General features: G+C 64.4%; 46 protein-coding genes (1 of these 46 running past the window's edge). 30 read left to right on the top strand and 16 right to left on the bottom strand.

Annotated features, from left to right (window positions below):
* Positions 1-996, top strand: the 3' portion of a protein-coding gene (locus tag EII26_RS04615; protein WP_124887980.1) for a M24 family metallopeptidase. Its footprint begins 162 nt before the window's first position; 996 of the gene's 1,158 nt are visible here — the last part of the coding sequence; its start codon lies beyond the left edge, outside the window; it ends in the stop codon at positions 994-996.
* A gap of 154 nt (positions 997-1,150) precedes the next feature.
* Here the strand turns inward: EII26_RS04615 and EII26_RS04610 are convergent, their stop codons facing one another.
* Positions 1,151-2,002 (bottom strand): nucleoside phosphorylase, encoded by an 852-nt coding sequence (locus EII26_RS04610; RefSeq protein WP_124887979.1) that lies wholly within the window; start codon positions 2,000-2,002, stop codon positions 1,151-1,153.
* A 153-nt stretch (positions 2,003-2,155) separates the two neighbouring features.
* Complete coding sequence (nifJ, locus tag EII26_RS04605) at positions 2,156-5,683, bottom strand: pyruvate:ferredoxin (flavodoxin) oxidoreductase (protein ID WP_124888008.1); 3,528 nt, start codon at positions 5,681-5,683, stop codon at positions 2,156-2,158.
* Between the two features lie 616 nt (positions 5,684-6,299).
* On the opposite strand from nifJ, the gene EII26_RS04600 reads away from it, so the two are divergent.
* Positions 6,300-8,135 carry an ABC transporter ATP-binding protein gene (locus EII26_RS04600; protein WP_124887978.1) on the top strand — a complete coding sequence of 612 codons (1,836 nt, stop codon included), beginning with the start codon at positions 6,300-6,302 and terminating at the stop codon, positions 8,133-8,135.
* Positions 8,132-9,874: an ABC transporter ATP-binding protein gene (locus EII26_RS04595; RefSeq protein WP_124887977.1), complete on the top strand. Its 1,743-nt coding sequence runs from the start codon at positions 8,132-8,134 to the stop codon at positions 9,872-9,874. Before EII26_RS04600 ends, EII26_RS04595 begins: the two co-directional genes overlap by 4 nt.
* Positions 9,875-9,966: 92 nt before the next feature.
* Here the strand turns inward: EII26_RS04595 and EII26_RS04590 are convergent, their stop codons facing one another.
* Positions 9,967-10,539, bottom strand: a complete 573-nt coding sequence (locus EII26_RS04590) for a nitroreductase family protein (RefSeq protein ID WP_124887976.1) — start codon at positions 10,537-10,539, stop codon at positions 9,967-9,969.
* Positions 10,540-11,343: 804 nt separating this feature from the next.
* Between EII26_RS04590 and EII26_RS04585 the strand changes: the two genes are divergently transcribed.
* On the top strand, positions 11,344-12,429 hold the full coding sequence (locus EII26_RS04585) for a pyridoxal phosphate-dependent aminotransferase (RefSeq protein ID WP_158612157.1): 1,086 nt from the start codon (positions 11,344-11,346) through the stop codon (positions 12,427-12,429).
* A gap of 74 nt (positions 12,430-12,503) precedes the next feature.
* On the opposite strand, the gene EII26_RS04580 is transcribed toward EII26_RS04585, so the two are convergent.
* Positions 12,504-13,640 carry a YkvI family membrane protein gene (locus EII26_RS04580; protein WP_124887974.1) on the bottom strand — a complete coding sequence of 379 codons (1,137 nt, stop codon included), beginning with the start codon at positions 13,638-13,640 and terminating at the stop codon, positions 12,504-12,506.
* 372 nt (positions 13,641-14,012) lie between these two features.
* On the opposite strand from EII26_RS04580, the gene EII26_RS04575 reads away from it, so the two are divergent.
* Positions 14,013-15,683, top strand: coding sequence for a M28 family peptidase (locus EII26_RS04575; RefSeq protein WP_158612156.1), 1,671 nt, complete (start codon positions 14,013-14,015; stop codon positions 15,681-15,683).
* Between the two features lie 9 nt (positions 15,684-15,692).
* On the opposite strand, the gene EII26_RS04570 is transcribed toward EII26_RS04575, so the two are convergent.
* The 7 genes from EII26_RS04570 to EII26_RS04540 form a co-directional block, all read right to left on the bottom strand.
* A complete protein-coding gene (locus tag EII26_RS04570; protein WP_124887972.1) occupies positions 15,693-16,688 on the bottom strand; it encodes an ABC transporter ATP-binding protein in 996 nt (331 codons plus the stop codon).
* Positions 16,689-16,694: 6 nt separating this feature from the next.
* Complete coding sequence (locus EII26_RS04565) at positions 16,695-17,699, bottom strand: ABC transporter ATP-binding protein (protein WP_124887971.1); 1,005 nt, start codon at positions 17,697-17,699, stop codon at positions 16,695-16,697.
* Between the two features lie 12 nt (positions 17,700-17,711).
* Positions 17,712-18,566, bottom strand: a complete 855-nt coding sequence (locus EII26_RS04560; protein ID WP_124887970.1) for an ABC transporter permease — start codon at positions 18,564-18,566, stop codon at positions 17,712-17,714.
* Between the two features lie 4 nt (positions 18,567-18,570).
* Entirely contained in the window at positions 18,571-19,512 is a 942-nt protein-coding gene (locus EII26_RS04555; protein ID WP_124887969.1) for an ABC transporter permease, read from the bottom strand.
* A gap of 148 nt (positions 19,513-19,660) precedes the next feature.
* The gene (locus tag EII26_RS04550) at positions 19,661-21,199 is read right to left on the bottom strand and encodes an ABC transporter substrate-binding protein (protein WP_124887968.1); all 1,539 of its coding nucleotides are present in this window, start codon (positions 21,197-21,199) and stop codon (positions 19,661-19,663) included.
* Positions 21,200-21,313: 114 nt separating this feature from the next.
* Positions 21,314-21,592: an acylphosphatase gene (locus EII26_RS04545; protein ID WP_124887967.1), complete on the bottom strand. Its 279-nt coding sequence runs from the start codon at positions 21,590-21,592 to the stop codon at positions 21,314-21,316.
* A gap of 7 nt (positions 21,593-21,599) precedes the next feature.
* A complete protein-coding gene (locus EII26_RS04540; protein WP_124887966.1) occupies positions 21,600-22,361 on the bottom strand; it encodes a uracil-DNA glycosylase family protein in 762 nt (253 codons plus the stop codon).
* 287 nt (positions 22,362-22,648) lie between these two features.
* Between EII26_RS04540 and EII26_RS04535 the strand changes: the two genes are divergently transcribed.
* Positions 22,649-23,980: a uracil-xanthine permease family protein gene (locus EII26_RS04535; RefSeq protein ID WP_124888007.1), complete on the top strand. Its 1,332-nt coding sequence runs from the start codon at positions 22,649-22,651 to the stop codon at positions 23,978-23,980.
* An 84-nt stretch (positions 23,981-24,064) separates the two neighbouring features.
* Here the strand turns inward: EII26_RS04535 and tpx are convergent, their stop codons facing one another.
* From tpx to EII26_RS04515, 4 genes are all read right to left on the bottom strand, one after another.
* On the bottom strand, positions 24,065-24,577 hold the full coding sequence (tpx, locus tag EII26_RS04530) for a thiol peroxidase (protein WP_124887965.1): 513 nt from the start codon (positions 24,575-24,577) through the stop codon (positions 24,065-24,067).
* A gap of 53 nt (positions 24,578-24,630) precedes the next feature.
* On the bottom strand, positions 24,631-24,891 hold the full coding sequence (locus tag EII26_RS04525; RefSeq protein ID WP_124887964.1) for a hypothetical protein: 261 nt from the start codon (positions 24,889-24,891) through the stop codon (positions 24,631-24,633).
* Between the two features lie 336 nt (positions 24,892-25,227).
* Positions 25,228-26,589: an FAD binding domain-containing protein gene (locus tag EII26_RS04520; RefSeq protein WP_124887963.1), complete on the bottom strand. Its 1,362-nt coding sequence runs from the start codon at positions 26,587-26,589 to the stop codon at positions 25,228-25,230.
* 58 nt (positions 26,590-26,647) lie between these two features.
* Positions 26,648-28,957 carry a xanthine dehydrogenase family protein molybdopterin-binding subunit gene (locus EII26_RS04515; RefSeq protein ID WP_233572609.1) on the bottom strand — a complete coding sequence of 770 codons (2,310 nt, stop codon included), beginning with the start codon at positions 28,955-28,957 and terminating at the stop codon, positions 26,648-26,650.
* A gap of 292 nt (positions 28,958-29,249) precedes the next feature.
* Here EII26_RS04515 and yqeB point away from each other — a divergent pair, with 292 nt between their 5' ends.
* A complete protein-coding gene (yqeB, locus tag EII26_RS04510; protein WP_124887962.1) occupies positions 29,250-30,029 on the top strand; it encodes a selenium-dependent molybdenum cofactor biosynthesis protein YqeB in 780 nt (259 codons plus the stop codon).
* Between the two features lie 177 nt (positions 30,030-30,206).
* On the opposite strand, the gene EII26_RS04505 is transcribed toward yqeB, so the two are convergent.
* The gene (locus EII26_RS04505) at positions 30,207-31,130 is read right to left on the bottom strand and encodes a WG repeat-containing protein (protein WP_124887961.1); all 924 of its coding nucleotides are present in this window, start codon (positions 31,128-31,130) and stop codon (positions 30,207-30,209) included.
* Between the two features lie 286 nt (positions 31,131-31,416).
* Here EII26_RS04505 and EII26_RS04500 point away from each other — a divergent pair, with 286 nt between their 5' ends.
* The 23 genes from EII26_RS04500 (at position 31,417) to EII26_RS04390 (ending at position 57,462) form a co-directional block, all read left to right on the top strand.
* Positions 31,417-32,604, top strand: a complete 1,188-nt coding sequence (locus EII26_RS04500; RefSeq protein ID WP_124887960.1) for a trans-sulfuration enzyme family protein — start codon at positions 31,417-31,419, stop codon at positions 32,602-32,604.
* A gap of 139 nt (positions 32,605-32,743) precedes the next feature.
* Entirely contained in the window at positions 32,744-33,739 is a 996-nt protein-coding gene (locus tag EII26_RS04495; protein ID WP_124887959.1) for an extracellular solute-binding protein, read from the top strand.
* A 300-nt stretch (positions 33,740-34,039) separates the two neighbouring features.
* A complete protein-coding gene (locus EII26_RS04490; protein ID WP_233572608.1) occupies positions 34,040-35,134 on the top strand; it encodes an ABC transporter ATP-binding protein in 1,095 nt (364 codons plus the stop codon).
* Positions 35,127-36,824, top strand: a complete 1,698-nt coding sequence (locus tag EII26_RS04485; RefSeq protein WP_124887957.1) for an ABC transporter permease — start codon at positions 35,127-35,129, stop codon at positions 36,822-36,824. Before EII26_RS04490 ends, EII26_RS04485 begins: the two co-directional genes overlap by 8 nt.
* Before the next feature lie 4 nt (positions 36,825-36,828).
* Positions 36,829-37,887, top strand: coding sequence for an ABC transporter ATP-binding protein (locus tag EII26_RS04480; RefSeq protein WP_124887956.1), 1,059 nt, complete (start codon positions 36,829-36,831; stop codon positions 37,885-37,887).
* Positions 37,888-38,260: 373 nt separating this feature from the next.
* On the top strand, positions 38,261-39,601 hold the full coding sequence (gene rsxC, locus EII26_RS04475; protein WP_124887955.1) for an electron transport complex subunit RsxC: 1,341 nt from the start codon (positions 38,261-38,263) through the stop codon (positions 39,599-39,601).
* Positions 39,598-40,587, top strand: a complete 990-nt coding sequence (locus EII26_RS04470; protein WP_124887954.1) for an RnfABCDGE type electron transport complex subunit D — start codon at positions 39,598-39,600, stop codon at positions 40,585-40,587. The genes rsxC and EII26_RS04470 overlap by 4 nt, the downstream gene beginning before the upstream one ends.
* 35 nt (positions 40,588-40,622) lie before the next feature.
* Complete coding sequence (locus EII26_RS04465) at positions 40,623-41,180, top strand: RnfABCDGE type electron transport complex subunit G (protein WP_233572607.1); 558 nt, start codon at positions 40,623-40,625, stop codon at positions 41,178-41,180.
* Positions 41,177-41,884 (top strand): electron transport complex subunit RsxE, encoded by a 708-nt coding sequence (gene rsxE / locus EII26_RS04460; RefSeq protein ID WP_124887952.1) that lies wholly within the window; start codon positions 41,177-41,179, stop codon positions 41,882-41,884. Before EII26_RS04465 ends, rsxE begins: the two co-directional genes overlap by 4 nt.
* On the top strand, positions 41,884-42,462 hold the full coding sequence (gene rsxA / locus EII26_RS04455) for an electron transport complex subunit RsxA (RefSeq protein WP_124887951.1): 579 nt from the start codon (positions 41,884-41,886) through the stop codon (positions 42,460-42,462). Before rsxE ends, rsxA begins: the two co-directional genes overlap by 1 nt.
* 18 nt (positions 42,463-42,480) lie before the next feature.
* On the top strand, positions 42,481-43,290 hold the full coding sequence (locus EII26_RS04450; RefSeq protein WP_124887950.1) for an RnfABCDGE type electron transport complex subunit B: 810 nt from the start codon (positions 42,481-42,483) through the stop codon (positions 43,288-43,290).
* Positions 43,291-43,482: 192 nt separating this feature from the next.
* Complete coding sequence (locus EII26_RS04445) at positions 43,483-44,733, top strand: 6-phosphofructokinase (RefSeq protein WP_233572606.1); 1,251 nt, start codon at positions 43,483-43,485, stop codon at positions 44,731-44,733.
* Between the two features lie 298 nt (positions 44,734-45,031).
* A complete protein-coding gene (locus EII26_RS04440; protein WP_124887949.1) occupies positions 45,032-46,771 on the top strand; it encodes a M28 family metallopeptidase in 1,740 nt (579 codons plus the stop codon).
* Positions 46,772-46,828: 57 nt separating this feature from the next.
* Positions 46,829-47,071, top strand: coding sequence for a hypothetical protein (locus EII26_RS04435; protein ID WP_124887948.1), 243 nt, complete (start codon positions 46,829-46,831; stop codon positions 47,069-47,071).
* A gap of 120 nt (positions 47,072-47,191) precedes the next feature.
* Positions 47,192-48,721 (top strand): sodium:solute symporter family protein, encoded by a 1,530-nt coding sequence (locus tag EII26_RS04430; protein ID WP_124887947.1) that lies wholly within the window; start codon positions 47,192-47,194, stop codon positions 48,719-48,721.
* A 51-nt stretch (positions 48,722-48,772) separates the two neighbouring features.
* Positions 48,773-49,555: a creatininase family protein gene (locus EII26_RS04425; protein WP_233572605.1), complete on the top strand. Its 783-nt coding sequence runs from the start codon at positions 48,773-48,775 to the stop codon at positions 49,553-49,555.
* 233 nt (positions 49,556-49,788) lie between these two features.
* Positions 49,789-50,718 carry a nickel ABC transporter permease gene (nikB, locus tag EII26_RS04420; protein WP_124887945.1) on the top strand — a complete coding sequence of 310 codons (930 nt, stop codon included), beginning with the start codon at positions 49,789-49,791 and terminating at the stop codon, positions 50,716-50,718.
* Between the two features lie 11 nt (positions 50,719-50,729).
* A complete protein-coding gene (locus tag EII26_RS04415) occupies positions 50,730-51,584 on the top strand; it encodes an ABC transporter permease (RefSeq protein ID WP_199735066.1) in 855 nt (284 codons plus the stop codon).
* Positions 51,585-51,589: 5 nt separating this feature from the next.
* Positions 51,590-52,642, top strand: a complete 1,053-nt coding sequence (locus EII26_RS04410; protein WP_233572604.1) for an ABC transporter ATP-binding protein — start codon at positions 51,590-51,592, stop codon at positions 52,640-52,642.
* Entirely contained in the window at positions 52,639-53,646 is a 1,008-nt protein-coding gene (locus tag EII26_RS04405; RefSeq protein WP_124887944.1) for an ABC transporter ATP-binding protein, read from the top strand. The genes EII26_RS04410 and EII26_RS04405 overlap by 4 nt, the downstream gene beginning before the upstream one ends.
* Before the next feature lie 34 nt (positions 53,647-53,680).
* Complete coding sequence (locus EII26_RS04400; RefSeq protein ID WP_124887943.1) at positions 53,681-54,244, top strand: hypothetical protein; 564 nt, start codon at positions 53,681-53,683, stop codon at positions 54,242-54,244.
* A 10-nt stretch (positions 54,245-54,254) separates the two neighbouring features.
* Complete coding sequence (locus EII26_RS04395; protein ID WP_124887942.1) at positions 54,255-55,829, top strand: N-acyl-D-amino-acid deacylase family protein; 1,575 nt, start codon at positions 54,255-54,257, stop codon at positions 55,827-55,829.
* A 112-nt stretch (positions 55,830-55,941) separates the two neighbouring features.
* On the top strand, positions 55,942-57,462 hold the full coding sequence (locus EII26_RS04390; protein ID WP_233572603.1) for an ABC transporter substrate-binding protein: 1,521 nt from the start codon (positions 55,942-55,944) through the stop codon (positions 57,460-57,462).
* Positions 57,463-57,671: the final 209 nt, after the last annotated feature.

The following is a 57,671-nucleotide window of genomic DNA, read 5'->3' as shown; positions in this document are numbered from 1 at the left end:
TACCTGGTCCTGCCCCTGACGGGTGCCGTCGCGCTTTTCACGCATGACGCCGCCGGGGCCGACTACGCCGCGCGGTACGGCGCGACGGACGAGGTCCGCATCGTCCCGGGGCACGAGTACAACTCGGACCCCGGTCGGTGCGTGGCCGAGTACGTCCGGTCCTTCGGCCCCGGCAGGGTGGGGCTTGCCGGCCAGGCCGGCCTGAGCGCCAACTTTTATCTCTCCCTGCTGCGTCATCTGGGCGGTGTGGCTCCGGTCGACTTCACCCCGCGGATGAACCGCGTCCGCAGGGTGCAGAGCCCTTTGGAGATCCGGCTCTCCGAGGCGGCCGTCCGGCTCAACGAGGAGACCTTCCGGCACTACCTCCAGTTCGTCGGGCCGGGCAGGCGGGAGCTGGACGCGATCGCCGCCGCCTCGCGTTTCGCGGCCGAGGCCGGAGCGGAGGAGCTGTACTGGATGGCGGCTTCCGGCCCCCTGCCTCGGCTGGCCTATCTGGCCGACGCTCGGCAGAGAGGGCACGTGTGGTGCGGGGGCGATTACCACACCATCGTCCTGGAGCACTCGGCGGAGGGCGGCTATTTCGGCGAGACCACGCACCTGATCTCCCTGGGGGACCCCGACCCGAGGTATGTCCGGGCCTTCGCCGCGGTGGGGGAGGCGCAGAGGGCCGCCGCCGCGCGGATCCGCCCCGGAGCGACGGTCGGGGAGCTGGCGGATGCGGCGGAGGCGGTCCTGATCGAGAGGGGCTATGCGCGGCCGCGCGGTGCGGGAGAGCCGCCCGCCGCCATCGGACACGGGCAGGGGGCGGACGTCTGGGAGTTCCCCCGAATCGTGAGCGGGGATGCGACTCCGATCGAGCCGGGGATGCGTTTCAACATCCATCCCTTGGCGGTCCTGGAGGACGGAGCGCGCATCACCTCCTGCGACTGCCATATCGCCACGCAGGACGGCTCGCGCCGTCTGTCGACCCTGCCCTACGAGATCGCGGTCGTCTGAGGTCCGTCGGCCCATCCGCACAATAAAAAACCGCCTCCCGATGGGGGCGGTTTTTTTGTCGTGCTTTTGGAGCCTGAGGACGGCAGGCTGCGTCATGACCTCCCAAGCGGGACCAAACCGGGCTGCGGGAGGGACGGACCCGAGCCCCGCAGCCTCACTTTTTCCCCAGATGGAGCAAACCCGGGAACCAATAACGCTTGTTCGCGGTCCTCTTGAGCTCGTCCCAGGAGGCGAGGATGCTCACGGCCTCGTTGGCGACGCGGACGCTCCGGTCGATGCCCTCGTACCGGAACGTGTCCTTCAGGCGATGCGCCACGACAGCGAAGACCGCTCCGGCCCGGAACCCGTAGAGCCCCGCGAGCGTGAAGAGCGTCGCGGCCTCCATTTCGAAGTTCAGCACCCGGGCGCGCCGCAGGTCGTCGACCCTGTCCCGGAACGAGGACTGCGTGTAGCCGCCGAAACCCGGCCGGGCCTGCCCGCAGTAGAAGGAGGCTGTCGAACAGCCCACGCCGACGTGATAGGCGGCCCCCAGGCGCTCGCAGGCCTCCACCAGCGCGGCGGTGACCTCGTAATGGGCCTGGGCGGGGTAGGAGAGGTCGACGTACTCCGGACTCGTCCCGTCCTGGCGCATCGCGCCCGAGCAGACGATCAGGTCGCCGCACTCGACCTCCTCGGCGATGGCCCCGCAGGAGCCCACGCGGATGAAGGTGTCCGCCCCCAGAGCGGCCAGCTCCTCCACCGCGATGGAGGTCGAGCCGCCCCCCATGCCCGTGGAACAGGCGGTCACAGGGACGGAGCCGATGGCCCCGCTCCAGGTCCGATGTTCGCGATGGTTCGCCACAAAACGGGATTCGGTCCACTCCTTGGCGATGACGTCCGTGCGTTCCGGGTCCCCGGGAAGGAGGACGTAGCGGTTCACGTCCCCCCTTCCACAGCGGATGTGATACTGAAGATCGCCCTCCATTACGGGACGCTCCGCGCTCTCCGAGCGCCAGCCTCCGGACATGGCATTACCTCCTTCCGAAGTCGAAGGCCGAGGTTCTCCCGGCCTGCTTTTGGCCTTCCCCGATCTCCATCTTCGCATTATAGCTCATGCGGTTCGGAGTGCCGCGGCCGGATAACGGAAGGGGACGGCTCCTTCGCCGTCCCCTCGATCACCTCAGCTCGCGATGCAGCCGATCGCCCCGGCCTCCGCCATCTGCCTGTAGCGCTCGTACTTCTCCTTTGCGTCCTCCTCGGCCATCGCGATGAGGACCTTCGCCTCCTCGGGGAAGGTCCGCTCGAGGGCGGCGTAGCGAACCTCGCCCATCAGGAACTCCCGCAGCGGGCGGGTCGGGGCCTTGGAATCGAGGACGAAGGGATTGAGCCCCTCCTTGACCCGGCGGGGATCGTAGCGGTAGAGGTGCCAGTACCCGGCCTCGACGGCCAGCTTGGACTCCTTCTGGGCGAAGCCCATGCCCTTGACGATCCCGTGGTTGATGCAGGGCGCGTAGGCGATGATCAGGGACGGCCCCTTGTAGGACTCCGCCTCCTTCAGGACCTTGACCAGATGGTTCGGGTCGGCGCCCATCGCCACCTGGGCGATGTAGATGTTCCCGTAGCTCATGAGCATCGCGCCCAGGTCCTTTTTCCTCACCTTCTTGCCCGAGGCCGCGAACTGCGCCACCGCACCGACGGGAGTGGCCTTGGAGGACTGCCCGCCCGTGTTGGAGTAGACCTCCGTGTCCACCACCAGGATGTTGACGTCGGGCCCGAGGGCGAGCACGTGGTCCAGCCCGCCGTAGCCGATGTCGTAGGCCCAGCCGTCGCCGCCGTACATCCACATGGATTTTTTGACGAAGTGCTCCCGGTTCTGCCAGAGGTAGCGGCAGTCCTCGTCGTCCGAGTTCGGCGCGACGCGTTCGAGAAGCGTAATGACGTCGTCGGCGCGCTCGCGCGTTCCTGCGGTCTCATTGAAGCCGTCCAGCCAGGCCGTCAGGGCCTTGGCGAGGGCCTCGTCGGTGCATCGGGGCAACAGGGCGCGCGCCTTCATGGCCAGCAGTTCCCGCTGCTGCTGAACGGCAAAGCACATCCCCAGGCTGAACTCGGCGTTGTTCTCGAAGAGCGAGTTGGAGAACGCCGGCCCGTGTCCCCGGCTGTTGACGGTGTAGGGGACGCAGGGGGAGGCCGCGCCCCAGGCCTGAGTGCAGCCCGTGGCGTTGGCCAGGTACATCCGGTCGCCGAAGAGCTGCGTCATCAGTTTCATGTAGGGCGTCTCGCCACAGCCGGCGCAGGCGCCGGAGAACTCCAGCAGCGGCTGCTCGAACTGGCTCCCCTTCACCGAGAACTTGTCCATGGGGTTCGGCTTTTCGGAGAGCGTCAGGGAGTAGTTCCAGTTCTCCATCTCCGGGAGCTGGCTCTCCAGGGGCTTCATGATCAGGGCCTTGTTTTTGGCGGGGCAGGTCTCGGCACAGCTTCCGCAGCCGACGCAGTCCAGGGGGTCCACCTGGATCCGGAATCCGTAGCCCTCCATCCCCTTGCCCCTGCCCGGCAGGGTGGCGTAGTCCCGAGGCGCCGCGGCCTTCTCGTCCTCGTCCAGAAGGAAGGGGCGGATGGCCGCATGGGGGCAGACGAAGGAACACTGATTGCACTGGATGCAGTTCTCGGGGACCCACTGGGGCACGTTGATCGCCGTCCCGCGCTTCTCGTACTTGGAGGTCCCCAGGGGGACGGTGCCGTTGGCGTCGTCCGCAAAGACGCTCACGGGAAGGTCGTCGCCCTTGAGGGCGTTGACGGGGATGAGGATCTCGCGGATGTATCGCGGCAGGTCCGCGCTGGGGGCGGACCTGGCCTCGTCCTCAAGGGACGCCCAGGTCGCGGGCGGCTCGACGCGCACCAGTCCCTCGATGCCGCGGTCCACGGCGTCGTAGTTCATGTTCAGGACCTTGTCGCCCTTGCTGCCGTAGGTCTTTTTGATGGCGTCCTTCATGTAGCGCACGGCGTCCTCTATGGGGAGGATCCCGGAGATCTTGAAGAAGGCCGCCTGAAGCAGGGTGTTGATGCGCCCGCCCATCCCCATCTCCTGCGCGATGCCCGTCGCGTCGAGCGTGTAGAACCGGATCTTTTTCTCGGCGATCTGCCGCTTCACCGAGGCCGGCAGGTTATCCTCGAGTCCCTGCGGGTCCCAGGCGCAGTTCAGCAGAAAGGCCCCGCCGGGCTTGACGTCGGACACGATGTCGTACCGGCCGATGTAGGAGGGGTTGTGGCAGGCCACGAAGTCCGCCGCGCTGACGAGGTAGGTCGAGTGGATGGGGTTTTTCCCGAACCGCAGGTGGGACTTCGTCACGCCGCCGGACTTCTTCGTGTCGTACTCGAAGTAGGCCTGCACATAAAAATCCGTGTTGTCCCCGATGATCTTGATGGAGTTCTTGTTCGCCCCGACCGTGCCGTCGGAGCCCAGTCCCCAGAACTTGCAGCTGACCGTCCCGGGGTCGCCGGTGTCCACCGACGGGCCGAGCGGCAGGGACAGGTGCGTGACGTCGTCCGTGATCCCCACCGTGAAGTGGCTCCTGGGCTCGGCCTGGCTCATGTTGTCGAACACCGCCAGCATCTGGGCGGGGGTGACGTCCTTGGAGGAGAGCCCGTAGCGCCCGGCGTAGACGGCCGGGTGCTCGGCCCGTCCGATCATGGCGGTGGCCACGTCCTTGAAGAGCGGCTCCCCGGCCGACCCCGGCTCCTTCGTCCGGTCCAGCACGGTGAGCCGTCTCGTCGTCCTCGGCAGGGCCGCCAGCAGATGGCGCTCGGAGAAGGGGCGGTAGAGGTGCACCTGCAAAAAGCCCACCTTCTCCCCTTTGGCGTTGAGGTGCTCCACGACCTCCCGAAGGACCCCGCTGACCGACCCCATGGCGACGACGACGCGCTCCGCGTCCTCCGCGCCCCAATAGTTGAAGAGCCCGTAGCGTCGCCCCGTCAGGCGGCTTATCCGCTCCATGTAGCTCTCGACGACCTCGGGCAGTCTGTCGTACCAGGGGTTGCAGGCCTCGCGCGCCTGGAAGAAGATGTCCGGGTTCTGCACCGTGCTGCGCTGGACGGGGTACTCCGAGTTCAGGGCCGTCTTGCGGAACGCGGCCACGGCCCCCCAGTCCAGCAATTTGCCGAACTCCTCGTAGTCGAGCACCTCGATCTTCTGGATCTCGTGGGAGGTCCGGAACCCGTCGAAATAGTGGAGGAAGGGCACGCGGCCCTTGATGGCCGCCAGGTGCGCCACCCCCGCCAGGTCCGCCACCTCCTGGACGCTGCCCGAGGACAAGAGCGCGAAGCCCGTCTGGCGGCAGGCCATGACGTCGGACTGGTCCCCGAAGATGGAGAAGGCGTGCGTCCCCACCGTACGTGAGCTGACGTGGAGCACCCCGGGGTGGAGCTGGCCGGCGATCCGGTACATCGGGGGGATCATCAGCATCAGCCCCTGTGCCGCCGTGTAGGAGGTCGCCAGAGCCCCCGCCTCCAGCGCTCCGTGCATGGCGCCTGCGGCCCCGTGCTCCGCCTGCATCTCGACCAGCCTCACCCTCTGTCCGAACAGGTTCAGGTGCCCCTCCGCCGACCAGCGGTCGACATGCTCGGCCATGGGCGAGGAGGGGGTGATGGGGTAGATCGTCGCCACCTCCGTAAAGGCGTAGGAAACCCACGCCGCCGCCTCGTTGCCGTCCATCGTTCTGTTGGTCTTCTTGACTTCCAAAAAAATCCCCCTCCTCAAAGCGTTTCTTTTTAGTATCGTTTTCCGAAAACTTATGTTAAATAAGCCACTTCTTGATCTTCTATTATAGCTTATAGCGCAAGAGGCAGTAAATTTTTCGACCTTCGGCCGGTTTTGGGGAGCCGGGGAGGGACCGCTCCGGTCCGCGTTCTGCGATTTTGGCATGTTGCCGCACTTGAGCGCGCCCTTCAAGGGCCCTGTCGGAAAAATGATGCGGCCGGGCCCGTTCCGTGCTCCCATTGCGGCCCCCTCTCCGGGGCAATCGTTTCTGAATCCTGAATGGTACTAAAGAGAGATCGATCCAGCTCGTTTCAATTTCAAGTCATCCGTGCTTCATGGCGTCGGACGCTGCTGGAGAGCGCTGTGCGAGGCCGGGGGGAACGGCGGCGCCGATATCGACGCGCGGCTGCGCCGCCTGTCTGCAGGGCGGGAGGGACGCTGACGGTTTTTCCCGATCGGTCATGTTTTTCTCCCGATCGGTCATGTCCGGTGGAGGGCGGATGCGGTAAAATGATCGCGTAAAAGTTTGCTATATAAAACTTTTGTTTTTCTCTGAGAGGAGCGATTGTGCATGGAGAAAAAGAAGAGGAGCGGCATTGCCCGGCTGCTGGCGATCGCCGGGGAAAGGCGGGGGCTGGTGTCGCTCTCCTGTGTGTTGGCGTCGCTCAGCGCGGCGCTGATGCTGGTGCCCTTCCTGAACGTGTACTTCATCCTGAGTGAGCTGCTGGAGAGCGGGGTGACGCCGGAGAACTCGGGGTTCTTCATCCATCAGGGGGCCGTCGCCTTCGGAAGCATGGTGTTCGGGTTCGTCGTGAAGTACGCTTCCCTCATGGCCTCGCACGTGGCGGCGTTCAGGATCCTTTACGGCATCCGGATGCGCCTCGCCCGTCACATCGGCGGATTGTCCCTGGGGTTCCTGTCGGGCACCACCATCGGCGCGGTCAAGAAGACGATGGAGCAGAACGTCGAGGACATCGAGCTTTTTGTCGCGCACAGGATTCCGGAGGTCGTCGAAGCGCTGGTCACGGTGCTGATCCTGGCCGGGGCCCTGCTCTGGCTCAGCACCCCGCTGGCCCTGGCCTGCCTGGGCGCGTTCGTGGCGGCGCTTTTGATGCAGGGGTCCCTGTGGTTCGGCGAGAAGGGCAAAATGTTCCTCAAGAAGTACTACGATTCTCTGGAGCGGGTCAACGCCTCGGCGGTGCAGTACGTGCGGGGGATGCAGGTCGTCAAGGTTTTCGGGCGGACCGTGCAGTCCTTCCGGGGGTTCTACAACGACATCCAGGCCTATGGGGATTTCTGTCTCCAGTACACCAACCGCTATGAGCGCGGCTATATCCTGTTCAAGGTGGTGGCGGGCTCGTTCCTCACCTTTCTGCTGCCCGTGGGGCTCCTGATGATTCAGAGCGATCCGGGGGACCAGGCTCTGGCTCTGACGTTCCTGTTCTTCGTCGTGATGGCCCCCGGAGCGGCGTCCCCCATGATGAGCCTGACGATGCTGGCCATGCAGAGCCGGCAGATCGACGAGGGGGTGGAGCGCATCGAGGCCGTGATGGAGCGCCCCCCCGTGCCCGAGCCCGTGAACCCCAGGAGGCCGGAGCGGTTCGACGTGGAGTTTCGGGATGTGAGCTTCTCCTACGAGGCGGGGGCGGACGGCACAAACGGCGTTTCCACGCGCGCTCAGGCCCTGTCGGGAGTCTCGTTCAGGGCGGAGGAGGGGCGCGTGACCGCGCTGGTCGGCCCCTCGGGCGGCGGAAAATCCACCGTCGCCAGCCTGATCCCGCGCTTCTGGGACGTGCGCGAGGGGCAGATCCTCGTCGGGGGCGTGGACGTGCGGGACATCCCGGTCGAGACGCTGATGGACACGGTGTCGTTCGTCTTCCAGGACAACTTCCTGTTCTTCGACACGGTGAAGAACAACATCCGGGTCGGACGCCCGGACGCGACGGACGAGGAGGTCTTGGCCGCGGCGCGGGCCGCTCAGTGTCATTCTTTCGTCGAGCGACTGCCGCAGGGCTACGACACCCTCATCGGAGCGGGGGGCGTCTACCTGTCCGGCGGGGAGGAGCAGCGCGTCTGCATCGCCCGGGCCGTCCTGAAGAACGCGCCCATCCTGGTGCTGGACGAGGCGACGGCCTTCGCCGACCCGGAGAACGAGTTCGAGATTCAGAAGGCCCTGTCGGAGCTCATCAAGGGCAAGACGGTGCTGGTGATCGCGCACCGGCTCTCCTCGGTCCGCAAGGCCGACCAGATTCTGGTGCTGAACGAGGGGCGCATCGAGGAGCGCGGCCGCCACGACGAGCTGCTGGCGGCGGACGGCCTCTACGCCCGCATGTGGCGGGCCTATGCCGGTGCGGAGAGCTGGAGGCTCGGAGGAAATGCAAGCGACGACAAGGGGGCGGTGGCATGAAGGGCATGTTTCGGGCCGTAACGGCAGGACACCCCGAAAAACTGCGCAAATCGGTCTTTTTTACGATCGTCTCGTATCTGGTGAATCTCGTCCCGTTCGCTGTCGCCATCGAGGTGGTACGCACCGTGATCGAGGCCTGGTCGCGCGGCGGCGAACCGGATATGGCGAAGCTCTGGGGACTTTGTGCGTTTCTCTTCGTCTACCTGTTCGTGATGTACGCGGCGGAGGTGCCGGCCTACCGGGCCTGCTACCGGGACGCCTACGGCGCCTCGGCCCGGGGGCGGGCCGAGCTTGCCGAGAAGCTGCGCAAGCTTTCTCTGGGCTATTTCTCGCGGCGCGACCCCGGAGACCTGGTGAACATGATCATGGGCGATTTCCTGCTGCTGGAGGCCGCCGTCTCGCACCAGGTGCCGCAGATGATCGGCGGGCTCGTCCTGCCCGTCATCGCCTTCGTGGGCCTGTGCTTCTGGAGCCCGCTCATGGCCGGCGCCATGTTCGTCTCGCTCCCGGTGGCGGCGCTGGTGCTCCTGCTCTCGACGCGGCTCCAGGACCGGCTGAGCCGGAAACACATGAGGGCGAAGATCGATGCGGGGAACCGCATTCAGGAGTACATGAACGGCATCCGCGTCATCAAGGCCTACAATCTGACGGGGGACCGCTTTGCCCGGATGGAGCGCGCCTTCCGCGGCTTCATGAGGGAGAGCATACGCCTCGAGGCGATCATGGGACCCTTCGCGATGGTGGCCATCTCCCTGATTCGCCTGGGGCTGACCCTGATGATCGTCCTGGGCGTCCATCTGATGATCGGCGGGACGCTCGACCCTCTGACCTTCGTCGGCTTCCTCATCGTCGGGACGCGCGTGTACGACCCCCTGACGGCCGCACTGCTCAATTTCTTCGTGTTCCGCTATTCCACACTGGCCGGCAAACGCATCCTGAGCCTGATGGAGGAGCCCGAGATGGCCGGGGAGGGCGACGCGCCCGAGCGGCACGACATCGAGCTCAGGGACGTCACGTTCGGCTACGGCGACGGCGGGCACGTGCTGAAGAACGTCGATCTGAAGTTCCCCGAGGGAAAGCTGACCGCCCTGGTGGGGCCGTCGGGGTGCGGCAAGACGACCCTGATGAAGGTCATGGCACGTTTTTACGACCCGCAGTCCGGGACGGTGCTCTTCGGGGGGACGGACGAGCGCGATCTGGACCCGGAGAAGCTGATGAAGCGGATATCCTTCGTCTTTCAGGACGTGTACCTCTTCCGGGATACGGTGCGGAACAACATCGCCTTCGGGCGCGAGGGGGCGACGGACGCCGAGGTGGAGGAGGCGGCCAAACGGGCCCGTGCGCACGAATTCATCATGCGGCTGCCCCAGGGGTACGACACGGTGGTGGGGGAGGGCGGCTCGACCCTTTCGGGGGGCGAGAAGCAGCGGATCTCCATCGCCCGCGCCCTGCTGAAGGACGCGCCGGTCGTGCTGCTGGACGAGGCGACGGCCAGCCTGGACCCGGAGAACGAGGTGGAGGTGCAAAGGGCCGTGAACGCGCTCGTGGAGGGGCGCACGGTGGTGGTGATCGCCCACAAGCTGCGCACGACCCAGAACGCGGACAACATCGTGGTGATGGAGGCCGGACGGGTGGTGGACCAGGGGCGCCACGAGGAGCTGCTGGAGCGCGGTGGGCTGTATGCGCGGCTCTGGGCGCTGCAGAACGAGTCCGTGGGGTGGAGCCTGGCCGGGGATTGAGTTGCGGAGAAAAACACCAAAAGTCGAGGGCGGGGATGCCCTTCCCCGCCCTCGACTCGTTTCAGAGAAAATGCCTCAAACGAAAAAATCGTTTAGCGGCAGGTTTTCACACGCAGTTCGATATTCTCTTTTTCCTTGGGGTCGGGTTGGGCTACAATGCCCCCAAAGGGCATCTGTGCCAGCAGGACCCAGGATTCCGGAAGGCCGAGCAGCTCTTTGACCTTCTTGTCGATAACGGGATTGTAGTGCTGAAGGTTCGCTCCGATGTTCCGTTCCCGGAGGGCCGCCCATACGGAGAGCTGCAGCATGCCGTTAGCCTGGTTCGCCCATACCGGGAAGTTGTCGGCGTAAGAAGAAAATTGTTTCTGCATGGCCTTGACGATCTCTTGATCGTAGAAGTATAAAACGGTCCCTGCGGCGGCTTTGAAGCCATTGATCTTCTCCCTTGCGACCTTGCCGTCGAAGGCATCGTAGATCGTATCCCACAATTTGTCCTGCATACCACCCAGGACAACAGCGACGCGGGCACTCTTCATGTTGAAGGCATCCGGGACAAGTTCGGTCACCTGCTTGACCAACGCTTCGACTTCCGCTTCAGGGATTGGAAGCTCCTTATTGAGTGCATAAATGGTTCTTCGGTTCTCCAATGCTTTTATAATGCTCATAAATTTATCCCTCCTGAGATAATACTTTTACGGGCTGTCCCAATAGAGATAGCCACCTCTACATTAAGCACCTTGAATTTTTTCAGCCGTTTATAAAATCATGCCATTAAAAAGTGTACATGAAGATGAGTCGGTATTCAAGTGGTGCTATACTAAAAAGTAGATAAAATAGTTGCGCAACGATCCCGTCGTCTCCATGTCGATTGTGGGCGGTCTGTACGGCGTAGTTCCCTTCATGCTCCGCAGATGGTGGTTTTGGGCCTGGCGACTTGAGCTTAGCGCTGTTTTCCAAACAGTCCCTGTCAGGTGCTCTTTTTGCCTGTGGTCTGGAGCCGGTTTCACTTCCTTCGGGTACATTGAGAGCCTTGTTTGTTCTGGCTTCCGATCGCTCGGGATCATGGAGATCGAGGTTCGGCCTCGCGCTGAAATGATGGAAAATTTCAGCCTTTAAGCCCATCCGGGATTGAAGAGGGCAAAGCCCGTGGAAGAGGCTGGCGGTGGGTTTCGGAGAAGTGCGGACGGTCGCGGGACGAGGCGGGCATCCCGACCGTCGGTTTCGGCCCCTCCCTGGAGAACCTCGCTCATGTCGTCGACGAGTATGTCGGGATGGAGCCTTTGCCGACGGTGCGCAGAGGCTTTTACGGCATCGCGCGGGAGCTGACGCGCCAGGGAGAGCGACTGGAACGCTGAGGAAAATTTTTGCAAACCGGGGAGGGGATCGGCCGATGCGGCCCGTCGACGGACGTTGCCCAAGACCCCTCCCTGTTGCCATCGAGGTGAAGGTGCATGTGGAAGGGAAGGCTTTTGAATCGTTTTTTATCGGCGCAGCAACAGGGATACGCTTCCGTGGGGCCGGCGCCCTACCCCGACGGAGTCGAAATCATCGATTGCGCGCTGGGTACGAATCCGCTGGGAATGGCGGGCTCTCTGCGTTCGCTGCTCGAGGGCTTCGGCGGACTGGCCCTGGACGCCTATCCCGAGCCGGAGCCCGGATCGCTGAAGGAAGGCATCGTAGCATCCCATCCCGGCTGGCGTGTCGAGGCCGGGAATATCCTTTTGGGGGGCGGATCCATGGGGGTGCTCACCGTTCTGGCCCAGCTGCTGACCGGCCCCGGAGATCGCTTCCTGGGGTTTTCGCCCCAATTTACGGAAGGAGCGCTTCAATTTGTCTTCAGGGGGGCGGAATACCTGCGTCTTCCCATGAAGACGCCGCACTGCGCGATATCGCCCGATGCGCTCTTGTCGGAGATGGAACGGCAGCGTCCCGCCCTGCTCTATCTCGATCGTCCCAACAATCCCACGGGGCAGCTCCTGCCTCTCGAAGCCCTGCGCTCCGTCGCCGGGAGGGCTTTGGAGCTCGGCTGCTGGGTGATCTCGGACGAGGCGTACGGCGATTTCATCCCGGACGAGGAATCCGCGGCCTGTCTCGACCTTCCGAACCTCGTCACCTGCAGGTCCTTCTCGAAGGGGATGGGGTTGGCGGGGCTTCGCGTGGGGTTCGCAGTGGCCCGGGACGCCGGGCTCGTCAAGGCGTTCGGAACGCTCCAGCCGCCTTTCGTGATCACCACGCCGGCGGCTTTGATGGCCCGGGAGGTTCTGCGCGACGCCGCCTTCATCGAGAAATCCAGGCAGTACGTCCGGGAGGCGAAGGAGAGGATCGTCGGGTGCATCGGGAAGAAGAGGGGCTGGGCCCTCGCTGAAACGGACTTGCGGGTGCCGATCATGCTCCTGTCCCTGGAGGAGGGGGACCTCTTCCGTCTGCTGGGAGGAGCGGGCATCGCCTGCGAACCCGGCGTCGGCTTCTTCGACCTGGACGAACGGGCCGCCCGACTTCGAGTGCCCGCTCCCGGCCAGTTGGAGGCGTTCCTGCAACGGTTGGCTTCCCTTTGAGGCTTTTGAGGAGAAAACGGCCCCTCCGAATCCGGAAGGGCCGTTCTCAGACGAAGGCTGTTTGCGAATAGGGGTCAGTTCGCGCCCTTTTTGGCGAGCTTGTAGAGACCCAGCGTGAACAGCCCCACGCCCTGCAGGATGAAGAAGGCCCAGCTGATCGTGCCGTATCCTTTTGCGATCAGGCCGATCAGACCGTAGTTCGAGATGGCCATCCCGACGAGTGCGAGCAGCACGCCTACGGCGGCCCGGGACGTCCGGTTCATGCCGATGCCCCTCCTGGCGATCAGGGTCGCGTTGATGCGCTCGTTGATCGTGTGGAAGAAGCCCACTCCCGTCTCGATCATGGTCCCGAAGAGCACGACGATCCAGAGGGGCAGGAGGAACCGGGTCCCCAATCGGGCGATGATCTCGTTCGAGGGGATCTCCACGGAGAGCACGTCGGGATAGATCCCGATCATGGCGATGTACAGGAACAGCGCGGGGATCATGCTGATGAAGGCCGCCATGATGCCCGCCAAGATTGCCTCCCGCCGGCTCTCGAGGTAATTGAGCGCGAACAGGACGGTCGAGGTCACGGCCATGTTGTAGAAGGCGTACTGAAAGCCTCCCAGAGCCCACCCCGGCTTTACGAGGCCCTCCGTGAAGTTGGCGGCGATCGTTTTCTCGAAGCGGGACAAAGCCAGGACCAGGACTACGACGTAGACGATGTAGAGGATGTAGGACCACCAGGAGAGGGCGACCTCGATGGCCTTGCTGCCGTTGAAGGTCAGGTAGGCCACGGACAAGAGGAAAATGCCCGACCCGATGAGGGAGGGGACCCCCAGGGAGTCCTTCAGAATGCTTCCCGAGGCCGCGCCCACAACGCCCATGATGAGGAAGAGCAGGACGACGAAGGCGATCTCGTAGGCGATCCACCCCGGCCCCAGCAAGGCCTTGAAGAAGGTCTTGTAGTCGTAGGCCCTGAAGGCGCGGGCGAATTCGTAGGTCAGGGCGAAGAATGCGGCCCAGATGAGGAAGGTCAGGCCCATGCCCATGAGTCCTCCCTTGGGACCGTACTGGACGAAGTATTCCACCAGCTCGCGTCCCGTGCCGTATCCGCCGGCTATGAGTACGGATTGGGATATGAAGCCGGGCAAGAGGTATTTCTTGTACCAGTCGTAGTTCATGAAGAATGTCAGGAAGCTGCCCTTTTGGTTCTGTTGCGTACTCATCACCGATTCCTCCCGGGTATCGAAGTATGAAGGGCCTCTGGCGCAGGGATGAGGCCCTTCGAGTTGCGCACAATATTATGACCGGAGCGTCGCCTTGTCAATGCTCGCTCAGGGTTTTTCCTTGTCCGATTCATGGGCCGGAGATCGTGTTGGATACTGGTTTTATGTCGTTCATGTGACGCGGGCCGGTTTTGCGCTACAATTTGGACGGAAAAACAATCTTGCTCCCGAGTCCGAAGGGGCCGGAAGCACTTGGAAAATTCGGGCCCGTTGGGGAAGGGGCGGGGCCTTTTGCTGGTGCAGGGGGGGATTCCCTTCCGGCGGGGCGTGGGAAGAAATATTGTTGCCGAGGACAATCCTGGAGGGACGACGATGTTGAACGGCGCGGAGCGGGAGTTTTTGGCCGGATTGGATGCCGGGGCGGTCGAGAGGGACCTCGAGGAGATCTCGCGGTACGAGCGGCCCTCGGGGAGCCCGGGGGAGGCGGAGGCGCACGCGTATGTTGCCGGGCGCCTGGAGGCGCATGGTGTGGATACGGTGCGCACGGCCTTCCCGGCGTGGACGTTCGCCTTCGGAGAGGCACGGATGCGCTTCTGGGCCGGGGGGCGGGAGGATTCCCTTCCGGCGAAGATCTGGGGGTATTCGCCCGATGCCTGGGAGGAGCCCGTTCGCGGACGTGCGGTCTTCGTCTCCCCGGACCGTTTTCCCCCGGACTCCATCGCCTGGTTTGCCGACCGCACGAGTCCGAGCGGACGGGACCTCGAGGGGCGGATCGTCCTCAGCACCACCCGCTCCGCCGTCGCGATCCGCGACGCCTGTGCGCGCGGGGCCCTGGCCTATGTCTTCTGCTGGCCCTACGGCGACGAGACGGTCATCCACGAGAGCGCCGTCTGCGCCGGGTGGGGGGCGGCCCTGCCCGAGGACGTCGAGCTGTATCCGAGGATCCCCGTGTTTGCGGTCGATCGGCCGACCGGGGAACGGCTGATCGCACTCGCCGAGGGGGGCAGTCTGGACATCGAGCTCCGCGGCCGCTCCCGATCCGAGGTCAAGGCCCTTCCCCTGCTGGAGGCGTTCCTCCCCGGGGATTCCCCCTACTTCATCCTCCTGGGGGCCCACATGGACGCCAAACACCACGGGGCGACGGACAACGGCACCGGCTGTGCGCTGATGCTGGCCCTCGCCCTGCGTTTCGCGCGCCTGAAGAAGCGGCCGTTCGGCCTGCGCTTCTGTTGGTGGTCGGGGCACGAGTTCTCCAAGTATGCGGGCTCCTCCAACTACGCGCTCGAGCGGTTCGACGAGCTGAACGAGCACTGCCTGTGCTACGTCAATGCGGACGTTCCCGGGTCGAAGGGGGCCGACGATTTTTCGCAGGTCGCCGCGACGCCGGACTTCATGGCGCTGGCACGGCGCGCGGTCCGCGACGTCACCGGCCAGGACGGGGAGCATGTCGGGCCGGTGAACTCCTACGACCAATCCTTCTACAACATCGGCGTGTCGTCGTGCTTCATCTGGTCCTCCCAGCTCGTCCCCGGCTCCCCCCACGGCAGCGGTGCGGGGGCCATGCCGTGGTGGTGGCATACGGAGGAGGACACCTTCGGCAAGCACGACATGGAGGTCCTGATGCAGGATTGCCGGCTTTACGCCTTGGGCACCCTGCGCATTCTGGAGCCGGGCTGGCTTCCCGACGACGGGGCCTTGTGGGATCGTCTGATCGGCGAACTCGAGAAGCTGGACGGCCGGGGAATCACGCTGCGCCCCGTACTGGACGTCTTCAGACGCAATCGCGGCCGGCTGGCCGGCAAGGGCGGCCTGAAGGAGCGTCTGCGCGCTATCCGCAGGCTGAACCAGGCCCTTTATTGCCAGCGTGCGCCCTATTTTCAGGACTTTCGGATGGGGGACGGGTACGTGCCCGGCCTCTCCCTGCCCCTGGCGGCTCTGGCCGGGGGCGGGCTCACCGACAAGGCACGATTCGTCCTCGACCGCTATGCCGTGGCGCAGCGGAATCGGCTGATGGTCCTGGCAAAAGAGCTGGAGAGCCTTTAAGCGGGGTGTCTAGCTGAGAAGCGGGTAATGGCAGGCGACGAAGCGCCCCCTTTCGATCTCGTTCAGGCTGGGGGATCGTTCGGCGCAGTCCTTTCGGGCATGCGTGCATCGGGGATGGAAGCGGCAGCCGGGCGGCAGGTGGATGGGGCTGGGCAGCTCCCCCGAGATCGCCGTCTCCACGCTTCGGACCCTGGGGTCGAGCGGCGGTTCGGCCCTCAGGAGAATATCGGTGTAGGGATGCGCCGGGCGCTCGAACAGCGCCTCGGTCTCCGCCAACTCGACGATCCTGCCGAGGTACATCACCGCGACGCGATGCGAGATGTGCCTCACGACGCGGAGGTCGTGCGATATGAACAGGAGGGTGAGGTTCAGCCGCTCCTGGAGCTCCTCCAGAAGATTGATGATCTGCGCCTGGATCGAGACGTCGAGGGCCGACACGGGCTCGTCCGCGATGATGAAGCGGGGGGACGGGGCCAGGGCCCGCGCGATGCCGATGCGCTGACGTTGGCCGCCGGAAAATTCCCCGGGCAGCCGGTCCGCGGCCTCCATGCCCATGCCGACCAGCGCGAGAAGCTGCCGAAGACGCTCGGGCATCTCCGCACGGGGGCAGACCTTGTGGAACGTCAGTGCCTCCATGAGCGTATCGCGTACGGACATGCGCGGGTTGAGCGAGGAATAGGGGTCCTGAAAGATCATCTGGAGGTCCCTGCGCACCCCGCGCAGCTCGCGGGCGCCCATCCTGGAGATCTCCCTGCCCTCGAACAGCACCGAGCCCTCGTCCGGATCGTGGAGCCGGACGAGGGTCCGGGCCAGGGTGCTCTTGCCGCATCCCGATTCCCCCACCAGGCCAAGGTTCTCGCCTTCATGGATGTCGAGGTCGACGCCGTCCACGGCCTTCAGGACCTCCCGTGGCCTTCCCGACAGAAGGTCCGTCAGGGGCTGTTTCAGGGGAAAGTGCTTCTTCAGGCCCCGTATCCGGACCAGCACCTTTTCCGCTTCGCTCATGTCCGGTCACGCTCCTCTCGGCGACGGGGCGAGCCCGTTCCCGTCGGACAGTTTCTCGTGAAGGCGGCAGCGCGTGTGGTGCCCTGCTGCGATCTCGGTCAGGGGAGGCAGCCCGGCCCTGCAGGGCTCCTCGGCCATCTCGCAGCGCGGCGCGAAGGGACAGCCGGGCGGCAGGTCGGCCAGGTTGGGAGGCGTTCCCGCTATGGGTTGGAGCTTTTGGCGGGTGCCCTTTCCCCGAGGCAGGGAGCGGAGCAGCCCCCGGGTATAGGGATGGCGGGAGCGGAAGAAAAGGGTTAGGGTGTCGCAGAGCTCCATGACGTGTCCCGCGTACATGACGGCGACGCGGTCGCACATCTGCGAGACCACGCCCAGATCGTGCGTGACCAGGATGACGCTCATGCTCATGCGTTCCTTCAGCCCTCCGATGAGCTTCATGATCTGGTCCTGTATGGTGACGTCGAGCGCCGTCGTGGGCTCGTCGGCGAGCAGGAGACGGGGGCTCGAGGCCAGGGCGATGGCGATCATGGCCCTCTGCCTCATGCCGCCCGAGAATTGGTGGATGTACTCGTCGAGCCGCCTTTCCGGCGAGGGGATGCCGACCAGGCGCAGGAGCTCCAGGGCGCGGTCCCGCTTCTGCGCCCTGCTCATCCGCGGGTCCAGGGACTCGAAGATCTGGGTGCGGATCGGCAGCACGGGGTTCAGTGCCGTCATGGGCTCCTGAAAGATCATTCCGATCTCCCGTCCCCGGATGCGCCTCATCTCCTCCGCGGGGAGCTTCAGCAGGTCCCTGCCCTCGTAGAGGACCTCGCCCCCGACGATGCGCCCCGGAGGGTTGATCAGGCGCGTGATGCTGCGGCATGCGGCACTCTTGCCGCAGCCGGATTCCCCGAGCAGCCCGAAGGTCTCCCCGCGACGGACGGAGAAGCTGACGCCGTCCACGGCCTTGACGGTGCTCTCCCGGGTGACGAAGTGCGTTTTCAAATCCCTGAGCTCCAGCAGAACGTCGGACATCGGTCTCGCCTCCTAGCGCCCCTTGGTGCGCAGCAGGTCGGAAAGACCGTCGCCGATAAGGCTGAAGCCGGTCCCCGCGACCGCCAGGCACAGGCCGGGCAGGGCGGTCAGCCACCACGCTTTTGCGATGAAGGGCCTGCCGCCGGAGATCAGGGCCCCCCACTCCGGGGTGGGGGGCTGGATTCCCAGCCCCAGAAAGCTCATGGCGGCCCCTGCGAGCATGCACATCACGACGTCCGAGGCGCCGTAGACGATGCAGGAGCCGATGACGTTCGGCAGGACGTGCCGCAGAAGGATGCGGGCATCGGAATAGCCGAGGACGCGTGCGGCCTGAACGAACTCGGCGTTTCGGATCACCATCACCTCGCTGCGGATAAGGCGCGCGTAGGTCCTCCACCCCACGAGCCACATGGCGATGTAAAGATTGGCCGTACCCGGGCCGATCACGGCGACGATGACGATGACGACCAGGGTGAAGGGGAAGGCCAGAAAGATGTCCAGGATCCGCATCAGCAGGGCGTCGACCCAGCCTCCGTAGTAGCCTGCAAGAAGCCCGATGAGGGAGCCCGCAACGAACGGGACGATCATGGCGACGAGCCCCAGCTGGAGGTCGATCCGTGCTCCCCAGACGACCCGTGAGAACAGGTCGCGCCCGAAGTTGTCCGTGCCGAACCAATGCTCGGCCGATGGGGGCAGCAGTATGGCGTCCGCGCTCTGGGCGTTGGGGTCGTGAGTGGCGATGCTTGCGGGGAAGAGCGCCATCACGACCATCAGAGCGACGATCGCCATCCCCACGATCAACGAGGGACTCCCTGAAAGGGCCCTGAGCCTCCTGTATCCTCCCGAAAGCGGATGAGTGTGTTCCATGGCCCTACTCCAGGGTGACCCGCGGATCGAGGATCGAGTAGAGGATGTCGGTCAGCAGGTTGACCAGCAGGACCATGACGGCTATGACGAAGACGCCCCCCTGGACCACGGCGTAGTCCCGGCCGAATATGGCCTGGATCATCAGGGACCCGAGCCCCGGCAGGTTGAACACCGTCTCCGTGATGGCGCTGCCGCCGAGCATATGGGCGAGCTGCATCGAGAGCAGGGTGGCCGTCGATATCATGGAGTTGCGCAGAATGTGGCGCGCGCGGACGACGTTTTCGCGAAGCCCCTTGCTGCGGGCGAAGTCCACGTAGTCGCTGCGCGAGATGTCCACGACGTTGTTGCGCAGGTTCCGGACCAGGAGTGCGGTCGTCGAAAGGGACAGGGTGAACGAGGGCAGGATCAGCCCCCTGAGATGCTGCATGGGGGTGCGCCCCCAGCCTCCTACGGGCAGCCAGCCCAGCTTGAGGGCGAAGAGCATCATGAGCAGCAGGGCGACCCAGAAGACGGGGACGGACAGGGCGACGAGCGCTCCGGTGCGGATCAGGTGGTCTGCGAGGCCGTCCTTTCTGGACCCCGCAAGGTAGCCCAGCGGAAGGCTCAGGAAAAGGGCGATGACGCCCGAGAGCAACGTGAGGCTCAGGGTCAGGGCCAGCCTCTTTCGCAGGAGCTCGGCGACGGGAACGCCGAAGAGCACGGAATTGCCGAGGTCCATCCGGAGCAATTGCCCCAGGAAAATTCCGTATTGAACGTGGAGGGGACGATCCAGGCCCAGTTTGGCCCGGAGCGCCTCCACCTGGGCATAGGTCGCCCGTTCGCCCAGAAGCGTTCGGGCGGGGTCGCCGGGAAGCATGTGGATCAGCAGAAAGACCACGACCGTCACCACGAGGAGGACGGGGATCATCTGCAGAACGCGCTTCAGAATGTAGTTGAATTGCTTCAAGACGGCACACTTCCCTTACGCATATTCTGCGGATCCGATACGGTGGCGGCGGAAATTCAGCCTCGAAACGAGCGGGCCCCGGCGCCTGGAGAAGGGAGCGGGGACGCAGGGGCCCGTATGGCGTTGGTCAGTCCTTCACGACGGGAGGCTACTCGTCCTTATAGGCGTCCATGAAGACGTAGCGGGACAGGCCCGAGAACCTGAAGTTGTGGACGCTGTCCTTTCGGGCGACCGGGTAGACGTTCTGGTAGAGGGGGTAGAGGGGGCACTCGTCGAAGAGGATCTGCTGGATCTCCTCGTACATGGCCCGGCGCTTGTCCTCGTTCAGCTCCTTCTCCGCCGCATGGGCCAGCTCCGTGACCCGTGCGTTCCTCCAGCCCGTATGAAAGCCGTGGCTCGCGTCGTAATCGGCGATAAAACTGGTGAGCCCCACGGGGTCCGCGGTGTCCGTGGACCAGCGCAGCATCGTGACCTGGTGCTTCAGGTTCTGGAACGCGGCGCTGACCGTCGGGCCCTCCAGCGGGACGAGCTGAAGATCGACGCCGATCTTGGCCCACTGCTCCTTGAGCACCGTCGCGATGTTCTCCAGGACGGTGTTTCCGGAGCTGTAGATCATCTCCAGCTTGAAGCCCTTCTCCTGTCCGGCCTCCTTCAGCAGGGCCCTGGCCTTTTCGACGTCGTAGCCGGGGTCCTTCAGTTTCTTGTCGTAGAAGGCGTCGACGCGCGGAAAGACTCCGAACACCGGAGAGCCGTGGCCGAAGAGCACCATTTTGATGATGGCCTGCTTGTCGGTGGCGAGACGCAGGGCGTTGCGGACCCTGACGTCGTCCAGCGGGGGAAACGTCACGTTGAAGTTGACGAATCGCTGCTCCGTGGAGGGGGCCGCATCCACCGCCAGCCCGGGGTAGGAGGCGAGCTCGTCGATGCGGTTGTGGGGGAGGTCCCTGACCACATCCACCTCTCCGGCCTGAAGCTGCATGATGCGCGTATTGTCGTCCGGGACGACGATGAAGCGGAACTCGCTGGCTATGGGCTTGCCCTCGATGTGGTAATGGGGGTTCTTCTTCAGAACGTAGCGCTGGTTCAGCTCCCACTCGGCGAAGTAGTAGGGGCCGGTGCCCATGGGGCTGTCCCGGAAAGCCTCCGCACCGACCTTGTCGAAGTGCTTTTTGGACTGCACGGCGAGGGCGGGATTCGTCAGGTTGGAGAGGAAGGGCGCGTAGGGCTCGGACAGGGAGATGACCAGCGTCTCCTCGTCGGGAGCGGAGACCTCTTTGACGGCTCGCGCCAGGTGGGTCCAGGGGCTTTCGGGCCCCGCATCGCGAAGGCGCAGGATCGACCAGATCCAGTCCTCGGTCGTGACGGGGGTGCCGTCGTGGAACTTGACGCCCTTTTTCAGCTTGAAGGTGTAGGTCATGCCGTCGTCGCTGATCTTCCAGCTCTCGGCGAGGCTCGGGACGATCCGGATGCCTCCCTGGCCGTCCTCCTCGGTGGTCACGAGGGATTCGAGGGCGAAGAAAAGAAGGGTGACGATCTGGCCGTCCTCGGTGATGACGTCGAGGTGGGGGGCCGTCGTGATGCAGGCGACGGTGATCGGAGCGTCGGAGGCGGCCTTCGCGGGGGCGGAGAGCCCCAGCACGAGAACGGCGAAGAGGGACATCAGCGCGCAGAACGACAGTTTCTTCACGGTACGATCTCCTCCTTGATCCAATAGCGATGCGAGAGTTCATGGTATTCACTGACCATTCATGATACTCTGCAATCGTCTTAGAGTAAAGATGTCATCGTTCCCCAATCGGGTCTACCGTACCCTGAAGCCGTCCTCGTCCTCCTCCACCCGTTCGTCGTGGAACACGGCCTGGCGGACCCGTGCCGTCACGGGACCCCGGCGGAGCCAGTCCTCCATCTCGGCGACGAGGCCCGGAGGGCCCTGGAAGACCATCTCCACCCGTCCGTCCGGAAGGTTTCCGACCCAGCCCGTGAGGCCCAGGTGCTCCGCCCGGTCGGCGGCGAACCACCGAAAGCCCACCCCCTGAACGCGGCCGCTCACCAGAGCGCGCCTCCGAACCAGCTCCATCATGCCGGACTCACCAAACGCCCGCGTCGACCAGCTGACGCGTCGCCGTTCCGGGCCAGTCCCTGTTGCTCAGAGGCGAGGCGGGGCTGGGGTGCAGGATCCTGACAAGCTCGACCTTCTCGTCTGCCAGGGCCTCCCGGGCACGGGCGGATGCGAAGGTGCCGATCCCCACCAGGAAGCGGGGGGCGAGCGCCTTGGTCACCGCCCGCAGATGGGCGTCGCACGCCGCGTAGAGCGCCCTCCGTTCGGCCGCCGGAAGCTTGTCGGGAGTCAGGTTGCGGGCCCCCTCGCCTCCCTTCCTGCGCGGCGAGGCCGCGATGAAGAGCAGAGGGCAGTAGTTGACGACGAGATGTTCGGCGAAGAAGGCCTCCGCGGTTCCGAACCGCTCCCTGAAAAGCCCCCAGAGCCGTTGACCGCTGACCTCGGAGCGTCTGCAGGACAGCCCCTCCACCGGATACCGCGGGTGCTCGTCCGCGGGACGCCCCGTGGTGGCGTCGATGCGCATCCAGTCGCGCACCGCCGCCACCTCCCCGAAGGGGACGCCCGTCTGGGCCATGCCCCAGGGGCCGGGGTTCATCCCCAGGAAGAGGACGCGCTTGGGGTTTGCCCCGTAGCGCTCCACGTAGGCGGCAAAGGCGTTCCACGCATAGTCCAGAGGGTCGTAGACGCGTACGACCGGCGCCGCGAAGCGCAGGGAGTCCACCGCATCCCTCAATTTTTCCGCAGCGTCCAGCTGGGCGCGGACGCGGGCGTTCGCATTCCGATCGAGCAAGAGATCACCCCACAGATAACTTCAGGAGGCCCCTCAAGGCCCCGCGCCGCTCAAGTTGACAAAGGCGGCCGGCATCGTTTAGGATTACAAGGGCAGGAGGAAGGGGGCCTTCCTCCTGTTTTGGTGTCCATTGTACAACGCGGCGCGCTTTTCGGGAGCGCGTGTCCCCGTGACGGGGCGTTGCGAGGTTCCTTCTTCAATTCAGTAATTCAGTTTGGCAGGGGAGGTTCAGGTTTGTGGCTAGACAATTGATTTATGGGGTGAACGACAAGCCTCCGTTCTTCATCATGCTGCTCTCCGGGGCGCAGCACGTGCTGACGCTGTTCGGCGCGACGACGCTGGTGCCGCTGATCTTCGGGCCGGCCATGGGGATGGACGCGCTTCAGATTGCGGCGTTCATCTCCTGCGTCTACTTCGGCATGGGGGTGGCGACCCTCATTCAGACGCACCCCAGGCTTGGGTCGGGACTGCCCATCGTGCAGGGATCGAGCTTCAGCTTCATTCCCTCCGTGATGACCGTCATCGGCGCCTACAAGGCGATGGGGCCGGACGTCGTGATGCAGTACATCGGCGGAGGACTGATCCTGGGCGGCATCATTCTGGCGGTCATCGGCTACAGCGGCATCGTCGGGGTCATCCGCAAGATCATCACCCCGGTGGTGATCGGGCCCGTGATCATGGCCATCGGCTTCTCCCTCGCGCCCGTCGCCATCCAGGGCAACGCCGCGAACTACTGGCCCGCCTCCCTCATGGTCGTGGTCCTGATCTTCCTGTTCAGCCTGGTCAGCAAAAACAGGTACGTCAACATCTTCGCGATCCTCTCGGCCATCGTCATCACCTATCTGACCTGTCTGGGGCTCTCCCGGTCGGGTTTCTTCCCCGCGGGACACCCCGCCCACATCGACCTGAGCAAGGTCGCCGAGGCGCCGTGGCTGCGCTACAGGGTGATTCTGCCCTGGGGTGCGCCGAAGTTCAGCCTGCTCGCCTTCGGCGCCATGGTCGCGGGGTTCTTTGCCGTGATGATCGAGTCCATCGGGGACTACCATTCGGTCTCCTACGCGTCCGGGGTTGACGATCCCGACGAGGCGACCATCAGCCGGGGCGTCGGGGCCGAGGGGATCGGCTGTGCGCTCTCCGGCCTCTTCGGGTCCGTCGGTACGACCTCCTACACCGAGAATGTCGGGCTGATCGGGCTGACCGGCGTGGCGTCGCGCTGGGTGGTGCGGACCGGTGCGGTCCTCCTGATCCTCATGAGCTTCGTCGGAAAGCTCGGTGCTCTCATCGCCACCATGCCCTCGCCGATCATCGGCGGGGCCTACATCGCCCTGTTCGGGACCATCGGCGCCCTCGGCATCCAGGTGCTGATGCGGGCGGATATGGGCAGTCAGAGGAACGTCCTGATCGTGGGGTTTGCCTTTCTTATGGCCTTGGGCCTTCCCGGGTGGGTCGAGAAGAACCAGGAGCTCTTCATGAGCGCGAGCTACCCCGCGCTGGCCCAGACCCTCGGCGGGATGCTGTGGGCCATTCTGAAGACCCCCATGGCGGTGGCGGGCATCTGCGCGGCGTTCTGGGATTCCCTCGTTCCGGGCACGGACGAGGAACGGGGCATCCGCCGCTGAGGCGAAAGGCGCTTTGTGAAGACGCGACGAGCCGCCCCCGGGGCTTCCGGGGCGGCTCGTCGCATGTCGTATGTCCGGTATGCCCTAAATCAGCTCTTTCAGCGCCTTGAGAGCCGCTTCGTAGTCCGGCTCGTTCGTCTGCTCGGGGACGATCTGGACGTAGCGGACGACATCGTCCTTGTCGATGATGAAGATAGAACGGGCCAGAAGGCGAAGCTCCTTGATGAGCACGCCGTAGGCCGATCCGAACGAGGCGTCCCGATGGTCGGAGAGGGCCAGAGCCCTCTCGATTCCCGCCGTTGCGCAGAAGCGTTTGATCGCGAAGGGCAGGTCCATGCTGATGTTCATGACCACGACGTCGGCCGGCTGACTGGCGGCGTCCTCGTTGAACCAATGGAGCTGAAGGTCGCAGACCGGGGTGTCCAGGGAGGGCGTTACCGAGAGGACCTTGACCTTTCCTCCGAAATCCTTGAGCGACTTGGGCGCAAGCGAGGCATCCAGCACCGTGAAGTCGGGCGCACGGTCGCCGGCTTTCAGAGCCGGTCCCAGCAAGGTCAGGGCGTTGCCCTTCATTTTTATGATATCCGTTCGTTCCATGTCGTTACCCCCTCCTCGTGGTGGAAGCGTCCGGAGACGATTCCGTCTCTATCCTATTCGCCACAGCAACTGCCGCTGCAGCCGGAGCATCCGCCGCCGCAGCCCCCGCTTTTCCAGGCATTGACCACGGGGACGAAGACGTCCAGGATCTCCGGGATCTGGTCCGCCCCCTTATCGGTGCCCTTCAGATCCAGCATCTCCATGATCTCCTCCGGCGTCTCCGCACCGTCCATGATCCCCTGAACCACGTCCCGCAGGGTCGTGCCCTTTTCCTCGCAGACGAGCGTCGACGCAGAAGCCTTTACCCAATCCATCCAATGAAACCTCCTTTAAGCATAAGCAGGCGACCGACTCTCTGCGGCCTGTGGCCGCAGATGCCGTGTCGATCGCTTACATCCGTAGCGCAGCGAGCTGAGTTGGTCGCTTAGTTGCTTCACCAAAGTTGCCGCGAGGTCGATGTAAGCAGGCAAACCATCAAACAGTATCCCTCGTCCGGTCTGACCTTAAAATTTAATTATGAGTGTGATTGTACACTATAAGGCAACCGCTGCAAAGGGGATTTTACCGTGGGTTTTGCGGAAGCGACAACCGGACGGTTCCGAGAGCGTCTGCAAAGCAGGGATGTGAAACGCGCCGACCGCGTCGCAGGGTCAGAGGCGGACGATCTCCTCGAAGAAGCGGCGCACCAGGTTCCCCGTGATCTTCTTTCGGTAGGCGGTCTGCTTTCGAGGACTGATCTCCTCGGCCGCCAGGGCGCTTGCCCTCTCCACGAAATCGGCGTCGAGCGTCCTGCCGATCAGGGCCTCCTCGGTTTTCTTGAGGCGCCTCGGGGTCGGGGACATGCTCCCTGCGGCAAAGCGCAGGAGCCTGACGCGATCCCGATCCAGCTCCAGATAGGCGGCCAGCGAGGCGCGGGAGAGCGTGAGCGCCTTGCGCGAGCCCCTCTTGAAGAAGACCTGGCGGGAATCCGGGGCGGGAATGGGAACCAGAATTTCCTGGACCATCTGATTGGGCTTGAGGGCCGTCTGGCGGTACTTGACGACGAAGTCCTCCGTCCTCATGCGCTCCGTGCCGTTTCTTTCGGCCAGAAGCACGGAGGCGTCGAAGGCCAGCAGCACGACCGGCAGGTCGCCCGCTCCGCTGGCGGTGCAGAGATTGCCGGCTATGGTGGCCCGGTTCTGGATCGCCGGCCCGCCGCAGCGTCGGGCGCAGTGAGCCAGGGCGGGAAGCAGCTCGGCGATCAGCGGATCGTTTTCCAGTTCGTCGTTGGTCACACTGGCTCCGATGTGGATGAATCCGTCGTCCCCTTTGTAGATCCTGTGAAGTTCCGGAATGTTGAAGACGTCGATCACGCAATCGACCGCCGTTCGGCCGCTCCTCATGTCGACCAGAATGTCGGTCCCCCCGGCGAGGATCAGCGTTCCGGGGCGCTCATCCAGGGCCCGCAGGGCCTCCTCGAGCGTCCGGGGGGCGAAACAGCGCCTGGCCTCCTCCTCCGTGAAGACGGGGCGGCTGCTCCGACAGCGGCTGACTGCGGGCCGGATCTTGCGTCCGTAGCCCTCCCGTGCCGCGCGGGCGACCGCGTTGCAGATGGTCCCGTACCCGGTGCAGCGGCAGATGTTGCCCGAAAGCTCGTGACGAATCTCGTCCTCGGTGGGCTCTGGGTTCTTCTCGAGCAGATCGTGAGCCGCCACGATCATGCCGGGCGTACAGAACCCGCAGTGAATGGCCCCCTCTTCGTTGAAGATGATCTGAAGGTCGCTGGGGTTTTCCATGGTGCCGATCCCCTCGATGGTGGTGACGGCGCTCCCTGCGGCCTGGATGGCCGGGACGAGGCATGACGTCACCAAGTGACCGTCCATGATGACGGAACAGGCGCCGCACTCCCCCTCGCCGCAACCCTCCTTGGTCCCCGTGAGCCTCAGGTCGTCGCGGATGATGTCGATCAGGCGTGTCATGGGGTCCACGTCCACCGAGCGCAGCTCCCCGTTTACGGTCAATTCTATGTGCATGGTCTATCCCCCCGAAAAATCTCGATCTGGTTCGTTTGGGTTGCGTCAGGGCCGAGAATCAGGATGCGACGGCCTTGACCTCCTGTTTCCGCTTGGCCTCCAGAAGCCCGAACAGGTATTCGCCCGTGGCCGGAGCCCGTTCGGCGAAGACATCCAGCGCGTTGTCGAGCGCGGACAGAAACGCCGGGGCGCTCCCGTTGCAGGGAAGTTCGCCCATCCCCTTGGCGCCGAACCCGCCGGCGGGGGAGGGGGCCTCGATCATGTCGATCGTCCACTTGGGCGTGTCGAGCGTCGTGGGGACGAGGTAGGAGCTCATGTGCGACGCGCTGTAGGCCCCGTCGGGGTTGACCGTCAGATCCTCGATGTGGGCCCATCCGAGGCTCTGAAGCACCCCGCCCGCGAGCTGCCCTGCGGCGAGGACGGGGTGGATGACGCGCCCCATCTCCGCTACGGCGGTCGTGTTGATGGGATTGGCCTCATAGGTGTCCATGTCCACCTCGAGCTCCACCACGGTGGCAAGCCAGGAGTATCCCTTGTAGGCGTCTCCGGAGAAACGCTGCTCGTTCCAGGGGTTGTTGGTCGCGGGGCCCTTGTAGGTCCCATCGGCGCAGAGCTCCCCCTCCCGTGAGACGAAATCCGCCGCCGCTTCGAGGATGGAAACCGATCGGCCCTTTACCGAGAAACTTCCCTCGTCAAAGACGACCTCGGAGGGGGCGCAACCGTTCTGCTGCGCCAGAAAATCGCCGATCCTGGCGACTAGGTTCCGGCAGGCGTCGTGGGTTGCGGCGCCGACGAACATGGTGGTCCGCGATGCGACGGTGGGCCCGCTGTTCGGGACCAGGTTCGTGTCCGCCGGGGGGGCGACGACGTGTTCCAGCCCCACGCCCAGGGCCTCGGCCGCCACCATGGGAAGGATCGTCGCCGACCCCTGCCCCATCTCGACGCTGCTGGCCAGAACGCGGAACCCGCCGTCGCGGAAGTCCACGCGCACGGTCGTCCCCATGTTGTCCTCGCCGCTGCCGGTGAAGCCGCCGCCGTGCATCACGATGGACAGGCCGATGCCGTGGCGGATGCGCTTGTTCAGAGCCCGTTCCGCCTCGTAGCGGGACCGCTTCTCCCGGTAGCCGGAGAGCTCGGCCGCGCGCAGCAGCACGGCCTCCGCACTGGCCCCCTCCTCGATGCGTTGGTTGAAGGGGAAGAGGTCGCCCTTGCGGATGAGGTTCTTGAGGCGCAGGTCCAGCGGGTCCATCCCGAGTTTCTGGGCGGCCCGGTCCAGGTGCCGCTCCACGGCGAAGAAGGCCTCTGGGGCCCCGAAGCCCCGGAAGGCGCCGGTGGGCGGCGTATTGGTGGCGACGGCCCGGCCGCGGATCTTTGCGTGAGGAACGGTGTAGACCCCGGCGGCATGCAGGGTGGCCCGCTGGAGCACCACGCGGGTCAGGGTCGTGTAGGCGCCGCCGTCCAGCAACAGATCGATCTCCATCGCCACGATGGTCCCGTCCTTCTTGAATCCCATCCTGTGATGGACCTTCGAGGGGTGGCGCTTGGGGGTGCTCTCGATGTCTTCCTTTCTGTCGTAGATGAGCTTGACGGGGTGTCCGGATTTGAGGGCCAGAAAACCGCACCATACGGCCATCATGGAGGGGTAGTCCTCCTTGCCCCCAAAACCGCCGCCCGTGGCGGGCTGACGGATGAGCACCCTCTCCGGGGGAATGGCCAGGGCATGGACCACGGCGTTCTGAACGTAATACGGGCACTGGAGCGACGGGATGATCTCCAGCGTGCCGTCCGGATGGGGGATGGCCGCCACCCCCTGAGTCTCCAGGTACATCTGTTCCTGAAGGCCGGTCTCGTAGGAGCCCTCGAGGATGAGGTCCGCCTCGGCGAATCCCTTTTTGATGTCGCCGCATTCGACGTGATACTCGTCCAGAATGTTGTCCTCGCCCCAGACCTTGACCTTGGCCGTGAGCCCCTCGTCCATGGTCAGGGCTGCGGGGAGCGGATCGATCCGAGGCGTCGTCGCGGCCATCGCCGCTCGCAGGGTCCGCTCGTCCGGCGCGGCGATCAGGGCCAGAGCCTCCGTGACGTAGGTCACGTGGCCGTTCGTCAGGACCGGATAATCGTCGCGCACGATATGGACGAAATTCTCGCCCGGAATATCGGCTGCGGTCAGAAACGTGACCTGAGACCAATCGAAGGAGGGGTCCCTGTCGAAGCCCCTGAGAATCCCGTGGGGCACCCGGGACCGCACGATTCCGCCGACCCAGTGTTCGGGAAGATCGTAGTCGTTTACGAAACGGATTTGTCCCGTGGCCTTCTGCATGCCGTCCAGCCTCGGCACGGAGGTACCGATGATCTTGAACTTGGACAATTGAGAACCCCCTTCTTTGCGGACGTTCCGGCGGTCCGGCTGCGCGACGGAGAACGGTCCGCTTTTATGATCTGGATATCGCGGTACTGACCGGAACTTTCCAATTCCCATCGCTCCTTCTATAATAAACTGAACTTCGAAGGAGGAAAGCGCTTTCTCCATCTATTCTACCGGAGATCGTTACGTTTGCATCAACTTTTTGCGGCGCTTTTTCGCCGATCGAAAAAAAACGCCGCATCTTTTGGGAAATACGTGCCGGAACAAAACGACGCGGAGGGGAAGGGGATGCCTCATGGGTTTGGCGGTGGTGCGCGGCGGGGGCGATCTTGCCACGGGGATAATCTACAGGTTGTGGCGGACGGGCTTCAGGCTGCTGGTGCTCGAGACGGCGCGTCCCATGGTCATTCGCCGTCCGGTTTCCGTGGCTCAGGCGGTGTTCGACGGGGAGCATGTCGTCGAGGGGATGCCGGCGCGCCGGCTCGGCTCGGCGCGGGAGCTCCCCGGCGACGGGACGGTCGGGGTTCTGGTGGACCCGCAGGGGGAATGTCTGGCGGATCTGCACCCCGACGTATTGATCGACGCCATCATGGCCAAGCGCAACGTCGGAACGAGCCGTGATATGGCGCCGCGCGTCATTGGGGTCGGTCCGGGATTTCGTGCTCCACGGGACGTTCATGCGGTGGTGGAGACGCTGCGCGGTCACGATCTGGGGCGCGTCATCGTCAGGGGGGAGGCGGCTCCCGACACGGGGGTGCCGGGGGAGATCGGCGGCGCCACGACGGATCGCCTGGTTCGTGCGCCGGACGACGGCCTGATGGTGCCTCGAGCCGAGATCGGCGATCTCGTCGAGGCCGGGCAGGTCTTGGGGTTCGTGAACGATAAGCCGGTGCTCGCCAGGATCGGCGGGGTGCTGCGCGGCCTGATCCACCCGACGGTTCCCGTGCGGACGGGCATGAAGATCGGCGACATCGATCCACGCGCGGTGCGGTCCCACTGCTTCTCCATCTCGGACAAGGCCCTCTCGGTGGGGGGCGGTGTCCTGGAGGCGGTATTTGCCGTCGCCCTCGGCTGATGTATCCCCACCTGTCCTCGAGCCTCACGGCGGCGGGCCCTTCGTGGAATGGACGAGCTTCATCGTATAAGCAGGCTGCCCGGGAGCCGAGGCGCAGCCGCAGGCGAGCGGAGCAGATCGCTTAAGCGGCTTGACCGGGGCTTGTCTGGAGGCCGATGAAAGGGCCGCGTGAGGCCGCTATCGTACGCTGATGTATCCCCACCTGTCCTCGAGCCTCACGGCGGCGAGCCCTTCATGGAATGGACGAGCTTCATCGAACTGCGCGTCCAGGACGAGCCGTCCCAGAGTATCGATGTACCCCCATCGCGCGTCGGTGGCGACGGGGGCCAGCCCCTCCCGGAACGGGCCGGCGGCGTTGTAGCGATGGGGGATGGAGAGCCGCCCCCTGGAATCGACGTACCCCCAGCCCCGATAGTCCGAGGCGTTCCTGACCGGAGCCAGCCCGTTGCCGAACGGGCCCGCCTCGTCGAACGATGCTTTGACGAGGTCTCTGCCGGAGAGGTCGATGTAGCCGGACAGGCCCCGCATCTCCACCGCGGCCCGGCCCTCGTGGAAGGGAGCCGCCCTGAGGTATTGTGGGGGGATCTTCATGCGCCCGCCGATGTCGATGTAGCCCCAGAGTCCGTCCTTGCGCACCGGGGCCAGCCCCTGAGAGAAGGGGCCCGCCGCCTCGTAGCTGGGGGGAATGACGAACTTTCCGGCCGTATCGATATATCCCCACCGCCCATGGCTCTTAACCGCCGCGAGCCCTTGAGAGAAGGATTTTGCGTCCTGGAAGGTCCTTTCATCGAACGCCTCCCTGCCGGAGGCGTCGATGAAACGGTCTCCGACGAAGGCGAGCCCCTCCGAAAAGGACCCTGCCTCGGGAACCCGATGGACGAAGGGAATGACCATGCGCCCGAGGTGGTCGATGTACCCCCATGCATCGTTGGATTTTACGGCGGCGAGCCCTTCATGGAAGTCCCGGGCGTCGTTGTAGTCGTAATCGATGACGACCTTGACCTCACGCGCCTGGGCCGGATCGGGCAGGCACGAAGGGGCGCACAGAAGCAGGATTGCAAGAAGGGCGCGGATGGAGAGGCCGGGGACGTTTTGGGACATGGGCTTCCTTCCTTTCGTCGCAAGGCCGGCATCGACGGGCGGTGCCGGCGTTTTTTTTATTCTACCAAAGTGCGGGGCGGAAGGCCGGGACAATCACGCTTGGTTCGAGGCCGACGGCCAAAGGAACGGAAGAACGGTTTTCGAAGGTGCTGCGGGAATGTCGGCGAGGCCGCCCGCTACTCTGGCGCCGCTCCTCAAAAAACGATACAATAACGAACCGGTGTACCATCCGTCATGCCTTTGCATGTTTCCGGTCCACCCGACGCACCCACAAGGAGGCTTTATGATGTCCCACGCAGCACAAGGTTTTGGCACGAAGTGCGTTCATTTCGGTACCTGTCCCGACCCTGTGACCGGTGCCCTGAACACCCCGATCTATCAAACGTCGACCTTCGCCTTTGAGGATGCCGATCAGGGCGCACGCCGCTTTGCGGGCGAGGAGGAGGGCTACATCTACACCCGACTGGGCAATCCCAACCACACGGCGGTCGAGCGGAAGCTGGCCGCACTCGAGGGCGGCGAGGCCGCGGCGGTCGCCTCCTCCGGGATGGGCGCCATCGCCTCCGTGCTCTGGACCGCCCTATCCGGCGGGGACCACGTCATTGCGGCAAACTCCATTTACGGATGCACCCATTCCCTGATGAACCATCACTTCCCGCGCTTCGGCATCGAGGTCACCTTCATGAGCCTGGCGGACCTGGCGGCGGTGAAGGCCGCAGTCAAGCCCAACACCAGGGTGATCTACTGCGAGTCCCCGGCGAATCCGACCATGGAGATCGCGGACCTGGAGGGGCTCGCGAAAATCGCCCACGAGGCGGGAGCCCTGCTGATCGTCGACAACACGTACTGTTCCCCGGTGATCCAGCGTCCGATCGAGTTCGGGGCCGATGTCGTCCTCCACTCCGTGACGAAGTACCTCAACGGGCACGGAGACGTCATTGCGGGGGCCGCCGTGGGAAGCGCGGAGTTCATCGCTCGGGTGAAGGGCGAGGGGCTCAAGGACCTCACCGGCGCCACGATGTCCCCCTTCGACGCCTATCTGATGCTGCGGGGCATGAAAACCCTGCACGTTCGGGTTCCCCGTCACTGCGAGACGGCGCTCGAGATCGCCCGTTTCCTGGAGAAGCGTCCCGAGGTCGCGCACGTCTGGTATCCCGGTCTGGACAGCTTCCCGCAGAAGGAGCTGGCGAGGAAGCAGATGAAATACTTCGGCGCGATGATCGCCATGGACCTCAAGGGCGGCTTCGAGGCCGGCAAGAAGTTCATCAACAGCACCAAGCTCTGGACTCTGGCCGTCAGCCTCGGCGACACGGAATCCCTGATCCAGCATCCCGCGTCCATGACGCACTCCGCCCTCTCCGACGAGGAGCAGGCCGCCGCGGGAATATCCAAGGGCCTGATACGTCTGTCCGTGGGGCTGGAGGATGCGGAGGATTTGAAGGCGGATCTGGACCGGGCCTTCTCGGCCCTCTGAGTTCTGGCTCTTTTGAGGGGAGGGGGCGGCACCCGTCCGCACGGCGGGTTGTCGTTCCCCGCGGCCCCAACGGTATCCCGAACCTGCGGGGCGTCTCGGGCGCCCCGAAAAAACAAGAAAAACAAGGAGGTCATGCACGTTGAAAAAGTATGCGAAGCTCGCACTCCTCGTCGTCATCCTGCTTCTGTCCGTATCCGCGGCATGGGCCGGCGGCAAGCTGACGGTCTACACGTCCATGAAGGAGTCCCTCATCGGCGCCCTCAAAGAGGCGTTCGTGAAGGCCAACCCCGACGTCGACTTCGACTACTACTCCGCCGGGGCGGGCAAGCTCATGGCCAAGATCGCCGCCGAGCGCGAGTCGGGCAAGCTCACGGTGGACGTCCTCTGGCACAGCGAGGTGCCGGACTTCTATCAGCTCAAGAGGGAGGGCGTGCTGGAGCCCTATATCTCGCCTGAGGCCAAGTACGTGGAAAGCCCCGTTGTGGAGCCCGAGGGGTACTTCACGCCCGTTCGAAACGGAACCCTGGCCATCGCCTACAACAACCGTTTCATCAAGACCCCGCCCGCGTCCTGGAAGGATCTGCACAAACCCGAGTTCAAGGACGCCTTCGGAATCGCCAACCCCGCGCTCTCCGGGACGGCCTACGGCAGCGTGGTGGCGCTGGTCCAGACGTTCGGCTGGGAGTTCTTCGAAGCCTGCCGGGACAATGCCGCGCGCATCGGCCAGGGCTCGGGCCAGGTGGTGGACGACACGGCCATGGGAGACCTTCTGGCGTGCATCGGTGTGGACTACATCACGATCGACAAGATCAAGAAGGGCGCCACCCTGGGCTTTGTCTACCCGCAGGAGATCATCATGCTCCCCAGCCCCGTGGCCATCATGAAGGGGACGCCAAACCTCGAGGCCGCGAAAAGGTTCGTCGATTTCCTTCTGTCGAAGGAGGCCCAGACGATCATCGCCGCGAACGGGACGCTGCCCGTGAGGGCGGATGTGGAGCTTCCCGCCGACAGCCTGCTTCCGAACCCGCACGAAGCGGTCCAGCGGGCGGTCAAGCTGGATTTCGAGACGCTCAGCGCGACGAAGGAGGAGAGCATCAAGAAATTCACGGAGATCCTGCGTCCCTCGAAGAAGTAGCCGTTTCTTTCGGAGAAGACGAAAGGCCGCCTCAGGCAGGCGGCCGTTTTTGTAAACATCCGACTCGAGCGGCATCGCTCGGGGTTTTTCTCCTGACAACAAAAAAATTGGTTTGAGCCCCCGCTTACGTCGAGGCCGGGCCCATGGGCGGACGACCGGGAAACGTAGTGCACCGATCCGGTCGGCCGTGGGCTTTAATGGGGCTTCGCCTCGACGGAAGCGATCGATACGTCCCACGAGACCGACGCTTCGTGGAGGGCGGTCACCTGCTTAAGGAAGGTGTGGTGCAATTTGGCGGAGGTGTCCATCAAAAATGTCCGCAAGGCTTATGGCGACAAGATAGTCTTCCGGAATCTCGATCTGACGATCCGGGACGGGGAGTGTTTTACGTTGCTCGGCCCCTCGGGCTGCGGGAAGACCGTACTGCTTCGGATGGTCGCCGGCTTCGAGCAGCCCGACTCCGGAACGGTCAGCATCGGCGGCGAGGTCCTGTCCTCTCCGGCCGACAGGATCGCCGTTCCCCCGGACAAGCGGTCCCTGGGCGTGGTCTTTCAGGACTACGCCGTATGGCCCCACATGACCGTCCGGGAGAACGTCCTCTATCCCCTCAAGATTCAGCAGGTCGGCAGGAAGGAGGCGGAGGAGCGTACGCAGGATGCCATCGACAGCGTCAACCTCTCGGGGCTCGAGAACCGAATGCCTTATCAGCTTTCGGGCGGTCAGCAGCAGCGCGTGGCCCTGGCCCGCGCTCTGGTGGCCGAGCCCAGGCTGATGCTGCTGGACGAACCCCTGACCAACCTCGACGCCAACCTCCGCGAGGAGATGCGTTTCGAGATCCGCGAGCTCCAGCGCAGAAAGGGCATCACGGTGCTCTACGTCACCCACGACCAGGAGATCGCTCTGGCGATCTCCGACCGCATGGCCGTCCTGGACAAGAATGGCAGCATCTGCCAGATCGGCACGCCGGAGGAGGTCTTCGAATATCCGTCGAACGCCTTCGTGTTTCGGTTCATGGGCGTCTCCAACATGATTCCCGTGGACTTCCGGAACGATTACGTCTACCTCGAGGGGACCGACGCCCTGCTGGCGAAGGCGCCCGATTTTCTTCCCGCCGCCCCCATCCTGGGTTGCCGCCCCTCCGACGTCGACCTCGTCCGCGACCCCCAGCCGGACTCCAAGCTTCCCCGCGCCACGGTACGGAGGGTCAACCTTCTTGGCCCCATCGTGGACCAGAGGCTGGATCTTCACGGCCGGGAGCTGAGGGTACAGCTCGAGACGCACCGGGCCATCGGCGAGAACCTGATCTTCCGGGAGGGCGACGTGGTGGGGGTCCGCATCGCCAATCCTCTGATCTTCGACGCAGACACGATGGAGGGGGCGGGTATCCATGAATAGGTCCGGAAAATGGGGGATCGCGGAGCTGCTCTTTGCACTCTCCATCCTCATTCTGATCGTCGTCGTCGCCCTTCCCGTCCTGCTGATCTTCTGGACCTCCTTCGTCGAGAACGGGAGCTTCAATTTCTCCGCCCTTCTGGAGATCGTCCGGCGCCCCGACACCTTCGAGGCTCTGAGCATGTCCCTCCAGCTTGCGCTGTGCGTCACCGTGGCCTGCACGGTGGTCGGAACGCTTTTTGCGTGGCTCGTCACGCGGACGGACCTGCCCTTCAAACGGACGATGAAGGTCCTCTTCACCGTTCCCTTCATGCTGCCCGCGTTCATCGGAGCCCTGGCCTGGAAGATGCTGCTCTCGCCCCGCGCGGGCTACATCAACCAGCTGTGGATGGAGCTCTGGGGCACGCGGACGCCGCTCTTCAACGTCTACAGCTTCTGGGGGATCGTCCTCATCGAGACCATGTACCTTTTCCCCTTCGTCTTCATCCAGGTCAGCGGGGCCCTCGAACGGATGGACCCCACCCTGGAGGAATCCGCCCGCATCTCCGGAGCGGGGCTCTTCACCATCACCCGCAAGATCACCATCCCCCTGATCCTTCCTTCGGTGGTCAGCGGCGCGCTGCTGGTCTGCCTGTACTCTCTGGCCCACTTCGGCACCCCGGCCATCCTGGGGACGGAGGTGGGGATCTACACCATACCCACGAAGATCTACGAGCTCATCCACCAGAGCGCGGGCAGCTTCACGGCCATCCGGGCGGCGACGGTCATGTCGGTCATCCTCGTCATCTCGGCGGCGGTGATCCTCTATGCCCAGAACCGCGTGGTGAAGTCCGGGCGGTTCCAGATCATCGCGGGCAAGAGCGTCCGTCCGACGGTGCTGAAACTCCGCGGCCTGCGCCTGCCGCTGTTCACGCTCTGCGTCGTCTACCTGCTGGTCACGGTGGTGATGCCGACGGTGACGATCTTTCTGGTCGGGCTGCTCAAGACCTACGGGCTTCCCATCCGGCTGGAGAACATGACGCTCGACAACTTCCGGTACGTCCTGTTCAAGTGGAAGCTGACCAAGGACGCCATCTTCAACTCCCTTTATCTTTCGCTCGGAGCTGCCCTGGTCACCATGCTGGCGGGCGGGATCATCTCCTACGTGCTGGTAAAGATGAAGGTGCGGGGAAAATGGTTCCTGGAGTTCCTGGGGATGCTTCCCTTCTCCCTTCCGGGCACCGTCATCGCGCTTGGGGTGATCCTGACCTGGAGCGGCCGCTTCGGGGTGAACATCTACAATACCGCATGGATCATCTTCGTCGCTTACATCGCCCGCTACATGGCCTTCTCGCTCAAGTCCAACAGCGCCGCGCTGGAGCAGGTGCACGACTCGTTGGTCGAGGCCAGCCGCGCCAGCGGCGCCACTCCGTGGCAGTCCCTGCGCGACGTGGTGATTCCCCTGATCCGGCCGGGCATGATCGCGGCGTTCTTCCTGATCTTCCTGCCGGCGCTCCGCGAGCTGACGACCTCCGTTCTGCTCTACGGACCGACGACCCGGACGATCGGCGTCGCCATCTATACCCTCAACGAGGACGGGGAGACCGTCTACGCCTGCGCGCTTGCCGCCGTGGCCCTGGTGCTCATCGTGGGCGGCGAGATCCTGATCAAACGTTTCTTCGAGAAACGACAGACGGACAACGGGGGGGCGTAGACTCATGGCTTTCGTGGAACTCAGACACGTTACCAAACGTTTCGGGCAGGTCGTCGCGGTGGACGATCTCAACCTTTCGATAGAGAAGGGGGAGTGCTTCTCCTTTCTGGGGCCATCGGGGTGCGGCAAGACGACGACGCTGCGGATGATCGCCGGATTCGAGGATCTGGACGAGGGGGAGATCGAGGTGGGGGGCAGCCTCGTCTCATCCAGTGAAAAACGTTATTACCTGGCGCCCGAGAAACGGGGATTCGGCATGGTCTTTCAGGCCTTCGCCGTGTGGCCCCACATGACGGTCTTCGACAACGTCGCGTTTCCGCTGAAGATCAAGGGGCTCTCGAGAACCGAGATCGCCGAGCGGACCAAGAAGGCGCTCGAGAACACCAACCTGACCCGTCAGGCCGCGCTCTATCCCAACGAACTGTCGGGCGGCGAGAAGCAGCGCATCGCCCTGGCCCGCGCGCTCTCGATCAATCCGGGGCTCCTGCTGCTGGACGAGCCCCTCTCCAACCTCGATCCCCACCTGCGCGAGGAGATGCGCTTTGAGATCAAGGACCTGCAGCGCCAGTACGACTTCTCGATCATTTACGTCACCCACGACCAGTCGGAGGCCATGGCGCTGTCCGACCGGATCATGGTCATGAGGGATGGCCGCCCCGAGCAGATCGGCACCCCGCTGAACGTCTATGCGAACCCCGCCAACAAGTTCGTGTTCAGCTTCATCGGGCTCTCCAACTTCCTGCCCGTCGCGATCGAGGGCGGTCGGGCGTACCTCGCCGGAGCGCCCGAGGCGGGGAGCCTCGCGGCCGAGCTGCCCGCATCGCTCTCGGGCGCCCGAACGGCTACCCTGGCCTGCCGCCCCGCGGAGGTGGAGCTTCGCCCCGACGAGGAGGGGGGCCTTAGGGGCGTGGTGGACCGCATCGCCTACCTGGGGGAGACCGTGGACTATTTCGTCAAGGTGGGGCGGCAGGAGGTCCGTGTCCAGAAGGGACGCCGGGAACCGAAGCTTTCCGTGGGGCAGGAGTGCGCTCTGAACTTTCCTCGGGTGTTCTGGTTCGACTGAGGCGAACGGGGAGTGCCTCCTCAAAACGAACAAGCCCGTCCTGCGGGGCCGCGGCGCGCCGGTTTCGGGTGCCGCGGCCTTGCCGTGCACGCTCCCCGGAGGGGGCCTCTTTCGAGGCGAAGGCGGCGAGCGGCTTTTTGCTTTTTTTATGGGGCGTCATTATAATAAAACGGTGTTCGGACCGACGGCCTCCCTGTTCCCGTTCCGAATCGTCCGTCTGGCTCGTTGTCCTTGCCCGCCGGGAATGATTTGGAAGGGAGCTCACTTTGACCGGCATCGTTCTTTGACCTGGGGAGCGATGGCGGATGTTTTTTTTGCGAGGGAGAGAATGGGGGGCGTTTGGATTCCAGTCTTTTTTGAGGGGAGTCTTGAGATGAGGTTGCCGACGTTCAAGGGAGGGATTCATCCGCCGGATGGGAAGGTCCTGACGGCGGAGAAGGTGGTCGAGCCCCTGTCGCCGAAGGGGGATCTGGTTTTTCCGCTGTCCCAGCATCTGGGAGTCCCCTGTACCCCCATGGTCAAGCGGGGGGAGCGCGTTTTGCTGGGGCAGAAGCTGGCGGATTCCGAGGCGTTCGTCTCGGCTCCGATCCTGGCGAGCGTCTCGGGGACGGTCAAGGAGATTGGCCCCAGGATGACGATTCCGGGGAGCTTCGAGGAGTGTATCGTCCTGGAGAACGACGGGGAGTACGAGCATGCGCCCACGTTGCTGGACGATCTCGGGCATAAGCCCGAACGAGAGGACTACCTCAAGCTGATTCGGGCTGCGGGAATCGTCGGTATGGGGGGGGCCTGTTTCCCCACCCACGTCAAGCTGGCGCCGCCGGAGGGGCGTGTCATCCGCTGGGTGATCGTGAACGGCGCCGAGTGCGAGCCCTTCCTGAACTGCGACAACCGCCTGATGCTGGAGCGGCCCGAGCCCATCATCGAGGGGCTCGAGCTCTGCCTGGAGCTTTTTCCCGAGGCCGTGGGGGTCATCGCCATCGAGGAGAACAAGCCCGAGAGCATCGAGCGGATCCGGGGGGAGCTGTCGGAACACGATTTTTCCCGGATACGCGTGGTGCCGCATCAGGTCAAGTATCCTCAGGGAGCGGAAAAGATGCTCATCTGGTCCGTCACGGGTCAGGAGATCCCGCCCGGAGCCTTGCCCGCGGACGTGGGCTGCATCATCCTGAACGTCCGGACGCTCTATCACATCTGGCTTGCCCTGACCCAGGGCATTCCCGTCATGGACCGCATCGTCTCCGTCACCGGGGATGTGGTCGCCGATCCCAAAAATCTCCTGGTTCCCCTGGGGACGCCGGTACGGGAGCTTGTCGAGGCCGCGGGGGGCTTCACCGAGGAGCCGGTCAAGGTCCTGGCCGGAGGCCCCATGATGGGGATCTCCATGCGGTCCCTGGATGTTCCCGTGGTGAAGGGAACATCCGGCATCCTGGCGCTCTCGTCCCGTTCGGCGGCGCTGCCCGTCGAGTCGAACTGCCTGCGCTGCGGGCGCTGCGTCCAGGCCTGCCCGATGCGCCTCGTCCCGTCGGAGCTGGACCACGCGGTGCGCCGCAGGGAGTACGCCCTGTTCGAGAGCGCCGGAGGCATGAACTGCATCGAGTGCGGGTGCTGCACCTACGACTGTCCGGCCTCTCGGTGTCTCACCCAGACCTGTCGCGACGGCAAGGCCGCCGTGATGGCGGAACGCAGAAAGAAGGGAGCGCAGAAGAAATGAGTTCTCGTTTTGTCGTCGCCAGTTCCCCTCATATCCATGCGCCCCTCGACACGCGAAAGATCATGGCGTGGGTTCTCGCCGCGCTCCTGCCCGCCGGGGCGGCCGGGGTCTGGTTTCTTGGGCTTTCCTCGGTCTGGGTGATCGTCACCTGCGTGGTCGTGTGCGTGGGGTCGGAGTACCTCTGGCAGAAGCTGGCGGGGCAGCCCGTGACGGTATCCGATCTCTCGGCCGCGGTCACCGGGCTTCTGCTGGCCTACAACCTGCCGCCCTCCGTCCCGCTGTGGATGGCCGCCTGCGGTTCCGTCTTCGCCATCGTGCTGGTCAAGCAGTTCTTCGGCGGCCTGGGGGGAAACATCGTCAACCCGGCCCTTGCGGCCCGTGCCATGATGTTGATCTCCTGGCCCGTGGCCATGACGACCTGGACCGTCCAGGGCGTCAGCGGAGCAACCCCCTTGGGGCTCCTCAAGGGAATGGCCGCCGCGTCGGAGTCCTCCGTGGCCGCCGTGTCGCAGGCGACCGGTGCGGCCGTCTCGGCCGCCTCGGCTCCGGTTTTGCCCTCCTGGTGGGACCTCCTCGTCGGCAACGTGGGCGGATGCATCGGGGAGACCTCGGCCGCCGCCCTCTTGCTGGGCGGGGCTCTGCTGGTCTGGAAGGGCATCGTCTCCTGGCGCATACCCACCGTCTACATCGGTACCGTGGCCGTGCTGTCGCTGGCGTTCGGGCGCGCCGAGGGGCCCTTCTATGAGGTCCTGGCGGGGGGGCTGATGCTGGGGGCCGTCTTCATGGCGACGGATTACACCACGTCCCCCATGACGGCGAAGGGGCAATACGTCTTTGCCGCCGGCTGCGGCCTGCTCACCGCATTGATCCGGACGTTCGGCGGCTATCCGGAGGGCGTGTCCTATTCCATTCTGATCATGAACCTGACCGTTCCCCTGATCGACAGGATGACGGTACCCAGAATTCTGGGGGAGGCGAAGAGATGACGGACGCTGCCGAGAAAAGGTCTCGCGCGAGGAAGATGCTACGCCTGGGGGGGACGCTGTTCCTGGTCACCGCGGTGACCGGGCTGATTCTGGGCGTCGTCCAGTGGGCGACGGCCGATGCGATCCGCGCGACCCGGGATGCGGAGAGGGCTCAGGCCCTCAAGGGGGTCATGCCCGATGCCGACGGCTTCAGGCCCTTGCCCGCGGCCTCCGGGGCCGAGCCCGTGGTGGGGGCCGAGGAGGCCCTGAAGGGCTCGGAGAGTGTGGGGTACTGCATCACCGTGCTTCCCAAGGGATATGGAGGGCCCGTGGAGATCGTCGTCGGGTTGACTCCGGCGGGGACGGTCCGCGCCATTCGGATTCTGAAGCAGTCGGAGACGCCGGGGCTCGGGGCCAAGGCGGTGGAGCCCTTTTTCTCCGGGCAGTTCGAGAACAGGGACGGCCTTCCCCTGCGGGTGGTCAAGCAGCAGCCCGCCGCTCCGGACGAGGTTCAGGCCATCTCCGGGGCGACCATCACCTCCACGGCGGTCGTGACGGGCGTCAATGCAGCGGTGGATTATTGGAAACGAAACATCGAGGGGGGCGTGAAATGACGAATCCACTGAGGACTGTGACCAACGGAATCCTGAGCGACAACCCGACCTTCGTCCAGTGCATCGGGCTCTGTCCGACGCTCGCGGTTTCCACCAGCGTCGTGAACGGCCTGGGGATGGGCGTCGCGGCGATGTTCGTGCTGATCGCCTCCAACATCGTCGTCTCGGTCATGCGCAAGGGGGTACCCGAGGAGATTCGGATCCCCATCTTCATCGTCGTCATCGCGGGATTCGTCACCGTCATCCAGTTCCTGATGGCGGGTTTCGCGCCGGAACTGAACAAGGCCCTGGGCATCTTCATCCCCTTGATCGTCGTCAACTGCATCATCCTGGCGCGTGCCGAGGCGTTCGCGTTCAAGAACGGCGTCGTCGCCTCCGCTCTGGACGGCCTGGGCATGGGACTGGGCTTCACGTGCGCCCTGATGCTCCTGGGGGCGATTCGGGAGTTCCTGGGGAACGGGACGATCTTCAACGTGTCCGTCACCCCGGCGGGCTTTCAGCCCGCGCTCCTGATGGTGCTCGCGCCGGGCGGCTTCATCGCCTTGGGGCTTTGCATGGGGTTCTTCCGTGCCCTTCAGTCCTGGTGGGCCGCGCGCCGGGGCCGTCCCGAGCCCGAGGCGCCGCTGGGCTGCTCCTCCTGCGCCATGGGGGCGGTCTGCTGCGGCTGCGGTCCCGAGACCGCCAAGGAAGGGGGCAGGGCCTGATGGATTTGATGCTGCTCTTCGTGAGCTCCATCTTCATTCACAACATTCTCCTGTCGCGCTTTCTGGGTTGCTGCCCCTTCATGGGGGTCTCCACCAGGCTGGAGACGGCCAGGGGCATGGGCCTGGCGGTGGTGTTCGTCATCCTGCTTTCGTCGCTGATGACGTGGCTGGTCTATCATTACGTGCTCGTGCCCCTGCACCTGGAGTACCTCTACACCCTGTCCTTCATCCTGGTGATCGCGGCGCTGGTGCAGTTCGTCGAGCTGGCGCTGAAGAAGCTGAACCCGGGGCTCTACAAGTCGCTGGGGATCTTCCTGCCCCTGATCACGACCAACTGCGCGGTGCTGGGCGTCGCCGTCATCAACATGAACGAGAACTACACGCTGGTCCAGTCCCTCGTCAACGCTCTGGGGTCCTCCCTCGGCTTTCTGCTCGCCATCATTCTGATGTCGGGGATACGGGAGCGCCTGGATCGGAACGACGCCATTCCCAAGTGTCTGAGGGGCCTGCCCCTGGCGCTCGTCACCGCCGGCCTGATGTCCATCGCCTTCATGGGCTTCAACGGCATGGTCAAGTAGCCGATAGGGGGGATGGACATGGATTTTATGCAAGTGCTGATTTATCCTTCGGTCCTGATGGGCTCGTTGGGCCTGATCTTCGGCGTGCTGCTGGCCCTGGCCTCGATCGTCTTCTTCGTGAAGCCGGACCTTCGGGTTCAGCTGATCCGCGAGGCGCTTCCGGGGGCCAACTGCGCGGGGTGCGGCTACCCGGGGTGCGACGGCTATGCCGAGGGGGTCGTGGCCGATGGGGCGAAGACGAACCTCTGCTCCGTCGGGGGGGCACCGGTGGCGGAGCGCATTGCGGAGATCATGGGGGTCAAGGCGGAGAAGAGCGTTCCCATGCACGCCTTTCTGAAGTGCCGGGGGACGCCGGAACGCTCGCCGCGCAATGCCGTCTACAGCGGCATCCAGGACTGCCGCTCGGCGGCGATATTGCCCGGCGGATCCCCAAACGCCTGTCCCTTCGGCTGCATGGGGTTTGGAACCTGCGTCAAAGTCTGTGTCTTTGGAGCTTTGAGCATTGTGGACGGACTGGCTACGGTGGATACGTCGAAGTGCGTGGGGTGCGGTACCTGCGTGGCCACCTGTCCCAAATCCGTGCTGACCCTGGTGCCGAGGGGCGAGAACGTGGCGGTGGCCTGCAACTCCCATTGGAAGGGGCCGACCGTCAAGAAGGTCTGCAGCGTGGGCTGCATCGGCTGCGGGCTCTGTTCGAAGGTATGCCCGGCGGGCGCCATCACGATGGACCGCGACGTGGCGGTCATCGATCCGGAAAAGTGCGTGAACTGCGGCACGTGCATCGCCAAGTGTCCGGCGAAGTGCATCGAGTCCGTTCCGGCCTGCTGACGGTGCGGCGGGGGCTTTCGTAAACCCCCGAGCGATGGGGAGCGGGGATGCGTCAAGCGCGCGTCCCCGCTTTCCCGTCCCGTGGCGCGAAGGAGGGGGGACGGGGGCCTCCTGACGAAAATTCGGTTTTTCTCCTTTGCGTGCGACTGGGTGCTTCTCTTGGTCTTGGTATAGAATATCGCTATCGAAGATTTGTCGACATCCAAGGGGTATGGGGGCGAGATCATGGGCAAGAGGATGAAGAATATCGGCATCATCACGTCGGGCGGGGACTGCGGCGGACTGAACGCCGTCGTTCGAGGCGCGGCCAAGACGGCGATGGCGCGGGGGATTGGGGCGTATATCATCCCCAACGGGTATGCGGGGCTCTACAACCTGGTGGACTTCGAGCGGCTGGTGTTCCTCGACGAGGAGCGGACCGATCACGTCAACTCCGCCTTCGCGGGCAGCGATGCCGGACACAGCCGCGTGAAGATATCGAAGATACCCGACCCCGAGAAGTACGACCGTATCTTGCTGGGGCTGAGGAAATTCAACCTGGACGGACTGCTCATATCGGGCGGCGACGATACCGGGAGCGTGGTGGTGGACCTGGCCGAGAACGGAATCGCCTGTGTCCACGCTCCCAAGACGATGGACCTGGACCTCCAGACCTACTCCGTGGGCGGGGACTCGGCCATCAACAAGATCTCCCGCATCGTCGAGGACCTCAAGACGACGGGCAAGACGCACAACCGCGTCATGATCGTCGAGGTCTTCGGCCGCTACGCGGGACACACGGCCTTTCGTGGGGGAGTGGCCGCCGATGCGGACTGCATCCTGATCCCGGAGATCACGGTGGACTTCGAGGCCGTCTATTATCACGTGAAGCATTACTACATGAGGCGCATCCTCAACTCGGACGCGCGTTCCGGCACCTACGTGATGGTCGTCGCCGAGGGGGTGAAGGGCGAGGACGGCAAGTATTTCTCTGACAGCGGCGACAGCACGGACTCCTTCGGGCACGTCCGTCTGGCGGGGGCGGGACGTTACATCCGCACCCGCATCGAGGGGATGATGCGGGAGGACCCGGAGATCCGGCAGTTCATGAAGGTCTCGGGCATGTTCGTCCCGAAGGTCTTCGAGATCCCGGAGGTGCGCGAGGTCGTCCCCGGACATATCGTCCGCAGCGGCTCCACCTCCGCCTACGACGTCAACTTCGGCAAGGAGATCGGCTCGGCGGGGGTCATCCTCCTGGACGAGGGGGTCAGCGGGGTGACGGTCGTCGAGGTCCACGACGGGCGCATCCGCTACATGCCGACGGCGGAGGCCATCGTTCAGCGCTCCGTCAATCTGAACGAGGTGACCTTCTACGAGCAGATGGACGTCTGTTTCGGGCGCAGGCCCCAGTCCTACGTCCCGGTGCTCGAGGAGATGACGGGGCCCATCGAACGCTTCATGTAGAAAATCGGACGGATCGTGGGCAGGGGGCGGGGGACCCGCCCCCTGTTGCCCGTCCTCCGGCCGGAAGCGTCGGGTCAAGGCGGTCGAGAGGATGCGGAAGCCGGCCCTTGTCGGGTTCGGTTCCGAGAAACGCGGCCGATCGGGGGGATCTCCCCCGATCGGGTCTCCACGGGACGCTCACTTGATGCTATACTTTCCAAGTGCCATTGTGCTGTGTTGATGCATCCATAAGCGGTGGCGATTTCTAAAAGCATTCCTGCCGAAGGATTTCCATCCTATCCCGAAAGGACGTTTTCACATGTTGTCGGAGCGGGAACAAACGGCCCTGTCCCTCCTGGACCTCGATGCTCTCCACCGCCATTTCAGGGTACTGGCCTCGTTCGTGCGCCGTTCCGACGGCGATGGAGAACGTGCCGCCCGCGAGTATATCCGCTCCCGCCTGGAGAATGCGGACATCCCTTATGAGGAGTCCTCCGCGCGGGGGATTCTTGCGTTCGGCGGGGAGGGCCGCATCGTCCTCACGCCGTGCTTCGGAGAGAGTGGGAGGAGAACGTTCGGCGCCGCTGCCTGGAATTTCTCCGCGCCGGCGGAGGCGGTTGTCGGCAGGGCCCGGGTGCTGGAGGCCGGAGATTTTCCCTTGGGGCCGCTGGATTACCTCTCCTCGAGAATTCCCTATGGGGCCCGGCGTGACCTCGAAGGGGGCGTCGTGCTCTCCCGGTTCGTCTCGGCCGAGGCGGTGCTGGACGCGCAGTCCCGTGGAGCCGCCGGCTTCGTGATCTGCTGGGCCGGCGGGAGGGAGCGCGAGATCCATCGGAGCGGCATATCCTTGGGCTGGGGCACTCCCATGCCGGAGGAGGCCTGTTGGTCTCCGGGCATCCCCGTGCTCGCCGTCAACGCCGAGGACGGGGATATCCTGATGGACGCCGCGAAGGACGGTGCGGAGCTGTCGCTCTCCTGTACGAGTCCCGAGCGGATCGCCGACGTTCCGCTGCTCGAGGCCCGCATCCCGTCGACGGCCGGCGAACCGTACTTTCTGCTGGTCGGCGCCCACCTGGACAGCAAGCATTACGGGGCCACGGACAACGCCACGGGCGCGGCGATCGCGCTCACCCTCGCCGAGGCCCTGGCTCGGGTTCGGGACCGGCGCTGGGGGGTACGGGTCTGTTGGTGGTCCGGCCACGAGTTCGGAAAGTATGCCGGCTCGTCGCTTTATGCGCGCGACCGTTTCGACGAGGTCGACCGATACTGCCTCGCCTATTCGAACATCGACATGCCCGGCATGCTTGGGGCCGTGCCCTCCCGCGTGGTGACCGCCGGTCCGGACCTCTTCGCCCTGGCGGATCGAACCCTGCGCGACGTCGTCGGCCGGTCCGGTGAGCTCTCATCCCGGGTTCGGGCCTGGGACCAATCCTTTCAGAACATCGGCGTCTCCCCCTTCTTCATCTGGACCTCCGCCCTGCCCCCGGACAGCCCCCATCGCACCGGAGAGGCCGGAATGCCCTGGTGGTGGCACACCGAGGCGGACACCGCGGAGTTCTGCGACCCGAAAATTCTCGAGGCCGACGCCGCCCTCTACGTGACGGCGGCGCTTCGGCTCCTGTCCGTCGAGAGGTCGGCCTTCGATATATCGGCCCTGTGGGACGCCGTCCTCGAGCGTGTCCGGGAGCTGGAGTCCGCTCTGCGCCCCTGGCTGGACCTGGCGCCAAGGCGTCGGGCGCTCGAGGAGGGACGGCGCGGCTGGCTGCGCGCACCCTCTCTGCCCTTTTCCATGGAGCTGCGGGCGGTACGGCTCCTCAACCGCATTTTCTATGCGGCGCGGGACGCCCATCTTCAGGACTGGTCGGGGGGCTCGGAGTTCGTTCCGGGCCTTTCCGAGGCGCTTCGCGTCCTTCGGCGCGGGGTCGAAAATCCGCGCGCGGAGACGATCGTGGTCCATTACGCCGGGGTTCAGTCCAACCGGCTGGGCGCCCTGGCCTCGGAGTTGGCGTCCCTCGTCGGGAGGGGAGAAGCACAGTCCGAGGAGAGAAGGGCGCCGTGATGCGATTCTGTTCGGCCCGTCCCCGACGGGCCTATCAATATGAGACGGGGTGTTGAAATGGGTATGTGGGATAACGCGTTCGAACGCAGGTGGTCGGCCGTCTTCCTGGCGATGTATGCCGTCGTGATGCTTCCGGTTCGATGCTTCTATGCGACGGAGTACGTCCCCTCCTGGAAGGGACTGCCGCTCTTCATGGTCGGCTGGTTTTGGCTGACCGTGGCCGTCATGGTTCTGATCTTCATTTTTTACCTTCAGGCCATGGGGCGCGAGGAGTACCTGGAGCTGGGCACCGACGCCTGAGCCGGGGCCTGTCGCGTATGGGGGCGTCCGAGGCGTTTGCGCCTCGGATTTGCTGCGGGTGCAAACGGGGCCGGGTTTACGGGCCGGCGCCATTGAATTGATTGGGGAGGAATCGGGAGGATGAACGTCAGCGACATGATCGTCCCCGCGCAGGGGACCTTCTTTCTCGTACTGGGCGGCTATTTCGTCATCATGGCTGCGATCGGCTACTTCTCCGCGCGGAGGACCGACTCGCTCAGGGAGTTCTTCGTCATGGGGGGAAAGGCGGGAGCCATCGTCAGCGGCATCGCCTACTTCACGACCCAGTACAGCATGAGCACCTTCATGGGGGTCCCGGCCGCGTGCTACCGGCAGGGCTATCCCGGCCTGACCATCTCCGTGCCGGGGCTGGTCTTCAGCATGATCATCCCGGCGCTCGTCGTGGGCAGAAAACTGATCCGGCTCGGCCATCGGAACGGCTTCCTGACGATGGCGGACTATCTGGGCGACCGCTACGAGTCCGACGCGATCCGCAGCCTCCAGGCGATCCTGATGGTTTTCTTCGTCGTCCCGATGATGGGGGCGCAGATCATCGGTGCGGGGATCATCTTCAACACCTTCACGGGCCTTCCGGAGTGGATGGGCGTGGTCGCCACGGGCATAATCGTCATCCTCTACTGCATGACCGGAGGTATCCGCGGGGCGATGCTGACGGACGTCCTCCAGGGGCTGCTGATGGTGGTGACCGCCGTCGTCGCCTTTTTCGTCGCGCTCGACATGGGGGGCGGGCTCGAGGCGATCAACGCGAAGCTGCTCGAGATGAACCCGGCCTACATGGCCCATCCCGGGGCCACCGGGTCCTATCCCTGGCCGCGGCTGGTCTCCATGGTCGTGATGTGGAGCTTCTTCAATATCGGCAGCCCGGCTCTGGCGACGAAGTTCTTCACGATGAAGAACTACAAGGTCATGTTCAAGGCCGTCATCCTGGGGACGCTCGGCATGTGGGTCTCCGCGACCCTGATCGAGTGGGTGGGGGTCCTGGGGATCGTCTCGGTGCCCGGGCTCGAGGGCAAACAGATGGACTTCATCGTCCCGCTGATCCTCCAGAAGGGCGTCTCCCCGTTCTTCGCCGCCCTGATGATCTCGGGGATCATGGCCGCGGGGATGTCCACGATCGACAGCCTGCTCATCGTCTCCACGGGGGGGATCTCCCGCGACATCTACCAGAACCTGCTGAACAAAAAGGCCTCGGACGCCGAGATCCTCAAGCTGTCGCGCGTCATCACGGTGGTTCTGGGGGTGATCGCCATCCTGTTCGGGATCTGGAGACCGAGTGCGATTTTCGACATCATCATCTTTTCCTTCGGCGGGCTCACGATTTGGGCGACGCCCATCCTTCTGGGCATGTACTGGAGGCGGACGACCAGCACCGGCGCCGTGGCGGGAGTCCTCGTCGGGGCGCTGGTCTACATCCCCATGTCCGCATCGCCGGCGATTCTCGACAAATTGGGGCTGAGCGTCCTTCAGCCGCTGTCCGCGGCGCTCAGGGGGATGACCCTCGGCTTTGACGCCCTGATACCGACCTGGTTCGTGGCCATGGCCGTGACGATCCTCGTCAGCCTGGTGACGAAACCGGTGTCCGAGGCGACCCTGAAGCGCCATTTCGACTGAGGACGTCCGGGGCGGCATCTCGAACGACGAAAGGAAGCGGTAACGGTGTACTTGGGAGCATTGACGTGGAAGAAGGCCCAGGAACTGAGGTCGCGGGAGGGTCTCGTCGCGATCCTTCCCCTGGGAAGCCTCGAGGAGCACGGTCCCATCGGGCCGCTCGCGACGGACGCCATCATTCCCGACGCGATGGCGGCCCGGATCGAGGCCAGGATGCCGGACGAGGTTCTGGTGCTGCCGACGATGCCCTATGGCGTCACGCCGGCGCTCAAGAATTTTCCGGGGTCGGTCGATATCGGCTACGAGGCGCTCTGTGCCGTTCTGAAGGGCTGCGTTGACGCCGTGCTGAGCTGCGGGGTGCGACGCCTTCTCTTTCTGAACGGGCATGGGGGCAACGTCGCCGCCATCGACACCGCCTCCCTTTACCTGTACAAACAGGGCGGCCAGGCGGCGGAGATCGATTGGTGGGTGCTCTGCGGCCAGATGAGGCAGGAATGGATGTGCGGACATGGGGGGGGAATCGAGGCCGCCGTGGCCATGGCGGTCCGCCCCGACTGGGTCCACCCCGGCGATTGCTTCGCGAGCGAGGTCGCCCATTTCAGCGAGCGCCTGAGGAACGTCCATATTCACAGCGTCGAGTTCGAGGGAGCGACGGTGAAGATGGTGCGCGACGTGGTCGATTCCATTCCGTCCGGGGATGCGGGCTACGGCGACAGCCCCGCCCGGGCGGACGAGAAGGTGGGGGGGGAGATCCTCGAGGCCGTCGTCGATTACACGGTTCGGTTCGTCAGGGAATTTGCCGGGCTCGATTTGAGCGTCGGCCGCCGGGGAGGCTGAGGCATACGCCGGCCGGGGGCTCGCCCTTCGGGGTGCGGTCCCCGGCCTTTTCGTATCCGGTGGTTTGATTGGGGCGGGAGCTTGCCAAGAGCTTTCGTGCCGTGCCATAATGGGAGCGGGGAAACATCCGAAACGGCGCGTACGCCCTTTCGTTCCAAAGCCATTCCAAAACGAACCAACCGGTCCTTGCAGGCCTTGGCGGGGACCTCAACCGATCCAAGAGGGGGAACATCATGCTCAGATACGTGCTGCACAGAACCTTGATGCTCGTACCGGTCATTCTGGGGGTCGCCTTCATCATCTTCACGCTGCTCTACATCACGCCCGGGGATCCGGCGCGCATGGCCCTGGGCGAGGACGCCCCTCCCGAGGCCGTCGAGCAGTTCCGGAAGAACCACGGGCTCGACGAGCCCTTTCTGGTCCAGTTCTCCCGCTATTTCTACAACGGGTTTGTGAAGGGCGACTTCGGAACGTCCTACGTCACCAAGAACCCCGTCACGGAGGAGTTGATGAATCGTTTCCCCATCACGCTCCGGCTGGCCTTCTACGCCGTGCTGCTCGGCGTTTTGGTCGGGATTCCCTTCGGTATCATCTGCGCCGTCAGGCAGTACTCGCTCTTCGATTCCGTCACCATGGTCCTGGCCCTCATCGGGGTGGCGATGCCGAACTTCTGGCTCGGAATCCTCCTGATCCTCCTCTTTTCCGTCCATCTGGGCTGGCTGCCCCCGTCCGGCTTCACGACGTTCGACGAGATGGTCATGCCCGTCTTCACCCTCTCGGGCGGCAGCCTCGCCATCATCACGCGCATGACGCGCTCCAGCATGCTGGAGGTCATCAAGGCCGACTACATCCGTACCGCCCGTGCGAAGGGGCAGTCCGAGCTCAAGGTGATCTTCAAGCACGCCCTGCCCAATGCCCTGATCCCGATCATCACGATCATCGGCATGCAGTTTGGGGCGCTGCTCGGAGGGGGCATCCTCACCGAGACGGTGTTCTCGATCCCCGGTGTGGGGCGCCTGATGGTCAACTCCATCAAGATGCGGGACTACCCGGTCGTTCAGGGGGGCGTGCTCTATATCGCCTTGGTCTTCTGCCTGATGAATCTGGCTGTGGACCTTCTTTACGCCTGGGTCGATCCGCGGATCCGGGCCCAGTACCGATAGGGGGCACGAGAATGTTGCTGAAGAAGAACAGCATGCTGAGACTGACCCTCGTGCGGCTGCGGCGCAACCGACTGGCCGTCCTGGGGCTCGTCATCCTGGGGTTTCTGATCTTCTCCGCCCTTTTTGCGGACGTGATCGCGCCCTACGACTATGCGAAACAGAACCTCAGGGAGAGGCTGGCCGCGCCCAGTGCGGCCCATTGGCTGGGGACGGACGAGTTTGGGCGCGATGTCCTCAGCCGGCTGATCTATGGCGCCCGCGTCTCCCTGCAGGTGGGGCTGGTGGCGGTGTCGATATCCCTCCTGTTGGGCGGCGCGCTGGGGGCCGTCGCGGGCTTCTACGGCGGCAGGCTCGACCACGTGGTCATGCGCGTCATGGACATTCAGCTTTCCATTCCCACGACCCTGCTCGCCATCGCGATATCGGCGGCGCTCGGGCCGGGGCTGTTCAACCTGATGATCGCCGTGGGGATCTCCTCGGTCCCGACCTTTGCGCGGCTGCTGCGGGCCTCGGTCCTGTCCGTCAAGGAGATGGAGTTCGTCGAGGCGGCCCGGGCCATGGGGGCCAGCGACCTCAGGATCATCCTCACGCACATCCTTCCGAACTGTTGCGCGCCCCTGATCGTCCAGTCCACGCTGCGCGTCGCCAACGCGATTCTGTCCGCCGCGAGCCTCAGCTTCATCGGGCTGGGGATTCAGCCTCCCTATCCGGAATGGGGGGGTATGCTCTCCAGTGCCAGGGGCTATCTCAGGGGCAGCGCCTACCTCAGCCTCTTCCCGGGGATCGCGATCGTCGTCACGATCATCGCTTTGAATTTTATCGGGGACGGGCTGCGCGATGCCCTCGACCCCAAGCAAAAGAGGTAGAGAGTATGGGAATCGACAGAACGGCGAGCTGCGCCCCGGAGATGGAGAGGATTCTCGACATCCGGGACCTGAGCGTGGAATACGACACGGATACCGGACTGGTGAAGGCCGTGAACGGCCTCAATCTGGCATTGGAGCGGGGGAAGACCCTCGGTTTCGTGGGGGAGACCGGTGCGGGCAAGACCACGACCGCCCTGGCGGTCCTTCAGCTGATCCAAAGTCCTCCGGGACGCATTTCGGGCGGCAGGATCCTTTTCGAGGGCGAGGACGTCATGCGGATGACCGAGTCCGAGAAAAAACACCTGAGGGGTGGAAGGATCTCGATGATTTTCCAGGACCCCATGACCTCCCTCAACCCGATCATGACGATCGAGGACCAGATCATGGAGATGATCCAGCTGCACACCGATCTGAAGGGGGAGGACGCCCGCAGACGTGCCGAGGAAATGCTGGAGATGGTGGGAATCCGTTCCGAACGGGCCAAGGACTACCCGCACCAGTTGAGCGGGGGGATGCGCCAGAGGGTCGTCATCGCCATCGCCCTGGCCTGCGAACCGGCGCTCCTGATCGCGGACGAGCCGACGACCGCGCTCGACGTGACCATCCAGGCGCAGATTCTGGACCTCATCCGCGAGCTTCAGAATAAGATCCGGACCTCGATGCTGCTGATCACGCACGACCTGGGGGTCGTGGCGGAAACCTGCGACGACGTCGCGATCGCCTATGCGGGAACGGTGGTGGAGTACGCCTCGGTGAAGGACCTTTTCGATCATCCGCTGCACCCCTACACCCGCGGTCTTTTCGAGGCGGTGCCCTCGCTGGAGAGCGACGTGGGAGCCCGATTGGCAGTCATTCCCGGCCTGCCCCCGGACCCGACCGCGTTGCCCGAGGGCTGCCGCTTTGCGCCCCGATGCGAACGGGCCCGTGAGGTCTGCCGAAGGCCGGGCTGCGCGATGCGCGAGGTTCGCCCCGGACACTTCGTGAGCTGCCATTTTCCGTTGGACGGAGCGGGTGAGGACGTCCTGAGCGATGAGATGAAGGCGGGGACCGACCGATGACGGCAGTCAAGAATACGGCGGATGAGAGGACGTTCCTGGAGATCCGGAATCTGAAGAAGTATTTCGAGGTCCGCAAGGGAACTCTGAAGGCGGTGGATGACGTCTCGTTCGGGATTCCCCGGGGGAAGACTCTGGGGCTCGTCGGGGAGTCCGGATGCGGCAAGTCGACGCTGGGGCGCGTCGTGATCGGACTGATCCCCGCGACGGGCGGCGAGATCCTGTACCAGGGCGAGGACACCCTGAAATACGGTTCCGCGCAGAAGGCCGAGTTTCGGAAGAAGGTCCAGATCGTCTTTCAGGATCCTTTCTCCTCTCTGAACCCCAGGATGTCCGTCTCGCAGCTGATCGCGGAGCCCATGGTCATCAACGGCCTTCCCGGCGGGCGCGGTTCCATCGACAGGCGCGTGAAGGAGATGATGGACACCGTCGGCCTGTCCGAGCGGCTCTGTACCTCCTATCCTCACGAACTGGACGGGGGCAGGCGCCAGCGCATCGGCATCGCCCGCGCTCTGGCGCTGGACCCCGAGTTCATCGTCCTGGACGAGCCCGTTTCGGCGCTCGATGTCTGCATTCAGGCGCAGATACTGAACCTGTTGGGCGACCTGAGGAAGGAGCGGGGCTTTACCTATCTCTTCATTTCCCACGACCTGAGTGTGGTCCGCTACGTCTCCGATCGGGTGGCGGTGATGTACCTCGGCAAGATCGTGGAGATGACGGACAACATCACGCTTTTCAAGAACCCGATGCACCCCTACACGCAGGCGCTCCTCTCGGCCGTTCCCGTGGCCCGGGTGAGGAGCGGTCCTCCGCGCAGGATCATACTCGAGGGGGACGTGCCCTCTCCGATCTCGCCCCCGTCGGGCTGTCGTTTCGCGGGACGCTGCTTCTGTCGTCAGGAGATTTGTACGGAGGTGGAACCTCCGCTGGAGCCCAAGGAGGACGGACACCTCGTGGCCTGTCACTTCCCGAGGGAGAACGGTCTTGGAGCGTCCCTCGGCGTCTGATCGCGGAGGATCCGGCCGGACGGCCCGGCCGAGGGTGTTGCGCTGGTTCGTCGGCGTTCCCATCGCCACGAATCCCCTGATCCTCCTGGATGTGCTCCTGGTGCTCTGCATCGCCTGGGGGCTGATGGCGGTCATCCTCATGGCCCTTCAGCTCTGGTTCGGGGGCTATCTGGACCGCACGCACCTCACCGGCGCGGCCTGGGTATCGGGCTATGTGACGCTCATTTTTGCGGCCGTCTTTGCCCTTGCGGCGCTGTTGATCCAGAGAAACCGCTACGCGGCCCTCTATCGTTTGGAGGAGGGGGAGGCGTACTGCGAGAACCTGCGCGTCAGCCCCGTGCCCTTGGGGCGTGCCGCGTTTCCGAGATGGAGGGGCTACCCGATCGAGGACGTATCGGACCCGCTGCGCAGCGTCGTCAAACGGGTAGCGTGGGGGGACGTTCACGAAGTGCAGTCGTTGGAGGCGATGAACGTCCTGTTGCTGCGGGGGCGGCGTGGCGTGCTGATGCGCGTCTATTGTCCGGATGCGGGGACCCTCGGTCAGGCCCGTGCGTTCGTCGGGGAGCGCCTCCGGGCGGCGGGGACCTCGAGATCGTGAGGGAGGAAACATGCTGGATTTTGTAGTGCGCAACGCCCGTATCGTCGATGGGACCGGGGCCGGTTTCTTCGCCGCGGACCTCGCCGTCTCGGACGGCCGGATCGCCGTCATCGGGCGCGTCCCGGAGGGCGCTGCAGCCCGCGAGATCGACGCCCGGGGCAGGGTCCTGGCCCCCGGGTTCATCGATATCCACAATCATGCGGACTTCGACCTGCTGAGGGACCCCTCGGGCGGGATCTCCCTGCGCCAGGGCGTCACCACCATCATGGTGGGGCAGTGCGGGCTCAGCCCCGCACCGGTGACCGACGGGACGGTCCCCCTGCTCGACCGGTACTGCGGTTTTCTCCGGACCGGGGGGGAGACGGATTGGAGCTGGCGGAGCTTCGCGGACTGGCTCGACCGTCTGGCGGCCCTTCCGTTGGGTTTGAACGTGGGGGCCTTTGTCGGGCAGGGGACGATCCGATTGGCGGTCATGGGCTTCGAGGACAGGACCCCATCGCGCGCCGAGCTCGATGCCATGCGGGGTCTCGCCCGGGAGGCCGTCGATGCCGGTGCCTTCGGAATGACGAGCGGACTGGGGTATCCCCCGGGGTTCTTCTCCTCGGACGAGGAGATCGAATACGTCGCGGGGGGCCTCGCCGACAAACGTGGGCTCTACCTTTCCCATATGCGCAATCAGGCCGCCGGATCTCCGGAATCCGTCAGGGCGACCCTGAACGTCGGGCGCGTCAACGGCATCCCGGTCCAGGTCGTCCATCTCAAGGCGAAGGCCGCGGATCGTCCCGATATGGCGGAGCACCTTTTCTCGATCATCGATGGAGCCCGCGCCGAGGGGATCGACGTCACCGTCGACCAGTACCCCTACACCGCCTCCTCCACGACCCTCAGGATCCTCATCCCCAATCACCTGCACAGCGGAGGGCTGGAGGGGCTGCTGGACGCCCTGGGCGACGAAAGGAGACGCCGGGAGGCCGCGCAGGAGATGCGGGAATGGACGCGCTGCACCGCCGCCATCGAGCGGGGCATCCTGTTGATGGACGTTCCCATGACGCCGCAGTTCCGAGGGCTGTCGCTGAGGGAGGCCGCGGAGGCGATGGGGCTGGACGAGGTCGACGCCGCTTTGGAGATCATCTACCGAAACGAGGGCAACGATGCCGCCTGTTTCTTTACCCTGGACGAACAGGACGTTCGGAACGTGATGGTGCATCCGCTGGTCATGGTGGGGTCGGACGGATCGCATCCGGCTCCGGGCCGTCTTTGCCATCCACGCTCGGCGGGCACCTTCCCCAGGGTCTTGGGACGTTACGTCAGAGAACTGAAGGTTTTGCGGCTCGAGGAGGCGGTGCGCAAGATGACCTCCCTCCCGGCCGCTCGGCTGGGGCTCGGGAGGAAGGGGGTCCTGCGCCCGGGAATGGACGCGGACATGGTCCTCTTCGATCCCGATACGGTCCTGGACGGGAGCACGCACAAAGAGCCCCTGGCCCCGCCTTTGGGGATAGACAAGGTCTGGGTGGCCGGGGTCCTGGCCTGCGAGGACAACCTCCTGACCGCCGACCGGGCGGGAGGGCTGCTGAGGTTTCAGTGACCGGGGAGAGGATGACCCCCGACGGCGGGGAGGTGGAGGACAAGCGGAGGATGGCTGACGGCAGGGAAGTTTTTCGGAGGGTTCGTAAATGAGGAAAGGGGAGTGTTTTAGTGTGAGGAAATTGGCAGTTCTGTTCGTTCTGGTTTCGGTTTTGGCCTTTTGCGCTCCGGGGTTTGCCGCAATCAAGGAGACCCTGACCGTGGGGATGTCGTCCGATGCGAAGTCCTTGGACCCCCAGGGGACCAACGATACGTCCTCGAGCAGCGCGCTGATTCAGCTCTACGAACCGCTGCTCGAGATCCGCAAGGACAAGAGCATGGCCCCCGTTCTCGCCGAGTCGTGGGAGCAGGTCGACCCGCTCACCTACAAGTTCAAGCTCCGCAAGGGCGTCAAGTTCCACAACGGCGAGGAGTTGAAGGCGGACGACGTCATCTTCTCCCTGCACCGCATGACGCTCCCCAGCTCGGCGCCGGTCAAGACCTATGGGGACAACATCGACCCCAATGGGTTCGAGAAGATCGACGATTATACGCTGCTCGTCCGCTCCCGGGTTCCCATGACGGCGTTTCTGGGGAACCTCTCGCACTCTTCGGCCTACATCATGAACAAGAAGGCCGTTGAGGAGGCCGGAAAGAATTACGGCAACGCCCCGATCGGCACCGGCCCCTTCAAGTTCGTCAGCATGGTCAAGGGAGACCGGACGGTGATGGAGCGTTTCGAGGACTACTGGGGGGAGAAGGCCAAGGCCAAGACGCTGACCTTCCGCTGCATCCCGGAGTCGAACAGCCGGGTCATCGAGCTCGAGACGGGCAACGTGGACCTGATCTACAACGTCCCCTACACGGACGTCAAACGTATGCAGGAGGAGAAGAAGGTCGACGTGGTCCTGACGCCCGGGATGAACATCACCTATCTGGGGCTCCATACGCAGAAAAAGCCCTTCGACGACCCCAGGGTCCGCAAGGCGATCGGGATGGCCATCGACAAGGAGGGGCTCAACGAGGTCGTCTACGACGGCTACGCCGTGGTTCCTCAGGGACCCTTCCTGCCCAAGCACCTTTACTATCCGAGCAATCCGGAACCCTTCAAGTACGACCCCGAGGGGGCCAAGGCCCTGCTCGAGGAGGCCGGTTTCCCCAAGGACTATACGATGACGATCTGGACGAACGACCGCAAGGAGCGGATCGACAGCGCCACCATCATCCAGGCGCAGCTCGCCGAGGTGGGGATCCAGGTGGAGGTCCAGATCCTCGAGTGGGGGACGTTCCTGGAGCGGCTCAAGTCCGGCGAACTGGCCTCCTTCATCATCGGCTGGGCCGCCTCCGACGCGAACCCCGATCCCGACAACTGGATCGGTGGCCCCTTCCACTCCAAGAACGCGGGGCCCTCGAACCGCGTCTGGCTGAAGGACGCTCAGGTCGACGAGCTGATCGACAAGGGCAAGGTGACGCCCGACGGCCCGGAACGAGAGGCGATCTACACGCAGCTCTGGAACAGGATCAACGAACTCACGGCCTGGGTGTATCTCACTACGCCCGACTTCCCCTACGCGAAGGGCAAGAGCGTGAAGGGGGCGGACGACCTCTACCGCGGACTGATCAATCGTCTGGACCAGGTTTACGTCGAGCAGTAGGCGACAAAATTGCAGCGGTGAAAATCGGGCGGTCCCTTCCAATGAGGGACCGCCCGATTTTCCATGTCGTTTCTTCAAGCCATCCGGGTGCCGTGGGATGCGAAAATATAACTGTCAAGGGACAGAGAAAATGTCATGGTTGAAAGGGTGAAATGGGACAGAGAAAATGTCATCCCCCCCCGCCCTTGCTTCCTGCTCAAGTTGCATTG

It is taken from the genome of Fretibacterium sp. OH1220_COT-178, assembly GCF_003860125.1.
Lineage (GTDB): Bacteria > Synergistota > Synergistia > Synergistales > Aminobacteriaceae > CAJPSE01.
This window is presented reverse-complemented; position numbering and strand designations above follow the sequence as displayed.

Bases quoted from the DNA above. Each gene is read 5' to 3' on its own strand.
- EII26_RS04610 (WP_124887979.1), bottom strand. From the start codon at position 2,002: ATGTCCGGAGGCTGGCGCTCGGAGAGCGCGGAGCGTCCCGTAATGGAG.
- nifJ (WP_124888008.1), bottom strand. From the start codon at position 5,683: ATGGACGGCAACGAGGCGGCGGCGTGGGTTTCCTACGCCTTTACGGAG.
- EII26_RS04600 (WP_124887978.1), top strand. From the start codon at position 6,300: ATGGAGAAAAAGAAGAGGAGCGGCATTGCCCGGCTGCTGGCGATCGCC.
- EII26_RS04595 (WP_124887977.1), top strand. From the start codon at position 8,132: ATGAAGGGCATGTTTCGGGCCGTAACGGCAGGACACCCCGAAAAACTG.
- EII26_RS04590 (WP_124887976.1), bottom strand. From the start codon at position 10,539: ATGAGCATTATAAAAGCATTGGAGAACCGAAGAACCATTTATGCACTC.
- EII26_RS04580 (WP_124887974.1), bottom strand. From the start codon at position 13,640: ATGAGTACGCAACAGAACCAAAAGGGCAGCTTCCTGACATTCTTCATG.
- EII26_RS04575 (WP_158612156.1), top strand. From the start codon at position 14,013: ATGTTGAACGGCGCGGAGCGGGAGTTTTTGGCCGGATTGGATGCCGGG.
- EII26_RS04570 (WP_124887972.1), bottom strand. From the start codon at position 16,688: ATGAGCGAAGCGGAAAAGGTGCTGGTCCGGATACGGGGCCTGAAGAAG.
- EII26_RS04565 (WP_124887971.1), bottom strand. From the start codon at position 17,699: ATGTCCGACGTTCTGCTGGAGCTCAGGGATTTGAAAACGCACTTCGTC.
- EII26_RS04560 (WP_124887970.1), bottom strand. From the start codon at position 18,566: ATGGAACACACTCATCCGCTTTCGGGAGGATACAGGAGGCTCAGGGCC.
- EII26_RS04545 (WP_124887967.1), bottom strand. From the start codon at position 21,592: ATGATGGAGCTGGTTCGGAGGCGCGCTCTGGTGAGCGGCCGCGTTCAG.
- EII26_RS04535 (WP_124888007.1), top strand. From the start codon at position 22,649: ATGCTGCTCTCCGGGGCGCAGCACGTGCTGACGCTGTTCGGCGCGACG.
- tpx (WP_124887965.1), bottom strand. From the start codon at position 24,577: ATGGAACGAACGGATATCATAAAAATGAAGGGCAACGCCCTGACCTTG.
- EII26_RS04525 (WP_124887964.1), bottom strand. From the start codon at position 24,891: ATGGATTGGGTAAAGGCTTCTGCGTCGACGCTCGTCTGCGAGGAAAAG.
- EII26_RS04520 (WP_124887963.1), bottom strand. From the start codon at position 26,589: ATGCACATAGAATTGACCGTAAACGGGGAGCTGCGCTCGGTGGACGTG.
- yqeB (WP_124887962.1), top strand. From the start codon at position 29,250: ATGGGTTTGGCGGTGGTGCGCGGCGGGGGCGATCTTGCCACGGGGATA.
- EII26_RS04505 (WP_124887961.1), bottom strand. From the start codon at position 31,130: ATGTCCCAAAACGTCCCCGGCCTCTCCATCCGCGCCCTTCTTGCAATC.
- EII26_RS04500 (WP_124887960.1), top strand. From the start codon at position 31,417: ATGTCCCACGCAGCACAAGGTTTTGGCACGAAGTGCGTTCATTTCGGT.
- EII26_RS04485 (WP_124887957.1), top strand. From the start codon at position 35,127: ATGAATAGGTCCGGAAAATGGGGGATCGCGGAGCTGCTCTTTGCACTC.
- EII26_RS04480 (WP_124887956.1), top strand. From the start codon at position 36,829: ATGGCTTTCGTGGAACTCAGACACGTTACCAAACGTTTCGGGCAGGTC.
- rsxC (WP_124887955.1), top strand. From the start codon at position 38,261: ATGAGGTTGCCGACGTTCAAGGGAGGGATTCATCCGCCGGATGGGAAG.
- EII26_RS04470 (WP_124887954.1), top strand. From the start codon at position 39,598: ATGAGTTCTCGTTTTGTCGTCGCCAGTTCCCCTCATATCCATGCGCCC.
- EII26_RS04465 (WP_233572607.1), top strand. From the start codon at position 40,623: ATGCTACGCCTGGGGGGGACGCTGTTCCTGGTCACCGCGGTGACCGGG.
- rsxE (WP_124887952.1), top strand. From the start codon at position 41,177: ATGACGAATCCACTGAGGACTGTGACCAACGGAATCCTGAGCGACAAC.
- rsxA (WP_124887951.1), top strand. From the start codon at position 41,884: ATGGATTTGATGCTGCTCTTCGTGAGCTCCATCTTCATTCACAACATT.
- EII26_RS04450 (WP_124887950.1), top strand. From the start codon at position 42,481: ATGGATTTTATGCAAGTGCTGATTTATCCTTCGGTCCTGATGGGCTCG.
- EII26_RS04440 (WP_124887949.1), top strand. From the start codon at position 45,032: ATGTTGTCGGAGCGGGAACAAACGGCCCTGTCCCTCCTGGACCTCGAT.
- EII26_RS04435 (WP_124887948.1), top strand. From the start codon at position 46,829: ATGGGTATGTGGGATAACGCGTTCGAACGCAGGTGGTCGGCCGTCTTC.
- EII26_RS04430 (WP_124887947.1), top strand. From the start codon at position 47,192: ATGAACGTCAGCGACATGATCGTCCCCGCGCAGGGGACCTTCTTTCTC.
- nikB (WP_124887945.1), top strand. From the start codon at position 49,789: ATGCTCAGATACGTGCTGCACAGAACCTTGATGCTCGTACCGGTCATT.
- EII26_RS04415 (WP_199735066.1), top strand. From the start codon at position 50,730: ATGTTGCTGAAGAAGAACAGCATGCTGAGACTGACCCTCGTGCGGCTG.
- EII26_RS04410 (WP_233572604.1), top strand. From the start codon at position 51,590: ATGGGAATCGACAGAACGGCGAGCTGCGCCCCGGAGATGGAGAGGATT.
- EII26_RS04405 (WP_124887944.1), top strand. From the start codon at position 52,639: ATGACGGCAGTCAAGAATACGGCGGATGAGAGGACGTTCCTGGAGATC.
- EII26_RS04395 (WP_124887942.1), top strand. From the start codon at position 54,255: ATGCTGGATTTTGTAGTGCGCAACGCCCGTATCGTCGATGGGACCGGG.